Annotated in this window: 38 protein-coding genes, 1 tRNA gene and 6 pseudogenes (1 of these 45 running past the window's edge); 24 read left to right on the forward strand and 21 right to left on the reverse strand. The window is 49.3% G+C overall.

Annotated elements, in window-relative coordinates:
- Nucleotides 1–128: 128 nt before the first annotated feature.
- The 3 genes and pseudogenes from NSMM_RS10425 to NSMM_RS15735 form a co-directional block, all read left to right on the forward strand.
- Nucleotides 129–417: pseudogene (locus NSMM_RS10425) on the forward strand (transposase); the annotation flags it as partial.
- Nucleotides 418–719: 302 nt separating this feature from the next.
- A complete protein-coding gene (locus tag NSMM_RS10430) occupies nt 720–1,853 on the forward strand; it encodes a hypothetical protein (protein WP_143001926.1) in 1,134 nt (377 codons plus the stop codon).
- A 34-nt stretch (nt 1,854–1,887) separates the two neighbouring features.
- Nucleotides 1,888–2,028 carry a hypothetical protein gene (locus NSMM_RS15735; RefSeq protein ID WP_176753943.1) on the forward strand — a complete coding sequence of 47 codons (141 nt, stop codon included), beginning with the start codon at nt 1,888–1,890 and terminating at the stop codon, nt 2,026–2,028.
- 283 nt (nt 2,029–2,311) lie between these two features.
- Here the strand turns inward: NSMM_RS15735 and NSMM_RS15740 are convergent, their stop codons facing one another.
- Nucleotides 2,312–2,485 (reverse strand): hypothetical protein, encoded by a 174-nt coding sequence (locus NSMM_RS15740; protein WP_176753941.1) that lies wholly within the window; start codon nt 2,483–2,485, stop codon nt 2,312–2,314.
- A 15-nt stretch (nt 2,486–2,500) separates the two neighbouring features.
- Here NSMM_RS15740 and NSMM_RS10435 point away from each other — a divergent pair.
- Nucleotides 2,501–2,893 (forward strand): annotated as a pseudogene (locus NSMM_RS10435) (recombinase family protein); the annotation flags it as partial.
- A gap of 12 nt (nt 2,894–2,905) precedes the next feature.
- Nucleotides 2,906–3,061, forward strand: coding sequence for a helix-turn-helix domain-containing protein (locus NSMM_RS16870; RefSeq protein WP_342671788.1), 156 nt, complete (start codon nt 2,906–2,908; stop codon nt 3,059–3,061).
- Between the two features lie 478 nt (nt 3,062–3,539).
- Here NSMM_RS16870 and NSMM_RS10445 read toward each other — a convergent pair whose 3' ends face one another.
- The 4 genes and pseudogenes from NSMM_RS10445 to NSMM_RS10460 form a co-directional block, all read right to left on the reverse strand.
- Nucleotides 3,540–4,160 (reverse strand): hypothetical protein, encoded by a 621-nt coding sequence (locus NSMM_RS10445; RefSeq protein WP_090287241.1) that lies wholly within the window; start codon nt 4,158–4,160, stop codon nt 3,540–3,542.
- On the reverse strand, nt 4,157–4,753 hold the full coding sequence (locus tag NSMM_RS10450; protein ID WP_176753944.1) for an SCO family protein: 597 nt from the start codon (nt 4,751–4,753) through the stop codon (nt 4,157–4,159). Before NSMM_RS10450 ends, NSMM_RS10445 begins: the two co-directional genes overlap by 4 nt.
- Nucleotides 4,754–4,881: 128 nt before the next feature.
- Nucleotides 4,882–6,204: an LVIVD repeat-containing protein gene (locus NSMM_RS10455; RefSeq protein ID WP_218121089.1), complete on the reverse strand. Its 1,323-nt coding sequence runs from the start codon at nt 6,202–6,204 to the stop codon at nt 4,882–4,884.
- 1,407 nt (nt 6,205–7,611) lie between these two features.
- Nucleotides 7,612–8,451: pseudogene (locus NSMM_RS10460) on the reverse strand (IS1595 family transposase); the annotation flags it as partial.
- A gap of 290 nt (nt 8,452–8,741) precedes the next feature.
- On the opposite strand from NSMM_RS10460, the gene NSMM_RS10465 reads away from it, so the two are divergent.
- From NSMM_RS10465 to NSMM_RS15745, 6 genes are all read left to right on the forward strand, one after another.
- Entirely contained in the window at nt 8,742–9,356 is a 615-nt protein-coding gene (locus NSMM_RS10465; RefSeq protein ID WP_090287247.1) for a TetR/AcrR family transcriptional regulator, read from the forward strand.
- Nucleotides 9,356–10,399, forward strand: a complete 1,044-nt coding sequence (hlyD, locus tag NSMM_RS10470) for a secretion protein HlyD (RefSeq protein WP_090287249.1) — start codon at nt 9,356–9,358, stop codon at nt 10,397–10,399. Before NSMM_RS10465 ends, hlyD begins: the two co-directional genes overlap by 1 nt.
- 1 nt (nt 10,400) lies before the next feature.
- On the forward strand, nt 10,401–12,173 hold the full coding sequence (locus tag NSMM_RS10475) for an ATP-binding cassette domain-containing protein (RefSeq protein ID WP_090287250.1): 1,773 nt from the start codon (nt 10,401–10,403) through the stop codon (nt 12,171–12,173).
- Nucleotides 12,170–13,339 carry an ABC transporter permease gene (locus NSMM_RS10480; RefSeq protein WP_090287252.1) on the forward strand — a complete coding sequence of 390 codons (1,170 nt, stop codon included), beginning with the start codon at nt 12,170–12,172 and terminating at the stop codon, nt 13,337–13,339. The genes NSMM_RS10475 and NSMM_RS10480 overlap by 4 nt, the downstream gene beginning before the upstream one ends.
- A 4-nt stretch (nt 13,340–13,343) precedes the next feature.
- On the forward strand, nt 13,344–14,462 hold the full coding sequence (locus tag NSMM_RS10485) for an ABC transporter permease (protein WP_090287253.1): 1,119 nt from the start codon (nt 13,344–13,346) through the stop codon (nt 14,460–14,462).
- A gap of 800 nt (nt 14,463–15,262) precedes the next feature.
- On the forward strand, nt 15,263–15,439 hold the full coding sequence (locus NSMM_RS15745; RefSeq protein ID WP_176753942.1) for a hypothetical protein: 177 nt from the start codon (nt 15,263–15,265) through the stop codon (nt 15,437–15,439).
- A gap of 849 nt (nt 15,440–16,288) precedes the next feature.
- Here NSMM_RS15745 and NSMM_RS10490 read toward each other — a convergent pair.
- Both NSMM_RS10490 and NSMM_RS10495 read right to left on the reverse strand, forming a co-directional pair.
- On the reverse strand, nt 16,289–17,152 hold the full coding sequence (locus NSMM_RS10490) for a hypothetical protein (protein ID WP_143001927.1): 864 nt from the start codon (nt 17,150–17,152) through the stop codon (nt 16,289–16,291).
- Between the two features lie 43 nt (nt 17,153–17,195).
- Nucleotides 17,196–20,042 carry an aconitate hydratase gene (locus NSMM_RS10495; RefSeq protein ID WP_090287257.1) on the reverse strand — a complete coding sequence of 949 codons (2,847 nt, stop codon included), beginning with the start codon at nt 20,040–20,042 and terminating at the stop codon, nt 17,196–17,198.
- A gap of 143 nt (nt 20,043–20,185) precedes the next feature.
- Here NSMM_RS10495 and NSMM_RS10500 point away from each other — a divergent pair, with 143 nt between their 5' ends.
- Nucleotides 20,186–21,091, forward strand: a complete 906-nt coding sequence (locus NSMM_RS10500) for a D-hexose-6-phosphate mutarotase (RefSeq protein ID WP_090287259.1) — start codon at nt 20,186–20,188, stop codon at nt 21,089–21,091.
- 66 nt (nt 21,092–21,157) lie between these two features.
- Here the strand turns inward: NSMM_RS10500 and prsK are convergent, their stop codons facing one another.
- The 5 genes from prsK to NSMM_RS15240 all read right to left on the reverse strand — a co-directional run bounded on the left by prsK (nt 21,158) and on the right by NSMM_RS15240 (nt 26,136).
- Nucleotides 21,158–23,221, reverse strand: a complete 2,064-nt coding sequence (prsK, locus tag NSMM_RS10505) for an XrtA/PEP-CTERM system histidine kinase PrsK (RefSeq protein ID WP_176753945.1) — start codon at nt 23,219–23,221, stop codon at nt 21,158–21,160.
- A 54-nt stretch (nt 23,222–23,275) separates the two neighbouring features.
- Entirely contained in the window at nt 23,276–24,673 is a 1,398-nt protein-coding gene (locus NSMM_RS10510) for a TIGR03013 family XrtA/PEP-CTERM system glycosyltransferase (RefSeq protein ID WP_090287261.1), read from the reverse strand.
- Nucleotides 24,674–24,771: 98 nt separating this feature from the next.
- Entirely contained in the window at nt 24,772–25,584 is an 813-nt protein-coding gene (locus NSMM_RS10515; protein WP_342671787.1) for a S1 family peptidase, read from the reverse strand.
- A 118-nt stretch (nt 25,585–25,702) separates the two neighbouring features.
- Nucleotides 25,703–25,777: transfer RNA gene (locus tag NSMM_RS10520), tRNA-Val, on the reverse strand.
- Nucleotides 25,778–25,935: 158 nt separating this feature from the next.
- On the reverse strand, nt 25,936–26,136 hold the full coding sequence (locus NSMM_RS15240; protein ID WP_218121090.1) for a hypothetical protein: 201 nt from the start codon (nt 26,134–26,136) through the stop codon (nt 25,936–25,938).
- 324 nt (nt 26,137–26,460) lie between these two features.
- Between NSMM_RS15240 and NSMM_RS10525 the strand changes: the two genes are divergently transcribed.
- A complete protein-coding gene (locus NSMM_RS10525) occupies nt 26,461–28,578 on the forward strand; it encodes a methyl-accepting chemotaxis protein (RefSeq protein ID WP_245654771.1) in 2,118 nt (705 codons plus the stop codon).
- Nucleotides 28,579–28,652: 74 nt separating this feature from the next.
- Nucleotides 28,653–33,842 carry a hybrid sensor histidine kinase/response regulator gene (locus tag NSMM_RS10530; protein ID WP_090287263.1) on the forward strand — a complete coding sequence of 1,730 codons (5,190 nt, stop codon included), beginning with the start codon at nt 28,653–28,655 and terminating at the stop codon, nt 33,840–33,842.
- A gap of 58 nt (nt 33,843–33,900) precedes the next feature.
- Here the strand turns inward: NSMM_RS10530 and aroB are convergent, their stop codons facing one another.
- The 6 genes from aroB to NSMM_RS10560 form a co-directional block, all read right to left on the reverse strand.
- The gene (aroB, locus tag NSMM_RS10535; protein WP_090287265.1) at nt 33,901–35,010 is read right to left on the reverse strand and encodes a 3-dehydroquinate synthase; all 1,110 of its coding nucleotides are present in this window, start codon (nt 35,008–35,010) and stop codon (nt 33,901–33,903) included.
- Nucleotides 35,007–36,383 (reverse strand): phenylacetate--CoA ligase family protein, encoded by a 1,377-nt coding sequence (locus NSMM_RS10540; protein ID WP_090287302.1) that lies wholly within the window; start codon nt 36,381–36,383, stop codon nt 35,007–35,009. The genes aroB and NSMM_RS10540 overlap by 4 nt, the downstream gene beginning before the upstream one ends.
- Before the next feature lie 8 nt (nt 36,384–36,391).
- Nucleotides 36,392–37,567 (reverse strand): glycosyltransferase family 4 protein, encoded by a 1,176-nt coding sequence (locus NSMM_RS10545; protein WP_245654772.1) that lies wholly within the window; start codon nt 37,565–37,567, stop codon nt 36,392–36,394.
- 17 nt (nt 37,568–37,584) lie between these two features.
- The gene (locus NSMM_RS10550; RefSeq protein WP_090287267.1) at nt 37,585–38,793 is read right to left on the reverse strand and encodes a TIGR04063 family PEP-CTERM/XrtA system glycosyltransferase; all 1,209 of its coding nucleotides are present in this window, start codon (nt 38,791–38,793) and stop codon (nt 37,585–37,587) included.
- Nucleotides 38,794–38,907: 114 nt separating this feature from the next.
- Nucleotides 38,908–40,014, reverse strand: coding sequence for a bifunctional diaminohydroxyphosphoribosylaminopyrimidine deaminase/5-amino-6-(5-phosphoribosylamino)uracil reductase RibD (gene ribD / locus NSMM_RS10555; RefSeq protein WP_090287269.1), 1,107 nt, complete (start codon nt 40,012–40,014; stop codon nt 38,908–38,910).
- Nucleotides 40,015–40,026: 12 nt separating this feature from the next.
- A complete protein-coding gene (locus tag NSMM_RS10560; RefSeq protein WP_090287271.1) occupies nt 40,027–42,744 on the reverse strand; it encodes a cation-transporting P-type ATPase in 2,718 nt (905 codons plus the stop codon).
- A 76-nt stretch (nt 42,745–42,820) separates the two neighbouring features.
- Here NSMM_RS10560 and NSMM_RS10565 point away from each other — a divergent pair, with 76 nt between their 5' ends.
- Nucleotides 42,821–43,357: a protein tyrosine phosphatase family protein gene (locus tag NSMM_RS10565; RefSeq protein ID WP_090287273.1), complete on the forward strand. Its 537-nt coding sequence runs from the start codon at nt 42,821–42,823 to the stop codon at nt 43,355–43,357.
- Nucleotides 43,358–43,504: 147 nt separating this feature from the next.
- Nucleotides 43,505–43,678, forward strand: a complete 174-nt coding sequence (locus NSMM_RS15750; protein WP_176753946.1) for a hypothetical protein — start codon at nt 43,505–43,507, stop codon at nt 43,676–43,678.
- Between the two features lie 175 nt (nt 43,679–43,853).
- Here the strand turns inward: NSMM_RS15750 and NSMM_RS10575 are convergent, their stop codons facing one another.
- Nucleotides 43,854–45,395 carry an OprO/OprP family phosphate-selective porin gene (locus NSMM_RS10575; protein ID WP_090287277.1) on the reverse strand — a complete coding sequence of 514 codons (1,542 nt, stop codon included), beginning with the start codon at nt 45,393–45,395 and terminating at the stop codon, nt 43,854–43,856.
- 251 nt (nt 45,396–45,646) lie between these two features.
- On the opposite strand from NSMM_RS10575, the pseudogene NSMM_RS10580 reads away from it, so the two are divergent.
- Nucleotides 45,647–46,121: pseudogene (locus NSMM_RS10580) on the forward strand (transposase); the annotation flags it as partial.
- Nucleotides 46,122–46,207: 86 nt separating this feature from the next.
- On the forward strand, nt 46,208–47,161 hold the full coding sequence (locus tag NSMM_RS10585) for an arsenic resistance protein (RefSeq protein ID WP_090287279.1): 954 nt from the start codon (nt 46,208–46,210) through the stop codon (nt 47,159–47,161).
- A 426-nt stretch (nt 47,162–47,587) separates the two neighbouring features.
- Here the strand turns inward: NSMM_RS10585 and NSMM_RS10590 are convergent.
- A pseudogene (locus tag NSMM_RS10590) lies at nt 47,588–47,904 on the reverse strand (Tn3 family transposase); the annotation flags it as partial.
- Nucleotides 47,905–47,993: 89 nt separating this feature from the next.
- On the reverse strand, nt 47,994–48,611 hold the full coding sequence (locus NSMM_RS10595; RefSeq protein ID WP_090287281.1) for a c-type cytochrome: 618 nt from the start codon (nt 48,609–48,611) through the stop codon (nt 47,994–47,996).
- 280 nt (nt 48,612–48,891) lie between these two features.
- Between NSMM_RS10595 and NSMM_RS10600 the strand changes: the two genes are divergently transcribed.
- From NSMM_RS10600 to cphA, 6 genes and pseudogenes are all read left to right on the forward strand, one after another.
- Nucleotides 48,892–49,842, forward strand: coding sequence for an IS1595 family transposase (locus tag NSMM_RS10600; protein WP_090287283.1), 951 nt, complete (start codon nt 48,892–48,894; stop codon nt 49,840–49,842).
- Nucleotides 49,842–49,991: pseudogene (locus NSMM_RS16535) on the forward strand (IS256 family transposase); the annotation flags it as partial. The gene NSMM_RS10600 and the pseudogene NSMM_RS16535, both read left to right, overlap by 1 nt.
- A 133-nt stretch (nt 49,992–50,124) precedes the next feature.
- The gene (locus NSMM_RS10605) at nt 50,125–52,422 is read left to right on the forward strand and encodes a cyanophycin metabolism-associated ABC transporter (protein WP_090287285.1); all 2,298 of its coding nucleotides are present in this window, start codon (nt 50,125–50,127) and stop codon (nt 52,420–52,422) included.
- Complete coding sequence (locus tag NSMM_RS10610) at nt 52,419–52,892, forward strand: cyanophycin metabolism-associated DUF1854 family protein (RefSeq protein ID WP_090287287.1); 474 nt, start codon at nt 52,419–52,421, stop codon at nt 52,890–52,892. The genes NSMM_RS10605 and NSMM_RS10610 overlap by 4 nt, the downstream gene beginning before the upstream one ends.
- 187 nt (nt 52,893–53,079) lie before the next feature.
- Nucleotides 53,080–55,401 carry a cyanophycin synthetase gene (locus NSMM_RS10615; RefSeq protein WP_090287289.1) on the forward strand — a complete coding sequence of 774 codons (2,322 nt, stop codon included), beginning with the start codon at nt 53,080–53,082 and terminating at the stop codon, nt 55,399–55,401.
- Nucleotides 55,398–57,671, forward strand: the 5' portion of a protein-coding gene (gene cphA / locus NSMM_RS10620) for a cyanophycin synthetase (protein WP_090287292.1). Its footprint extends 300 nt past the window's final position; the window shows 2,274 of its 2,574 coding nt (coding positions 1–2,274); the start codon lies at nt 55,398–55,400; its stop codon lies off the right edge, out of view. Before NSMM_RS10615 ends, cphA begins: the two co-directional genes overlap by 4 nt.

Consider the following 57,671-nt stretch of genomic DNA (forward strand, 5'->3'; position numbering starts at 1 on the left):
TACGCACATGCCTATTGCCGAATTTCAAGCTATCTGCAATCCATGGCCAACAAGGGATATAACCCACTTGTCGCTATTCAAATAGCGTTGGCCGGTGAAGCTCATAAAGTATGGGGTGAGTAGTTACGGATCGTGAAGAACTGTTGGCATTCTATGATTTCCCAGCAGCACATTGGCAGAGCCTGAGAACAACAAATCCGATTGAATCGACCTTTGGTACGATACGTCATCGGACAAAACGATCAAAAGGATGCCTGACTCGTGAAGGCATGCTGCACATGATATTCAAACTATCGGAATGTGCAGAAAAAAAACTGGCGAAAGCAACGTGGATTTGAACACCTTGCCAGAGTCATTACGGGAGTGAAATTTAAAGATGGAATCGAGGTGACAGCAGACATTCAGGCCACCGCTTGATTAAATGGCTAAACACCAGATTTGACAATAACTCTTTTTACTCCTTATCTGCACCTAACGTAATACATATGACATTATTGAGATTTTATGTGGGTGACAAGTTACTCTCAAAGATAATTACGACATCCGCTTCAGAAGCTTTATTTGAATCTGATGTGGAGCGGCAGCTTTAGGGTTGTATTGTCCGGATTGAATGGTTTGGTAATCTGGCCGCTGTGCAATCGGTCAATGCAGTTGATTAGGCGGACGCATAAATGCGCCGCTGTTTTAGACGTTATGTGCAATAGGAGCGAGACATAGCTTTGAATTTAAGTAAACTACATAGTTTTAAATGGACTTCAGGTTCTTTGGGAAATGTATTAGTTCATAATTTTTCAGGTACAGCGAATTCAATTCTTAACAAAGCATTTGAAAGTTATCTTGAGGCTAATTCACAAGAGTTCGTCAGAATATTAATCACAGCCGTATGTCAACTAGATTCACAAAATACAGGTGAATACTCCGCTGATCGCATAACCTATGAACAATCAAAACAGCTTAGTGATGAAGAGCTAAATGATTTCGCGGAAAAGTTTCTTGAAAAGAATATATATTTAAAAAACGATCAAAGTAAAAGTAGCCGGAAAGAGACAAAAACGGAAAATGGCGAAGAAAGAACAACTATCGAGTATGAGAAACGTAAAGATGCAAATAAATCGGATGGTGAGTCCTATTGTGATTTCCTAAAAAGATTAATGCATCATAATTTTGAAAAAACAAGAAAACTGTTGGATAGTCTAGTGCCAAAGAATAATATTTTTTCAAATTCAGTACGGGATCTTATTAACCAAAATAGAGAGCTTTCTGACAGCTTAGGTAGTTCGATAAATCGGTTTGAATCTATCAGCCCTGTACAATTGCCAATAATTTCTGAAAACCCAGCGTATGAAACTAAACTTCAACTTAGAGCGTTAGGTGAAGAGTTCAGTAAAACATCAAGTCTTATCAAGAATATAAATGATCTAGGGTTACAAATGGCCTTCGAAATGGCTAGCAGCTCAAAAACAACAAAATTACATAACACTATAATGATAAGTATTGGTTTAGCCACCTTAGTCTTTAGTGCGGTGATGTCATATATGACATATGTATCATCTAACGAATCATCCAGGATAACCCAAGAATTATTAATTAGCTCAAGTGCCAAGAGCATGGCAATAGCAGAAGAGCAACAACAACTAAGCAAAGAGATCTATAACCAGCTCAAAAATATCGCAAGTAGAATTACAATTATGGATCCGACGCAAGGCAGTCTTGATAAGAACGTGGATCTGCTTAATTTGGAAACCAGTAGGTTAACAGAAGAACTCAAGAAAAATCACATAACAAAGGGTTCCACTGGGCTACCTAATGCTGCGTTTCTCGTGCCTCGCGACGCAGCATTAGGTAGCCAGTGAATCCAAGCGTTCGGCTCATAAGCGCTGAGATATAATGAAAGATGTACAAAAACTAGTTTCAAAGACTGCATTTTGGTTTGCCAGTATCATAATTTCATTTATCATGAGTCTGTTGGCAGGATTTTCCAAAGATTGGACTGAAAAATCTGGAGTTATTGTCAAATCTGGTGTTTAGCCATTTAATCAAGCGGTGGCCTGAATGTCTGCTGTCACCTCGATTCCATCTTTAAATTTCACTCCCGTAATGACTCTGGCAAGGTGTTCAAATCCACGTTGCTTTCGCCAGTTTTTTTCTGCACATTCCGATAGTTTGAATATGGGGTACCGTAAGGATTCCTTCGTAAATGAGTAACATCTCTCAAACTTACTTAATAGATAGTAGGGTTATTCTGCATAAAGGTACGTAACGCACCATAGGATTTCAAGAATCCATTTTTCAGCACCGTGGTGGATTTTTATCAATTTTTTTCGCAATCTTGGGCGCAGAGAGCGGTAAATTCACTTAAGACTCTGTCTTTGACTCGCGCAGCCTGCATTGCACAAACGTTCATTTGCGCAACAATCATGGGGCTACCATCCAATAAGGCATTGCGGCTTGCATAAATATATTGCATAATCATATCTATTTGCAACAGGTTTCTGCAACTATGCTTATCGGTTACGCGCGTGTTTCAACCCAAGACCAAGATACCGATGCACAAATTGCTGCATTAAAATCTTCCGGGTGCGAATTGATCTTCTAGGAAAAAGCATCTGGTGGCCGTTGGGACAGGCCAGAATTACATCGATTGCTAGAGCAACTACGTAAAGGTGATGTCTTGGTGGTCTGGAAACTTGACCGTCTGTCACGTTCCTTAAAAGATGTGTTGCTCCTGATGGAGAAAGTTGAACAGGCCGGTGCCGGTTTTCGTAGTCTAACCGAAGTGATTGATACCACCTCTCCGGGCGGTCGAATGATGATGCAAATGGTAGGGACTTTTGCAGAGTTCGAGCGTGCAATGCTGCGTGAGCGCACACAAAATGGTCTTGATGCGGCACGAAAGCAAGGCCGTATTGGTGGTCGCCGCCCAAAACTCAAGCCGCATCAGCAAAAGGAAATTGTTAGCTTGGTCAACTCTGGGCAGAAAAACGCAGCGGACGCTGCCAGATTATTTAATGTTCATCCTGCTACCATCTCGCGCCTTCTCCAGCGCGACAAAATTCCTTAATGGGGTTTTACGTTGCTACCTAGGGGGCCCCGCTTCAGAAAACGGAAAAAATCGTACGCTAGTGCGTGTGTCGAGGTTGGCACCCAGCGGTACAGCGTAGGAACGGAAACGCCGCTGGCCAGCAGCTTCTTGGCGGATTCGATCTTGCTCTAGTTCATTGACGCCCTGCTTTCCCTATCTACCGACAAGTCAAGTTGGGCGTATTTCGAGTAACGCAGTTCTCGGTTAGCCTTATACCCAGGGCCAATCTTTACACAAAGGATATTTGCCGGGTCCACCACACTTGAATCATCAAGTAATCGCCAGATACCCTCTGCATATTTCTCCACCATTAGAGCGGCCAACTCCGGTGACTCAAGCCCACAGCGGAGTGATGGAAAAGCTGCTGTGGTACGTAATGGCTATCAACCAAAAATGGAAAACAATCGTCAAAACTTGATTTATTCAATAACGCCAAGTCAACGAGAGGAAATGACAGCTAATCCATCTTCCTCCGCGTTGCGCACAGTTTATTAAGCAGCGTAATAGCGGAGTACTGCTTTTTATTTTTGCGCCCCTTGCCTGCTTGATCATGTATTTCAGTAATTTTCAATACAGACTCTTGCGTGTCAGCATGAGCGGTATATGCATCGTAACTTAGGTTGCTACTAAAATCTATCCAATCAATCGGTAGCGAGAACTCGATCCCGTGATGAATACGCTGCGTACCGAAGCCAGGCGGTAGAACCACTTTCTTGAGTGTATTGACCGACTCAGCTAGTGCAATATATTCAGATTGAGAGATGCCCTCATACATCAAGATGTTATCTTTACTAGTCTTATTTACAGGGACGAGAAAAAGGTAAGGTTTATCATTGGTAATTTGTAGCAAGAAATAGTTGCCGGTTTCTCCATCAACCGACTCCCCTCTGGTCTTGATTTGAAATACCAACTTTCCTGGTAAAGTCTGCGCTGTGACACGTAAAATATCAAGCTCAGACGATAAAGACTTATCCATATATGAAGCTAAAAGACGAGGATCATCTTCATTGCTCATGGCAAAAGTCGGCACAATATCTGTCAGCGTGAAAAAAATTACAAGGATTACGAGCTTAATCATAACCGAAAGAATGTCCGTTTTTGGTGAAGCATTTCTGTGATATCACTCATATCCTGAAGCGGGTCAAACAGCACTCTTATTCTTCCTGCGGGGTCAACCAAAAAGGCTGTACTACTATGGTCTACCTGATAATTAATTTTATTTCCCGCATTTTTGGTGTAAAAAATAGCTTCCGCACCAAATGCAGTCTTAAAACGCTCCAGCGCTTCACCTTCCAGGCGCAAATAAGAGAGATTAAGGTCGAACTTTTTTGTATAATTAGACAAGAACGCTTCGGTATCCCTGTCTGGATCAATTGTTACGAAGGTTCCACCTAATTTAATGCGCTCTTTTGCAGCGACTTGCATGAGCCTGGAGAAATTTACCAGCGACAAAGGACAAACATCCTTGCAATGCGCAAATCCAAACATAATCAGCTGCCATTGATTTTTGTCATTATTGCTCGCTTGGTTTAAGTAATTAATTAATTCTTTTTCCAAGGGAACAGGCTTTGCCAACACAATGGTCAATGCTGCAGCATTGGGCTGGACAAACAAAAATAGCATCCCGATTATGACTAGAACATAATAGCTATGCGAAATTGCCTGCTTCATTTTATATGCTCATTCTTTTAAGTAACTGTGTGGTCGTCATACGTAGCCGCCCTTTATGCTTCCTGATCAGTATGCACTATGTGGTGCACAAGAAAGCATAAGAGCGGCAACTTACCTGGTGATTGGAATTAACGAATAGAGCCAGCAACAAACAAACCATGCGGCATTACGAGACCGTCATTAGGTCCAAACGTCTTCACGACGGTATCCGTCATAGTGTCGATTTTGATGATGTACCCTGAGACCCAGCTTGCCATCAACACATACCGGTTATCGGGTGTTGGACTGAGTGTGTGTGCCACAGCAAACCCATTAGGAAGTCCGGCACCAGGTTTTAACCTTTTGATAAAGATTGGGTTATAACGGTCACTGATATCAAAAATTGAAACATATCCATCATCACCAAACGTATGATCAATCGTGTCTTCTTCTGCGATATAAAGTTTATTGCCGACAACCGCAATGTCGGTTGCAGAACGAAAAACACCTGCGCCGTCAGCATGATCAGTGTAATTAATGATCTTTGTTGCAGTTCCTTCCCAAGCATCAATCAACCACACGCTTGGAGGAATAATCGCGTTGGTCGCGGATGGCGTCAAAGAAGTTTTATCGAATTGCATTGAAGCGGTGAGTGCATAACGCTCATCCAACCAAAATACATAATGAGAAAACGCTGCGTGCTCTTCCTCAGTGCCCAGCATAATCTGGTCTATAGCTTTAAGTTTGCCATTTCTTTTGTTGACTTTATATCGATCGATAACGCTGTTATCAAAAAAATAACCACTACCAAGTCCAATTGTGCCTGACTTGTTGAACATGATGCCATGAGTTTGCTCTGTATAACCCGGTATGACGATCGGGTCGACCTCAGCAAATTCATTTGTACGGCGATTAATCACGCGGATTTTATCTGACGTCCATTCAGTAAAATAGACAAAGTTTGAATGCGGCAATATTGTGGGGCCGTGAGTTTGGGCTGACGAGCGCAATAACCAGTCTGGCGTCGCCTGGGCATCGTTGACTGATTCTACAAAAGGCAATTCAGCCGGAGTACCAGACATTTCTACAACGAGAAGCTTTTCCAATACTAATTTTGCAATGCCCTTCTTCCACTTTATGTTTTTTATTTTTAAAGCAGCGATATATCCGGGATGATCGTCTGTATTATCTGTCGTTACATACAATCTATTGCCTCCTGGCATGATCATGGCGTGCTGTAATGGCAGATCACCCGGCCAACCTTCGATAGTGATAGGATCGATTATTACAACTTTGTCCTTCTCGTAATTGATAAGGTATATGTTACGGGTGTGGTAATCGATAGCGGTTAAGATGGGCCGTGGAAAGTCATGGTGAAGTGCATCTTGATACTGCCCCTGGTCTTCGTTTTCAAAATATTCATCTTGCAGTTCATCTTGGAGCTCTACCGCAAATGCAGGATTTCCCAGCATAAGAAGCAGACATATTAGCGACAATATAATGTTGTAGTCAGATTTGTACATTGCAGGTAAACCTCTTGTATATATTGGTAATTAATTGTTATTAAATGAAAGTCTTAATATCTTTAACTGTGATGCCTTCAACGTTAAGTTCTGGGATATTTGTATCATAAGCGTTCATAGCTACTGTAAGCTATTGTTCTATATGTTTAATTATTCTATGCTTGTACGGTACCCATTAATACTCCCGGCACCAAGCTCAGAAACACAGTTTTAACTAGTATCATTGTTACCATCCCCAAGTTCAATATTACATTTTAGAAAACATCCTACTACCTAATATCTATGCAACCCTTTAATTACTATAATAATTACGTTAATCTCGAACATACCCCCCTACACGATTAATTTACTAGTACTCCCCCACTTATATTCACCACTAGAAAATCAGGGGTTCCAATTGCCGCTTGCGTTTACCGCGGAGTTACATTGACTTGCAACATTACCAACAGCTTCTAGGGAAGCTGCATCAGAATAGTTCCTAGCTATTTATTGCTATGTTTTTCTGTATAGAGCTGACGTTATCTCTAAAATAGCCACCAAACACGCCAAATTTTTACTCCTGAAAATTAGTGTCGCCTGTACCAGAAACTTGAAAGTCGGATTCATGATTAGCGCCGCACTTATTACCGTCATTGTGACCAGCGTCTCAGAGAGAGACGCCAAGGTTAGCTTCAAGTCTCTTTGCGCCCCCGGTTAGCATAGCCACAAACGAAAAACCACTTATAGTTGCGGTACTCAAAACGTACCGGGCTGTTAACTGCAAAGGATGAGGCCGAACCTAGACCATTGAGGTGGACCAAACTTCAATCGCCCCCAGAATTAGTGGGAGAAACGAACCGGGCGCTTTCGCGCGACCCCTATATTACTGCTGCTTATATTGAAGCTATAATCAATAAGAGAAATTGCTTTTAATTAATACCCTTATGCTCAGGAATAAGCACACCAAATGATGAATAGGAAGTTTGAGCATCAATTAATGTGCTGCGGTATCGAGGTTCGCAGTGGTTATATATGCGGAGGACGATTCTGACAGGGTCTGCTTTGTTTGTAGAAAACCACTTCTGGGGACAGGCATCCTAATTAATAAGAATATATGACATAGGACTAATACTACCACAAAAGTAAAAGCATTAAAATTCAATTTAAATGATATTTTATGAGGTATTACAACATTAATATCAATTGGTTATTCTAAATAGCTACCACATAAAACCTCATTTTTCTATAGTTTGTGTCGCTTAACAAGTCTCAGCCAATGAATTAAGAGTAATCCGTTCTTGGTTGCTATAACGCAATCCATATTTATCTTTGATACGTTCCCAACGCTTCCCATACTCGCACCAAAATGATTCCTGATTAGCAACGAACGTCAGCCATTCGAATAGAGTGCAAGGGCTGCGGAGTGGTCGAAGCAGCGGCGACCAGCAATCGTTCGTGCAGTGAGCAAAGATCAAAACGCCGGTTGAATCGGTAACTGAAGGCGGCAAGATAGCGAGCGGCATACTTGCGGAAGTTGAAAGCATGGTAACAACCCGACAAGCTGGTCTTGAGATTGCCGAGGATAGTGTTGATCCACCGGAACTCGGGAGTCTCCTTTGGTTTGCGTCCGGCGATAACTGTAAAATGGTGGCTACAGCCAATTTTGGTGACGGCACCAAAGCAGGCCAAGGCATCCGAGAACACCGTGCTGCCGGGTGCCAGACAATCCTTTGCCCAGGCTGAAATTGCCTTTAGCGTAAATCCCGAGACTGGGGTAAGCCTCACGCGCAAAGGGTGATCATCCTCAGTCAGAGACACAGCGGCAACAATGGGTACCTTATTCTCTGAACCTCTGCCCGCTTTTCCTCCCGCACGCTCTCCACCAAGATAAGCATCATCGACCTGGATTCTGCCATCAAGGACATAGCGCTCATCACGATTAGCCATCGCCTGCATCAGTTTGTGATGTATCAACCATGCCGTAGGATAGCTCACTCCCAGCTGGCGCTTGAGCGCCAGGGATGATAAACCGGTCTTGGCCTGACTAACCAGATAAATTGCCAAAAACCAGACGGTCAACGGTAGTTTAGTGCCCTGAAAAACTGTCCCGGCAATCAATGAGGTCTGATGTCGGCAGGCTCTGCATTGAAAAATCTTGCGTATACCATCACGTATAACATAGTAAGCAGTACCGTTACAGCGTGGACAGTGAAACCCATAACAGCCATGACTTTTATGTCGCAACAAACTCGTCAGACACATCTTGCTGACGTTCGTTGCTAATCAGGAATTGCTTTGGCACGAATGCTACCACGTCACCACTATCGGGCCTCGCCCAGCACGTCGGCTGCGGCAAGCTGAAGAATCCTTCTAGTCAGGACCGTTGTTGGTCGCCTGAGATAACGGTTCTCTTGTCCATTGCGGCCTTTTTTCGCGTTTCCTCTCTTGCGGCAAGCCTTCGCAGTGGTAAGATGGTAATAGATTACTTACTTTTGGAAGAGCAAACAATGAGCGGACACCCTAAGCACTTACCGGCCGATAAGCGACGTGCGGCCACAGTCGAGGCAGTGGTCAGTCTGGCCGCCGAGCAAAACCCCAGCGACATCACGACAATGGCCATCGCGCAGCGTATGGGGCTGACCCAAGGGGCACTGTTTCGTCACTTTCCGACCAAGGATGCCATTCTGCAGGCGGTGGTATCCTGGATCACAGAGCGCCTGCTGACCCGGGTGGACAAGGCTGCAGAAAGTACCACGTCTCCGGTTGCAGCCTTGGAGGCGGTCTTCATGACGCATATCGATTTCGTGTCCGAGCACCCAGGTGTGCCGAGGATGCTCTTCGGCGAATTGCAGCGACCGGGAGAAACCCTTCCCAAGCGAATGGTGCAGACCTTGATTCATCACTACGGAGAGCGGCTGCATCGCCTGCTCGAAGCCGGCAAGGTGCAGGGTGAGCTGGATGCGGGACTGGATGTGGACGCCGCCGCTGTCTTGTTCATCGGCGCCATCCAAGGGTTGGTAATGCAGTCGCTGCTAGCAGGCGATGTGGCGCGCATCCGCCGTGACGCGCCGGGAGTGTTCGCCATCTACCACTGTGGTATCCGCCACTCGGAGGCCAGGTAATGAAGATCAATGGTCTTTCTAACAAAGTCAAACGTACCCTCGCTGTTGCCGCCATCGTCGCGATTGTAAGTGGTTCCGGCTTCTTCTTCTGGATGCAGCGCGCAGGTACTGACGACGGCCAGCTGCGCTTGTACGGCAATGTTGACATTCGCGAGGTGCAGCTGGCCTTCCGCCAGCCTGGGCGCGTGACTAAAATGGTTTTCGATGAGGGCGATGCCGTACGCGCCGGCGAACGCATGGCCGTGCTTGATGCGCAACCCTATCGAGAAGCCCTTGCGGCGGCACAGGCCCAAGTGCAAGTAGCACAGGCGGAACTGGCCAAGCTGCGCCACGGCTTGCGGCCGCAGGAAATCACGCAGGCGCGAGAGACGCTCAAGCAGGCACAAGCGCTCGCCACCGAGGCTAAGCGTAACTTTCAACGCCAGAGCCGCCTGTCGGAATCGGGCTTCAGCAGCAAGCGTACGTTTGATGCCGCCCGCACGGCACGAGACCAGGCAGTTGCTGGCGTCGAAGCAGCCAAGGCAGCTTTGTCGCAGGCATCCGAAGGCTTTCGCAAGGAAGACATTGTCGCCGCAGAGGCTCGCGTTGCGGCCGCGCAGGCTGCCGCAACGCGAGCTACTACAGCCTTGGCGGATACCGAATTGATGGCACCTAATAACGGAACCGTCATCGCACGAGTACGTGAGCCTGGCAGCATGGTTGCAAGCCATAGCACGGTCTACAGCCTGAGCCTGGACAAGCCGGTTTACGTGCGCGCCTACACGGGTGAGTCGGATTTGGGGCGCATTGCACCCGGCACTGTGGTGCGCGTCAAGAGCGATTCATCGGAGAAGGTCTATCGCGGCCAGATCGGCTTCATATCGCCACGGGCCGAATTCACACCCAAGACGGTGGAGACGACGGATCTGCGTACCGATCTGGTGTACCGTCTGCGTATCGTCATCGACGAAGCTGACAGCGACGGTGCCTTGCGCCAAGGTATGCCGGTGACGATCGAGGTCGAAGCGAAAGCCGGCACCGGTATCCCGGCGGAGGAGCGTTGAAATGCAGGCAAGCCTTGCCATCACTGCCGTGCCTACTGGTGCGGGCGAAAACACCGCCGTCATCATCGAAGGTGTGGACAAGCATTTCGGCAACGTACAAGCCCTGCAGAGCTTGAGCGCGCGCATCCACTATGGGCGGCTGACGGGCCTGGTCGGCCCCGACGGCGCTGGCAAGACGACGCTGATGCGCATCCTGACCGGCCTTCTGGTACCCAATACTGGTCGCGTCACCTTGGCCGGCTTTGACGTGGTTAAGGATAACGATGCCATTCACGTGGCCAGCGGCTACATGCCGCAGCGCTTTGGTTTGTATGAAGACTTGTCGGTGATGGAGAACATGCGCCTGTATGCACAGTTGCGCGGCATGGATGCAGACCGCAATGCCGACCTGTTTGCCGAACTGCTCGATTTCACGCGGCTCGGGCCTTTCACCAAGCGCCTCGCCGGCAAGCTCTCCGGCGGCATGAAGCAGAAGCTGGGCCTTGCCTGTGCGCTCATGGCGCGGCCCAAGGTGCTGCTGCTGGACGAGCCTGGCGTGGGTGTCGACCCGGTCAGCCGCCAGGACTTGTGGCGCATGGTGCAGGTGCTCACTGACGAGGGCATGGCCGTGGTTTGGTCCACCGCCTACCTCGACGAGGCCGAGCGCTGTGAAAGCGTGCTGTTGCTGAACCAAGGGAAGCTTCTGTTCGATGGTCCTCCACAAGATCTGACTGCACAGCTAGAGGGCCGCAGTTTTCGACTCGAAGATATCGGTACCCAGCGCCGATCAATCCTTACCGAAGCGCTCGATCTTGACAGTGTAAGCGATGGAGTGATCCAGGGTGCCGGTGTACGCGTGGTGTTGCGCGTGGGTGCGAGCACGGAGCAGATCCAGGCCCTGGCCGATCAGGCGCAGGTGCGGCTGGCGCCGGTACCCGCGCGCTTTGAAGATGCTTTCATCGATCTCCTCGGCGGTGGTCCTGGCGGCAGTTCAACCCTGGCTGAACGTCTGCCGCCGATTGAGCTCGGTTCGGACATTGCCGTGTCGTGCCACAGCCTGACCAAGCGCTTCGGCGACTTTACCGCCACCGACAATGTCAGCTTCGAGGTGCGGAAGGGTGAAATCTTCGGCCTGCTCGGCCCCAACGGCGCCGGCAAATCCACCACCTTCAAGATGCTATGCGGTCTGCTTAAACCGACCGCCGGCGAGGCGCACGTGGTAGGACACGATCTGCGCCGAGCCACCGGCGTGGCCAAGAGCCGACTTGGCTACATGGCACAGAAGTTCTCGCTCTATGGCCTGCTCTCGGTGCGGCAGAACCTGGAGTTCTCGGCTGGGGTGTACCAATTGGAAGGAAATACGCGGCGCGAGCGCATCGCCGGAATGATCGAAACCTTCGACCTTGGTAAATGGCTATCCGCCACCCCGGACTCCCTGCCATTGGGGCACAAGCAGCGCTTGGCGCTGGCCTGCGCGCTGATGCATCGCCCTCCGGTACTGTTTCTGGACGAACCCACTTCGGGCGTGGATCCTATCACTCGACGTGAGTTTTGGATCCACATCAACGGTCTGGCGCGCAAGGGCGTCACCATCATGGTTACCACCCACTTCATGGACGAGGCCGAATACTGCGACCGCATAGCCATACTCTCGCGTGCGCAACTGATTGCGCTGGACACACCCGATGCGCTCAAACGTTCGGCGATCAGTCCCGAACGGGCCGACCCGACCATGGAGGACGCCTTCATTCACTTGGTAGAGTCGGCAGACCGCGAGATGAAGGCCACCACATGAACGGCACCACAAAGCACAAGGGCGGGAGTGGACTACTGCAGACCGACTTGCGCCGTTTTGACCTGCGGCGCCTGATGGCCCTGATCACCAAGGAAAGCCACCAGGCGCTGCGCGACCCCTCGACACTGCTGATCGCGCTCGTGCTGCCGGTGGTATTGCTGCTGCTGTTCGCCTATGCGGTGTCGCTGGATGCGAAGGATGTCCGCATCGGCGTAGTTCTGGAGTCGCCCGGCGCATCGGCACAGTCGCTGGCCGCAGCATTTTCGGGCACCCGCTTCCTGAATACGCACTTCGCTTATGACCGGCGTGATGTAGCCGATCAGCTGGTTTCCGGTGACCTGCGCGGTTACGTGGTGATTCCTCAGGATTTCGAGCAGCGTCTGGCCCAGCGTGGCAACGAGCCGCTGGTGCAGATTATCACCGACGGCTCCTATCCCAATACCGCCAACTACGTCGAAAACTACGCTCGTGGCGTGGTGCAGTCCTGGCGTGCCGGACTGGACGTCGCAGCACCAGCGCAGTCCATCGTCCTGGTGCCACGCTACTGGTTCAACCCCGAGCTGGAAAGCCGCCGCGCACTGATCCCCGGTGCCATCGCCATCGTTATGACCATCATCGGCACTATGCTGACCGCACTGGTGGTGGCGCGCGAATGGGAGCGCGGCACCATGGAGGCGGTGCTGTCCACGCCCGCCTCGGTGGCCGAGATCCTGATCGGTAAGCTGCTTCCCTACTTCGTGCTTGGCATGCTGTCCACACTGGGCGCGACGGCGCTGGCGGTGTTCGTGTTCGACGTGCCGCTACGCGGCTCGCTCGCGGCCCTGCTGCTGCTATCAGGCGTGTTCATGGTGCCCGCGCTGGGCCAGGGGCTGCTAATCTCCTCGCTCGCACGCAACCAGTTTCTCGCAGCGCAGATTGCCTTGTTCTCCGGCTTCTTGCCGTCCTTCATGCTCTCGGGCTTCCTGTACGAGATCGACGCTATGCCGGCGCCGATCCGCGCCATTACCCTGCTGATTCCGGCGCGTTACTTCGTCGAGTCTCTTAAGACGGTGTTTCTGGCCGGCGATATCTGGGCGGTCTTCATTCCCAACCTGCTGGCGATGGCGGCGATCGGGACGTTGTTCTTCATGCTGGCCAAGCGCGCCACGCGCAAAAATCTGGAATAGTGTCGTGCTCGTATCCTCCTTCAGCTTCACCCGCTTGCGGGCCCAATTCATCAAGGAAGTACTTAGTGTCCTGCGCGACCCACGCAGCCGCATGGTGGTATTTGTGCCGCCCATCTTGCAACTTCTGGTCTTCGCCTTTGCCGCAACGCTAGAAGTGCGCAATGTCGATATCGCAGTGTACAATCAAGACGCGGGGCGCTGGTCACACGAACTGATACAGCGCCTAAACAGTGCCCACTTCATCACCCGCGTGCGACACGTGGACAGCCAGCGGCACCTGCACGAGTTGATTGATCGAGGCGAGGTGATCGCGGCACTCGCCATTCCGGTGGATTTCTCACGCACGATTGCCGCTGGCGATAGCGGCCTTGCACAGGTACTGGTCGATGGCCGACGCAGCAACTCCGGCCAGATCACCGTCGCCTACCTCTCCACCATCGCAGCCGATGTCGGTGCCGAGGTCACACCTGACACGCAAGCGCCAGTACCCGTCGTGGTGCGCCATTGGTTCAACCCGAATCTGATCTATCGCTGGTTCATCGTGCCGGGCCTCACCGGTATCCTGGCGTTATTCAGCGCGCTCTTAATCACCTCGCTGTCAATCGCCCGCGAGCGCGAGCTGGGCACCTTTGACCAGCTACTGGTATCGCCCACTTCGACGCCGGAAATCATCATTTCCAAATCGCTGCCCGCACTGGCGATCGGCACCTTGCTGGGTCTTTTCATGGTCGGCACAGGCGTGTTCCTGTTCGGCATCCCCTTTACCGGCTCGTTCGGCCTGCTGTTCGCCAGTCTGGTGTTGTTCATCCTGTCGGTGGTTGGCATCGGCCTGATGATTTCCGCGGTCAGCATGACGCAACAACAAGCCATCCTGGGTGCGTTTGCCATTGGCGTGCCAGCAGTGCTGATGTCCGGCTTTGCCACGCCAGTAGAGAACATGCCTGTTGTCTTGCAATGGCTGGCCCAGGCCATTCCGCTGACCCACTTCCTCATCATCGTCGAAGGCAGTTTTCTCAAGACCATGCCGCCCGGTGACATTCTCGCCAGCCTGTGGCCGCTGGCGGTCATCGCCCTCGCCACGCTAACGATGGCCACCGTATTCGTCCGAGGACGCCTGCAATGAATTCCAAGGTCCGCCCCTTCTTCGCGTAACCGTCATCGGCCTGGCCCCTGGGCGGGTGACGGTTGCGCTGGCCCAACCCTGTGTGCTGCCTGACTACCTGTGCGACCGTGGGCCCCGACTACCGCAATCCACCGTCGGTTGGCGCCGGTAGCGGCTGGAGCTTGCCTTTTTGACAAGTGAATCTCAACCCGCAGACTTGAGCCACTGATGGTCTGCACTGGGCGAACCGACTAGGTCATCTGATCAATAGTTTTACGGAAGTGTACTAATGAATTAAACAACCCGGCGGGTTTGAATTACGGACTGAAAGTCCGTATACGCGTCGACTAAACGACGCGTCTTATTTCGGCTTCATTTTTAAATTATCGTTTGGATTTGGCATCAAAATGATGTTCTAGGTAAACCGTACCACTTCCATATCTATAATCTATAAAATCCATGCCGCATCTTCTGTGTAACATATTCTCGCAGCTAAAGCTGACCGGCTAAAGACGGTGGTCTTAATCTTATAATGGTGACATAGCCTAGAAAAAGGTAACCACTGGTATGGTATTCGCGGAGCGCGGTTCGGGATAGAAGAAAAAACAGGTATGGTAGAGTTCACTGGAAAAACGCGTTCATATTAGGGATTAATGGTTCATGTTTTTGGACGGCTTGCAGCGGACCATGTTTTTTTGGAATAAATTGAGAATTAGCTCTTAATTCACATTTAGGAGAAAATGTAACATTTAGATCAGAATGGCGAGGCTTAAACTGTTATCATCTATAGCTTCCTATAATTAACTGATACGAGGTCCAATTTGAAATATATCCATTTCGTTATTGTGCTTATGGCAGTTGCGTTAGTTGCATGCGACTCAAAAAAACATCCCATGGACAAACCGCCTCCTTCTGCTTTTATCGAGCGTGAGTCTGCTCCAGATATGGACAAGCTTGATGAGGCTGGCTCAGATACTTCTTCATCCGAAGAAAATTAACGCTTTCGAGTTTGCGTAATAGCCGAAATACTCGGGCTGGCAAAAACGCAAACTCGGATATGACTGTTTCTTGGCACGGTATATTTCCAGGAGACGGTCATAAAGCGGTTCTTTCATTAATGCGACATAATCAGTTCAGCACCACCCTGTTGCTTTACACAGCCCTAGAACAAGAAGCCTCAGAATCATGCCCGATGCCGTCAGAAAGCCGTAACCGCGCTGACGCTCACACACCCAACATCGATATTCCGATGCGGCCAAAACCGCAGGTATAGATAGTCCACGAGATAAAATAATACTTCCGCCTATAATCGCCGCTATGCCAATATACATACCAGTTGTGCAAATACCACACGAGAATTTGCTAGTCGAAAGCCCATCATCCTTCTTTACCCGGCAAAACTGTGCTATTTCGGCCTCAAGAGCACTCAGATCGTGCCCTGAGAACCTGGCTTCAGGCTCTCAGGAGCATATGCCATAAATCCCTGGGCATCATTGGCACCATCGGGCTCTGCGGCCATCAAGCCGCCGGATACCTATCCAGCCTCCATGGCTTTCTTAACTTCTTCACCGATGGCTCTGGCTTCTTTTAATTTTGCTTTTAGCGCATTTGTCATAATACGCCCTTAAGCATGCAAAAAACTAATAATAACTTCCCCAGTAAGGTTCTGTCACAAATATTCGTAAAGTATAAACAGTACGGGAAATAATGATTGGGGATGAAGAGTTTTCTGACAGGTGCTAAATTAGACTGACAAAAAAATTGTAATTAATGTGTGTAATGTAAATCTGAGGTGGAGAGGAAATATTAATATTTCCTCTCCACCTGATTGCCGATAAATTGAGTTATCAGAGCATGTTGTCGCGTGTCAGGGTGAACGTACCGTTTTGTTCACCATTGACCGTGTATTCATATTCTCCAGCGGGCAAACCAAAGACATTCAGTGGAACAATCGTCTGGAAAGGAACTAAGGATTGTGTACAAGCCACAGTGCCATTGTCTGGTACTGTGCTGATGGCGCTGACCACAACCTCAAAGCGATTACCGTCCAAACGCCGATCTACTCTTCCAAGTGCTTGACAACCATCAGAAAATTGGCCGTTTATTTTTAAAAATACCTGAATCGGCGATGTATCTGTGATAATAACTTCCACACCGTCATTTTCTAAAAAATACACTCCCACAGCTGGTTTTACCTTGAATTTTTCCAGAATCCAGGTATTGGTTGCAGGATCGTGCCAGAATACGCCATCCTGAAACAAGCTGGCTTGCCGATCTGTATCTACGCGAGGAATGGTCAGGATGCCATCACGGTACACAGGGTAGTCACTACCTGCTTCAGAATCGCCGAACGAGCCTTCCATACTTTTCTGGACGCTTGCAACACGTGTATCTTGCCGCCACTTCTCGGCTTCTTCTGCCGTTATTTCTACAAAAATGCCATTGTTTACTTCAAGTATCGCGATAATCTCGCCATTTAATCCGAGCGTATCCGCTAACGTGTCTTTGCTCTGCCCTGAAGTAGGCTCACCGACCGAAACCTTGCCTGCGTTATCTGAATCGGGCGGATCGATCAAACCGGTGTCCGGCTTGAACATAATGAGGTAGATATCATTTATTGATGCCTGAGTGGAAGCAGAATATACCGATCCAGCTGACAAACAAATGAGAGACATTGTCATTACAAAAGTTCTAAAAATTTTACTTTTCATTTTTGGCGGATTCAACTTTGAAGTGCAACTTTTGTAAGGAAGTTTACAGATTCCGCAACACATACGGCAGGATGCCACCATGGTAATAGTAATCGACTTCGATGTCAGTATCGATACGGCAGCGCAGGGAGACTTCCTGACGGGGTTGGTCGGGTTTGCGAATCACCAGTATGATGGTTTTCTGCGGCTGGAGATCGTCGAGGCCGAGCAGGTCGAAATGCTCGTCGCCAGTGAGGCCAAGCGATTGCACGCTGTCATCTTCCATGAATTGCAATGGCAGCACACCCATGCCGACGAGGTTACTGCGGTGGATACGTTCGTAACTCTCTGCAATAACGGCGCCCACCCCCAATAGCTGCGTGCCCTTGGCTGCCCAGTCACGGCTGGAACCAGTGCCATATTCCTTGCCGGCGAAAACTAACGTGGGGATGTCGTGTGCGAGATACTGCATCGCAGCATCGAAAATGCTCATCTGCCTGCCATTGTCTGCTCCCTCTCCTCGATAAATGGTCACACCACCTTCTTTGCCCGGTACCATCAGGTTTTTGATACGTATATTAGCGAAGGTGCCGCGCATCATGACGTGATGATTGCCGCGACGTGCGCCGTAGCTGTTGAAGTCTTCGCGCCTGACACCATGTTCCAGCAGATAGCGGCCAGCCGGGGAGCTTTCCTTGATCGCGCCGGCCGGGCTGATATGGTCGGTAGTAACCGAATCACCGAAGATGGCGAGTGCGCGCGCTTCCCGGATTGCATCATGCCGTGTGGTGGAATCAATTTGTAACAAAAATTTCTCAAAAAATGGTGGTTCGGCGATGTAGGTGGATTTCGGCCAGTCGTACAGTTTCCCGGTTGCGGCAGTAATTTCGTTCCACAGTGGAAGATCCTTCGTAAAGTCACTGTACAGACGGCGAAAGGTTTCGGCCTGGGTGGCATGGTGCATCATTTCCGCAATTTCTGCACTAGTCGGCCAGATATCACGCAGCCAGACGGGTTGACCATTCTTGCCGATTACCAGTGGCTCACGAGTCAAGTCTTTCAGGACGGTACCAGCGATGGCGTACGCCACTACCAGTGGTGGGGAAGCAAGAAAATTGGCACGAATGTTAGCATGGATACGCGCTTCGAAATTTCGGTTGCCGGAAAGTACCGCCGCACAGATCAGATCCTCCTTGACGACGGTTTCCTCGATGGTTTCCAGTAACGGTCCGGAATTGCCAATGCAGGTGGTGCAGCCATAACCGGCCAGGTTAAATCCGAGCTGTTCCAGATAGGGCATCAGCCCTGCTGCGGTCAGATAGTCGGTGACTACGCGCGACCCCGGTGCAAGTGAGGTCTTGATGTGTTGTTTGACGGTTAACCCTTTTTCTACGGCTTTTTTGGCAAGCAGGCCAGCGGCGATCAGCACGGCAGGGTTGGAAGTGTTGGTACAGGAAGTGATTGCCGCAATCAGGATATCACCGTGATGCAATTCAATTTTGCCTCGCGGGCTGACGTGATCCGCTTCGACTCGTTCCTCGGTAGGACGATCATTCGCCATCTCGACCACATTACGTTCGCTGCCGCAGGGCAAGTTATAGCCATTCTGATTCGTATAGGGCGTGGGGCAGAGAGTTTCAGTCGATTGCTGATCGTCACGCGTCAGATAAGTACGCTGTAACAACTCTGCGCTCTTGCCGTAACCGTTTTCTGAAACCGGCTTGACAAACAATTCGCTGAAAACAGATTTGAGATCTTTGAGCGTGATGCGATCCTGCGGACGTCTCGGTCCGGCAAGCGAGGGTTCGACTGACCCGAGATCAAACGACAGTTCCTGGCTGTAATCGATCTCGCCGAAACGCGGCATGCCAAATAATTGCTGTATCTCGAAATAGTGCTTGAACGCATCGATTTCTGCTTCGGTGCGGCCGGTTTGTCTGAAATATTGCAATGTCATGTCATCCACCGGAAAAAACCCCATGGTCGCGCCGTATTCTGGCGCCATATTAGCGATAGTGGCACGATCCGGTAGACTGAGCGAGGCTGCGCCTTCGCCGAAGAATTCAACAAATTTGCCAACGACATTGGCCTTGCGCAGCATCTGTGTAATGGTCAACACCAGATCGGTGGCAGTCAGTCCCTCCTGCAAGTGACCGGTGAGATGAACACCGACCACATCAGGTGTCAAGAAATACACCGGTTGATTGAGCATGCCTGCTTCGGCCTCGATACCACCCACCCCCCAGCCGACCACGCCAATACTGTTGATCATGGTGGTGTGAGAGTCGGTGCCAACCAGCGTGTCCGGATAAATCAATCCGTTTTTCTGATGCACACCGCACGCGAGGTATTCGAGATTGATCTGATGGACGATACCGATACCGGGCGGTACGACACGGAAGGTGTCGAACGCCTGCATGCCCCATTTAATAAACTGATATCGTTCATGATTGCGCTGGAATTCAATCTCCATGTTGCGCCGCAAGGCGTCCTTGTCTCCATAATGATCGATCTGTACGGAGTGGTCGACCACCAGATCGACCGGTACCATCGGCTCGATTGCTTCTGGATTCTTACCCAATCGTTTCGCGGCGCTACGCATCGCAGCGAGATCAACCAATAGCGGCACACCGGTAAAATCCTGCAATACAATACGTGCCACCACAAACGGGATTTCATGCGTGCGTGGCGCGTGCGGCTGCCAGGCAGCGAGCTGTTCAACATGTACCTGTTTTATTTTTTTATCGTCATAATTGCGCAGTACGGATTCGAGTACGATACGGATCGAGACCGGCAAGCGCGAGATGTTTCCGAGACCGGCTTTTTCGAGTGCAGGTAAGGCGTAATACTGCAGAGTAGTATTATCAGGGAGAGTAAGCTGCTTGAGTGAATCAAATAAATTGTGGGGCATCATTATTCCTTGAACTAAAATTATTTGTGCGGTAACTGTTTATAGCATGCGGGATTGAGTTTATCATTGCGCACTACCGCATCCAAATACTTGCAGCGAAATGGCCGGGTAACAATTTTTTCAACGCCTCTGAAAGGAAAATGATGAGCATCGAACAGTTGAATAACCAGCATGGAATTGCTGGCCAGGTAACATTTGAAACTGGCGAGGGTGGGTTACCCTTTATTCGCGTCAGGAATGACAAAGCAACCGCACTGATTTCAATCTATGGCGGACAAGTGCTGGCATTCCACCCAAAGCATACAGATAGCGATCTGCTTTTTCTGAGTAAACGGGCCTATTATCAATCAGGCAAGGCGATTAAGGGTGGCGTGCCGATATGCTGGCCTTGGTTCGGACCAGATCCTGAAGGACTCAACCGCCCTGCACATGGGTTTATGCGTAACCGGTTGTGGGAAGTCGTGGAAACTGCCTCGACAACAGAAGGAGATATTTGTGTAGTTCTGGGGCTATCCGATACTCCGGAAACCCAGGCCATCTGGCCTCGCACATTTGTACTGCGCTTGGAGATCACCATTGGTGAATCGCTTAATCTGGCACTGGTTACGCGCAACCCCGGCTCACAGGAATTTGCCATCACTCAGGCTTTTCATACCTATTTTAGCGTCGACGATATCAGTCAAGTGAAGGTATCGGGGCTGGAAAATACGCAGTATATTGACAAGGTAAACGATAATCAGCAAGTAAACCAATCTGGCGCGGTTACCATCCATTCGGAAACAGACCGGATCTATCTGAATATCGGTAATGAACTTGTCATCCACGATGAGGCAATGAAACGTCGAATCCACATCATATCGAAAGGTAATCGGACGGCCGTCGTTTGGAACCCGTGGGCAAAGATCTCGGCGGAAATGGCTGACTTACAGGATGATGATTATCTGCGCTTTATCTGTGTCGAAACAACCAATGCTGCAACCGATTTTATTAACATTCAGCCCGGCAGTGAATTCCGCTTAGTAGCAAATTATCGAGTCGAGCAGGATTAGCGGAAACTATCCGAAATTCAAAATGAAAAGAATGAGTCATCCCGTGTAGCTGCCCGCACCAGGTCGCTACACATTGACTTGCTGTAACATAACATTAAAAACCGTGCCTTGCCTCACCTTACTGAATACGAGTATCTTGCCTCCCAATTCAGTAATATATTCACGGCTTTCGAAAACACCCACACCCATTCCAGCAGTCTTGGTCGATTCAAAGGGTTTGAACAGTTTTTCTTGGATAAATTGCTCGGACATGCCATGCCCGGTATCCCTGATTTCAATCATCACCCAGTTATCCTTCAGCAGAAGTTTTACCTGAACCTGACCGTCTCGGGGAGTGGCTTCGATGGCATTCTGCACCAAGTGACTCAATACGCGCCTCAACCGTGATGAATCAGCTTTAACCAGTAAATTTCTGTCCAGAATTTCTAGTTTGGGTACCGGTTCGTAGAATAATTTACTGTCGACGACCTGTTGTAATACCTCCTCGAGTAACACCAGTTTTGTATTTTCCTCTTTGCCAGCACTACTGAGCTTTTCGAGCAAGCGCTTCATCTTGTTTACCGATAATGACAACGTTTCCAGCATATCCTGCTGAAACTCCGGGTTATTCTTATGTTTCTCAGCATTTGTCACCAGAAGTGATAACTGCGCAATCAGATTCTTGATATCGTGTACGATAAAGGTTGACATGCGGTTGAAAGATTCGAACTGTCGCGCCATGGATAATGCCTGTGCTGTTTCGTGCTGGGCGAGATAGCTGGCTGCCTGGCTGGCTGAAACTTTCAGGAGATCTCTGACTTCCCAGTTGAAGTTTATTTTGCTTCTTGGCTCGGTCAACACCACGAAACCGATCAAATTCGCGTGCAGCATCAGGGGAACCACCCATCGCGCCTTGGGAATGGTGGGGAGCCAGTCAGGCAGGACCATCGCTGCATATTGTTGCGGCTCGGAATCATGCTGGTACAGATCGACTACCCAGGAATGCTGCTTCAGGAACACGCAAAAAGGAGTACCCGCATCAACAGCCTCATGAATGACATCAGGAATATTCCAGCGTGCGATTGGTTGATATGAGCCTTGCTCAGACAGATACCATAGTCCGCCAGCGGGGCTTTCGACAAGCTGCGCGAGCGACCTGATTACTCTGATTCTCAGCTCCGTTTCCTGCTCAGAGAGCGTATGGGTAAAACGCAACCATTCTTCACGATAATCATAGCTATAACTGAAAAAATGCTTGCTAATAAATATCTTCAGCCAGGCGCGTGCTGTTCCGGAAAACAGCAGAATAACCAGCAGCACAGCTGCACCAAACAGGAAAATCAGTTGAAAAACTGTTCCCCAGCTCCCGCCCGAGTACCGTATGTAATAACCTGCTGCGGACATTAGCAACAGATAAATCGCCGCCCCGAATAAGGCCGAGGAATAAAACATGATTTTTCTGGAAACGGCAATACCAACCGCCCATTTTGGATTACGCGCGGCAGAAATAGCGATTAACGGCACAACCAGAGCGTTGACCCAACCACGTGCCGCCCAGATATCCGTATTGATCTTTTTGAACAGCAGCGCATCGCTGTATAGATAAAAATCATAAACAAAAATTGTGCCGAGCCCCAGACAAATGAATTTGATTCCCCAACGCTGCTCCTGTGGTGCATTGCGGTAGTACTGCTCGACGAGAATCATGCCTATGATGGCCATCATCACTCCGATCAGAAAATTATTATTCAATACGCTGTCATGACCCCAATCATCTGAATGAGTCTGGCCAAAAAATATAACGTATATCAGACTGGCGAGATAGAACAGACCTACGGCAATTATGGAAGATCTGATGTGTGGCAAATCAGCTTTGGTTTCGTGTGGTTGAAAAGGATTCAGCACGACGAACAGGAAAGTGGTCAACGTGCCGTGACGCAGAATCTCCAATACCCCCACCAGTAAAGGATTGGTGTCCTGCCAATAAGCTAGCCCCGCTATCGTTGCAGCCCAGACCGAAGCTGTCAAGGAAGCAATAGCAAGCAGCAAGCCATATAGACGCCCTCGCCAGCTGGTTAATAACAGAATGAACAGAAACAGAAAGGCAAGCGACGCCGGCATGTAACTGGCAACATTCAACCCTGTCAGCATAACGAATGGATTACTCAGACCTGTTAATGAACCTGCTGCCCTGATCTGGCTGCCTCACCGACTGCCCTTGCTCAACAGCACAACACCGACAGTGTCAATTAAAATAATCAGATCGAGAAATAGGCTATGGTTTTTGACATAATATAAATCGTACTGCAGTTTCTCGATGGCATCTTCCACCGAAGCGCCGTAAGGGTAGCGAACTTGAGCCCAGCCGGTAATACCCGGTTTGATGCTATGCCGCATGTTGTAGTAAGGAACTTGGGCTGTGAGTAGATCAACAAAATAAGGGCGTTCTGGCCGGGGGCCAACAAAACTCATTTCCCCTTTGAGTACGTTGATGATTTGTGGCAGCTCATCAATTCTCAGTTTGCGGATCAGCCCACCTACCCTGGTGACGCGTGGATCATCGGTCGTCGCCCAGCGTGGTTTTCCTCCTTTCTCTGCGTCATTGAACATGCTGCGAAATTTTATAACCATATAGGTTTTGCCACCCTTCCCGACACGCTCCTGGTGGTAAAATAACGGGCGGCCATCTTCAATCAGGATCAATAGCGCAGTCAGCAGCATGATCGGAAGCATCACTATCAACAGCAGCAAGCTCACAACCAAATCAAATATCCGTTTAATAATGGTTCGAAGCGTGCCCTGATTAAAACCACTGCCAAAAACCAGCCAGCTTGGATAAAGTGAATCCATACGTAAATGGCCAGATTCCCGTTCGAAGAAACCAGTAATATCTGTTACCTTGATGCCGCAAATTTTGCATTCCAGCAACTCCTGAATAGGAAAAGTACCTCCTCGACGCTCTTGAGTCGCCACAATGATCTCACTTACCGCGTACTGATTAACCAACGATAATAGCGTAGAAATTTTGGGGATAATCGTCGCCGCTGGAACGCTGCGCTCTTCAGCAGCAAACGGAACAAAACCCACAATCTTGATATTTTGTAGCGTCGCACTTTCCTCTACCAAATCAAGCAACTCTTTTGCAGAGGTTCCCGCTCCCAGTATCAGTGCTCTGGAACGCAAATGGTCCAGACCAGACCACCGAAAAATGATTGTTCGCTCCAGCAGTATCAGCAACAATGCCAGCAACATGACTATCGCCAGCAAGCCACGCCCAAAATAAATATCCGGAAACAGATAGAATATCAGTGTCATAATGGCGAAACCCATTGCCAGAGACGGCAATAACTTGAGCAAGATACTTTCAGAATCCTGTTTGGCATCCGACTGGTACATCCCTAACGCCGCCATGCAGACCATGACTACCACCATAAACAGAACCGCACCAGGTAACTGGTCAAACACCAGCTCTGCAACAGATCCGCCCCATTGCACAAAGCGAATGCCAGCACCGGCAAAAAAAACCAACAACAGCAGAATTGCCTCAATAGCGGCAAGCAATAACGATATTCTGGAAATATAATGATTGGAGATTCGGATCAAAACACGTGCCCCGTCAAGGAATGACTAAAAACCAAGTAAAATATTTTAGCGACAAATGCTAACAAAAATTTACTATAGCAGGTATTTTGACGTAAAAATCAGTTGTGCTTATGCTTTTGGAGCAAATCCATGATATACCTGCTCGGTATGGCATAACTGATTCCGCTGGGATTACTTAACACAGATTCTTTTTTGTTCTTTACAAAAACCATGTTGATCACGCCATAAACCACACCAGTTTTCTGGTCGTACAATGGGCTTCCACTGTTGCCGGGATAAGCAGTACCATCAAGCTGAAATACCTTGTAGGCAGATCGTTGTAATTGGCGAATTTTACTTGCGTCAAGCTGCCTAGCGTTAAATGCAGGCAGAATGATAGGTGTGATTGAGGCAATGCTAGCCCGGTGTGTCACCGGATAGAAACCCAATACCATCCCAATGGGAAAACCGGTAAATGCCAGCACCTGACCTTCACGGGCAGCGGCTGAATCCCCCAGTTTCATCGTCGGCAGTGGCGTTCCTTCAATCTGTAACAGGGCGATATCGTGCTCTTTCTCCAGAGCAACCATTTTTGCAGCTCTTAATTCAGGTTTATCACCACTGCCCGTCATAACAACCAGTGATTCCTTATGTACATCGGATGACAATTCAGGAACCACGTGCGCATTCGTTATTATATGCAACCCATCGTCCACCACAAAACCTGTCCCCATAAAATTCAACGGTGGAGAGCGCGTTTTCTGATAAGTGCCAATGCCTACTATCGCTGGCTTGATTCGCTGTATTGTATCGGCAAGGTCAGCATGTACTGGCTTAACCACGATTAACATTACCCAGGCGACTAATACACCACGCAAAGCAACCGAACTCGAACCAAGCCATTGCCGGTTGAACTTCATCGGTTTTATCATTAAATCTGCCTGTTAAAAAAAGAAACTGTCATGAATTGGTGGGAATAAAACTGTTTGAATAGTAGATCAACAATTTCTTGAGAGCTTCTTCTACTACACTTCCGTATGTAAAAAAATCTGGTAGGCGGTATTGGAATCGAACCAATGACTTCCACCGTGTGAAGGTGACACTCTACCGCTGAGTTAACCGCCTTTGTTGCCTCTGAACGACAAGATTAGACCATAGCCTGTTTGCTCAGGTCAATCACTATTCTACTAATGTGCAGAGAACAACCAAGTAAATCCTTGCTCCATTTTAAAATCATCATTAGGATTTCCAAGGCATAGTTTTGACAGCGCGATTGGGTTGTTCTATCTAACCCGGACTGACTCCACCCCCCACTGCAACCAGATAATCGCCAACCCGTCCGAACTGTCTCGACTGAATTCACCAGGTTGACTATCAGGGAAGCCAGAATCGACAAAGAAACTGAACAGACCACCACCTGGCATCATGAAATTCAGCAAAACATTCAGGGTGCCGATCGCCGAGTTTCGCACAACCATTGACACTCGACCCGGAACTTGTCAGGGGATAGAAGTTTTATCGCCAGTCTCGCACTGACGATGGAATTTTAATATCGCTCCATTCTTGCACATAAACCCGCTTCTTTAATGCAAGCGTTTGTAATATATAAATAAAATTTAGCCTGCTCCGTAGAATACAACGTACTTCCATAGCCTTTAACCTGAATTAACCGAAATTAATCAACAATCAAAATCACGATAAGTATTACTTTTATGAGCCATTTATTTTTTTGTATCCGCGAATTAAAAGGTATTCTATGTCACCAGCAATTATGTCAACATAATGTTTTATATTAAAATCCGAAGTGCTTGACAGGAAGCCTATATGACTGGAATATCGTCAAACCAGAAACCAGAAACCAGAATGGCGACACGGTCGCACTCCGCATGTTGACACTGTTTAAGGGACTGAATGTTCATTATCTGACCCATATTACGGGCTTGGTTTTTATTGTGCTGTTGTTGACAGGTTTATTCATGTTGCATACTGAGGCGCAGCACGCGCGTCAACATTCAGCACACATGAAAATCATCATGCAGATTTATCATTATATTGGACAGCTGAGTGTCGATGCTGCGCCACAGCGCATCGATGAGGTTGGGCTATCATACACAAAATGGCAGGAGAGCCTGAATCAGCTCAGTCATCATGCAAGGTTACTGCAACGAGGAGGTCAGTTCCTGGGAAGTGAGATAAAACCAGTAATCGAATTGCTGCCTGCTGATGTATTTGACTCTTTTGATCAGCCATGGCAAGTGACTAAAATCAATCTTCAATCAGCTCTGGCAAACCGTGACCTCCTGATCGCCATGGTCGAGCTTAAAATACATATTTTTGCTATCCATCACAGACTGCAAAACAAGCTGCAATCATTATCCGTTAAGTTGGCGCAGGCAGGATGGAACGCTGATCAAATCGGAACGATCGACACCATCAGCACCTTGGCGTCAGCAATGGCTGCTGCTATCCCACTGACTTCGGCAGTCGATTTTGATCACATGGATCGGACTAATCCGCTGAATACATCATTCAGCAGGCTAGCAACCATGCGCGACAAACTGAAAGAAAGCATAGAATTACTGCGCGTATCAACAGCAAACAACCTGCTGGATCAGCCAATACCTGCCAACATGACTCTGCATATCGAGTCAGCCCTGAATGATGCAGCAGAATTGCTGCAGCTATCAAACAAAATCACCCCTGATGCCGCGGGTACTTGGCAGCATTTCCAGGCATCGCTGACAGCCAGTCGGCAAATGGTTGAACCGCTCAGCCATATTGAACAGGGTGTAACAGCATATTTTCAAGATTTGCAAACCCGGCAAACGATATTGATCCTAGCATCGTTAATTCTGGCGGCCATTGCGGCATTCCTGTTTATCTACAGTTTCTCCAATAATCTGCGCAAGAAGCTATTACGAGGAAAACATGATGTCGAGCATACACAGCAAGCCATTCTGCGACTGCTCAACGAAATGGAGAAACCCGCCAATGGCGATCTGACCGCTCGCATGTCGGTAACGGAGAATATGACCGGTACCATTGCTGATGCCATCAACCTGACTATTGAGGAATTGCAAGCTCTGGTCAAGAAAGTGGACTACGCCAGCACGCATGTGATCAATACTTCCACACAAGCCGAAAAAATTTCATCAGGACTGCTTACCGTAGCCCAGGCACAATCACAGAAAATCGAGGAAAGTACGATTACCGTGCTGAGTATTGCCGAATCACTGGAAACCGTGTCCAGATCCGCCAATGCGTGTGCCGAAGTTTCAAAACAATCGCTGAAGGCCGCCGAAAGCGGAGCGCATGCGGTTCAGGATGCCATCAATGGCATGAATGAAATTCGTACTTATATTCAGGAAACGGCCAAACGCATCAAACGCCTTGGCGAAAGTTCCCAGGAAATTGGCGAGATCGTCACACTCATTTCGGATATTACAGAACAAACCAATGTGCTGGCATTAAATGCCGCCATTCAGGCTGCCTCGGCAGGAGAAGCTGGCAAAGGTTTCTCGGTGATCGCACAGGAAATACAGCGCCTGGCGGAACACTCAGCCGAGGCTACCAAGCAAATCAGCACACTGGTTCGTAATATCCGCGGAGATACCCAGGATACCATTATCGCGATGGAACGCAGTACGACAGGTGTTGTAGAGGGTACCAGGCGCGCAAATGCGACCGGGGATGCACTGGAAGAGATAGAAACCGTTTCGAAGCAATTGGCGCAACTGGTAGCCGAGATTTCAGCGGCAACACGCAGCCAAACTCTGGTTACCAGCAAAATTGCCAAAAGCATGGAAGATATTCTGGCCATTACACGCCAGACAACCGAAGGAACCGCCAGCAATGCCGACTCCATCAAGCGGATCGCTGACCATGCAACCAGACTGAAAGCATCTATTTCCCGTTTTAAGGTGTAGAGAGTTGGCGCGGGCAGGCTACACAACTAATTCCAAAATACTTTGTTTATCCATAGACTTATAAAGGCTGTTTCATGAATACTGAAACCAGAATCAATATTTCGAGTGTAGTCGGTATCCGAGAAGCTATCGAACAGATTTTTACGCTGATTATTCGACACCTTGACGCCTTCCGCGATAATCCGGAAGATTTACAGCAGATTGAAAATTGCCACTATTACACCCATCAGCTAAACGGCATGCTGGAAATGCTGGGGCTAAATGGCATATTATTCGTAACCAATAATTTGGAATCCCTGTTGAAATCCTTGTATCAGCAGGAACTCGAACCTATTCCACAAACCTTGGAGACTGCCAGACAAGCCATTCGTCTGGTCTATCGTCATCTTGATAGTCTGGTAGATGGTGAAGCGGATAATCCGGCGAAGTTCTTCCTGATTTATCAAAAGATCATGCAGGCGCGAGGAGTCGAGGCAATTTCAGAGGCCGATCTGTTCTTTCCCAATATGCGCGAAGAACCACCTTTACCACCTGTGCAATATCCACTTGATACTCAAGCCAGGCTAACCGCTGCCCGCCATGCTCGTGCCCAGTTTCAAAGCGGCTTACTTGGCTGGCTGAAAGACGCGAATAATCGGCAAAATCTGCAAAAAATGGTCGATGCAGTCCGTTCGATTGAAAAGCTTCCCGCATCTCATGAACAGAGAATTTTCTGGTGGATATCCTCTGGATTTTTAGATAGCCTGCTGTTGAGTGAACAAAGCATAAATCAAACTACGCGCCGCCTGTGTGGAAAAATCGAGCAGGAAATTAGACATCTTGATAAAGAAAATCATCAAATCGTCGATCAGTTGACGCGTGAACTGCTCTACCGGGTAGCGCGCAGCGAACCTGTCAGCGAGCGCATCCAGGAAATCAGTCAAGTCTATGATTGGCAAGCGCTACTAACATCGTTTGACCACCCTCTCCAGTTGGATCAAATGCTGCAGGATGAAGATGCTCAGGCACCGGAGCTTGATGCCATGCAGCATCTGTTGCAAACGATCAATGATGACTGGCGTGAATTTAGCGCAGGAAAACAGCAATATCTGGCTGATTTGTTAATGTCGATTGACAAACTCAAGCTGCATTGCCAAAAGACAAATTGCCCGTCACTGGAAAAACTAATTGGCGTCCTGCATGGGGCATTTTCCTATGTACGTATCCGACCACAAAGTATGAATGGCAATATCGCGCTCGATATTGCCTCATCTCTACTGTTAATCGAGAATGCGTTGGAAAACTTTCATCAATTGGCGCCCGAGTTCCCGAATCAGGTGGAAGCACTGGCCACTCGTATCCGCGCAGTCATTACTGGTAAAGAAGAAACCACTCATTTACCCGATTTACCGGGGCCTGACCAGGCTGGGTATCATGTGCAGGAAAAAAAGCTGCAAAAACAGGTCGCACAGGAAATACTGACCAGTCTGGCGCAAATAGAAGATATTCTCGATCGATTCTTTTTTGAACCACAGATACGCAACGATCTACCTGCCCTGCCCGCTCTGTTCAAGCAGATCTCCGGTGTTCTCGATATGCTGGGACTGGATGATCAGGCGACCAGACTGCTGGGATTATGTCGTAGTCTGGCTGAGGACCTTACCGAATCAACCAGTCGAATTGATCCGGACAAACAGACCTTACTGGCAAATGCATTAAGCAGCTTCAGCTTTTATATTGAAGCACTGAAAAATTCACAGCCTGATTGTCAAAACATTGTAACGTCAGCAATCAGCATGTTTGACCAGGAGCAGATTGAATCATCTTCCTCACCGCACCAGCCTAACGCAGTGACTGACTATGCTACATCATTACCCAATCTGTCGCTGGAAACGGAAAGCAAGGAAATTGATCAGGAGCTGCTGGCGATTTTCCTTGAGGAAGCAGATGACGTACTGACAACCATTAACGAACATCTACAACTCTGTCAGACTGATCCAGCCGATATGGCATCGCTGACGACTATCCGCCGTGGGTTCCATACACTGAAGGGAAGCGGTCGCATGGTACAGCTGCGTGAACTCAGCGAGGTTGCCTGGCGAGTTGAGCAGCTGCTTAATCGGTGGCTGAGTGAACAAAAACCCGCTAATTCCGCCTTGCTCGAATTGCTGAACGACTGCCATCTGAAATTTAGTGGTTGGTGCGCCAGTCTCAGAAAAAACGGCTCTGCCGAGATCGAAGCAAACCGCTTCACCGAGCGAATCAAAAACTTGATGTACGGCACAGATACGCAATTATCACCATCTATTGAAGCAACGTCTCCAGTACAACCTGTTGTTACAGCTGAACCTGATTCCGAGCCTGAGTCTGAATTAGAATTTGTTTTTGAACCGACACCCATCGACGCGCTATCCAAAATACAAGATAACGCAGCGGATGAAACATGCGTCATGATTGGCGATATTCCGGTAGCACGTGATCTGTTCGCCATTTTCAGCAAAGAAGCACGTGAACGGGTTATGACACTCAAAAGCGAAACTGCTGTTATTGAGGATGATCATAACTCCCCTGTTTCGCATGAAGCTATGCTGGCTGCACATACGCTTGCCAGCGCTTCACATTCTCTCGGATTGAATGATATTTCCCGCCTGGCAAAAGTGACGGAACAATGGTTAAGTCATTTACTGGAGACTACCAGTAAACTTGATGGCCAGACACGACCACTGATAGCACAAGCGGTGAAACTACTCGATACCATGGTTGAATCAGCTTGCCAGCAGCAATTACCGGCAAAAAATATTGTGCAGACGAGTGAAGTACTAATACAGCAATTAGCTAATCGTCTGGATGCACTTGAGCAATCTGGCATGGCAGCAGAATTAGCTTTGGAAGAATCCGAATTCGAGACCCAAGACCAGCCAGGCAACCAGCTTGAATTTGTATTGCCTGAGCCGATGATTGAGTCAGAGTCGTTGGCATTCTCGCCATTGACTGCGGGCGACACTGCTATCGAGGATCATGAGTTGCTAGGCGTGTTTCTGGAAGAAGCTGAAGAATTACTTCCGGAAATTGGCAGTAACCTGCGTGCCTGGCGCAGTCAGCCTGTTCACTCTGGCCAGTCTACCGCGTGCCGGGCGTTGCTGCGTGCATTGCATACATTCAAAGGCAGCGCCAGAATGACCGGATTATTGCAACTGGGTGAGCAGGCGCATCAGATGGAAACTGCGATCGAGAACCGGCAGAATCAAGCGACTGATACTGCATTTTATGACATGCTCGACAGTCAGTTTGACGCCATTCTGGAAAAAATTGAACCGTTACGCCACTCCTATCTCGAGATATCTTCATTCGAACCGCTGCCGACAGAAAACCAGGATGTTGAAACAGCAGATAAGCAGACGCCCTCATTTGATATGTCGACGCTTACAACAGAAGCTGAAGCACCCGTCCAGAAAACCATATTGCGCGTTGATGCGGAACTGATCGACCGGCTCGTCAGTGATTCCGGTGAGTCGAGCATTGCCCGCTCACAAGTCGAGGCGCAGCTGGCTGAATTCAAGCAGTATCTGCTGGATCTGGATGAAAGCGTCGATCGCATGCGCGGACAGCTTCGTGAAATGGAGCTGCTGGCAGAAACACGCATAGCTTCTGGAGCAGCTGGCGTACCTTCATCGACAGCTACATCGGCTGATTTCGATCCACTCGAACTGGACCAGTTTACTCGCTCCCAGGAATTACCCCGTCTGATGGCGGAATGCATGGATGACGTAGTCACCATTCATAAAAGCCTGCGGGAAATTCAACGTAATGCCGAAGCTGCCGTCAATCAGCAGGCACGGTTAAATCGCCAGCTACAGCAAGATCTGGTAAATATCCGTACAGTACCGTTCAAATATTTCTCGGAGCGACTGCACCATATCGCCCGACAAGTCTCTCGCGATGCTCATAAAAAAACCGTGTTGACGATTGATGGAGATCAAATTGAAATTGACCGCAGCATTGCAGACAAGATCATTTCTCCGCTCGAACATTTACTGCGTAACGCCATCGTGCATGGCATCGAATCTTCGGAGCAGAGACTAAATGCAGGCAAACCAGAAACAGGCAGTATCACCCTCGCCGTTCGCCAGCAGGGCAACGAAATTCATATCACACTGGAAGACGATGGTGCCGGCCTGGATCAGGGTCGCATTCGTGAAAAAGCTCGGCAGCTTGGATTGATTGAAGAGACCGATAATCTGGATGAATCCCAGCTGCAGTCCTTGATCTTCCGCCACGGGCTTTCGACCTTGGATGAAGTGACCGACATTGCCGGACGCGGAATTGGTCTGGATGTCGTCAATAACAAAATGACAGAAATCGGTGGCAGTATCGCGGTCGCATCCTCCCTGGGCCAGGGCACAACCTTTACATTGCGCCTGCCCATAACATTGGCAGTGTTGCCGGCTTTGATGGTCAAAACGGCTGAAAACCGCTATGCCATTCCAACTTCAATTGTTGCCAGTGTTCAGGTATTGAACGCCGAAGCTCTCGGTGCAGCTTACGAGGCACGTCAGATCACGCATGAAGGACAAGATTTCCCGTTAGTCTATCTGGCGCATCTGCTGGAAGAAACGAACCAGGCACCCGAAATCGAACGGCATAACCGGGTACTGTTGCTGCAAACCGGACAGGAGCGGCTGGCAATTCATACCGATGTCTTGATTGGTCAATGCGAAGTGATAATCAAGAACGCTGGCCAGCAACTGATGCGCGCACCCGGCGTGGAAGGCGCCACTATCATGGGGGATGGCAGCATCGTGCTGATTATCAATCCCCTTAAATTGTTGCAACGTGACCAGACCAAAGCGTTGCTGTCTGGTACTGCCACATCACTGCTACACTCTGTGGATACAGTCCGACCCGCCAGCACGACACCCGTGGTGATGATCGTCGATGATTCTCTGACTGTACGCAAGGTTACCAGCCGTTTGCTAGAACGGCAGGGTTATGAAATCCTGATTGCAAAGGACGGTGTCGGGGCATTGGAACTGCTGCGGGAAACGGTACCCGCCGTCATGCTAGTCGATATTGAAATGCCACACATGGATGGTTTTGAACTGATCCGGACGGTGCGTAACAACCCGGATCTGCAGCACATCCCCGTCATCATCATCTCATCGCGCACGGCGGACAAGCATCGTGAGCTTGCCAGAGAACTGGGTGTGAACGAATTCATGGGCAAGCCCTATCTGGAAGAAGAGCTGATCAGCCATATTGAGCGGCTTGTAAAAGCGGACTATTAGTTTCACTATGGGCATGGTTTATTCAATATCATGCCCGGAGATGTATTGGCCTTGAGCGTCAGCTATCAGCACCGCAGGCAACCAAGCTTTCAACCAGTGCTGTAGTCGGCACGTTATCCACCAGAGCTGACCGGCCGATCTGGTCGAGCAGAATGAAACGGATATTGCCGCTTTCCACCTTTTTATCCAACTGCATCAGTTCCAGATAGCGTTGTGTCGTCATGCGCGGTCCTCCAAGTGGCAGGCCAGCCTGTCGATACAAGTGCCGGATACGCTCAACCTCCTGTGAGGAGATGCGCTGCAGCCGACAGGAAAGATCTGCTGCCATCATCGTACCTGCCGCCACGGCTTCACCGTGCAACCAGACACCATAACCCATCGCGTTTTCGATCGCATGACCAAAGGTATGTCCCAGATTCAGCAAGGCACGCATTCCGCTTTCACGCTCATCCAGCGAAACGATTTCCGCCTTGATTTCACAGCTGCGACGAATAGCATGCCTCAACGCCGGTTTTTCCCTTGCCAGTAACGCCTGGATATGCTGAGTCAGCCAGTCGAAAAACGCCAAATCATGAATGAGGCCGTATTTAATGACTTCCGCCAGCCCCGCGCGCAGTTCCCTGTCCGCCAGGGTATCCAGCGTATCGCTGTCTGCCAGCACCAGCCGTGGCTGATAGAAAGCGCCAATCATGTTTTTGCCCAGCGGATGGTTGATACCGGTTTTTCCGCCTACGGATGAGTCCACCTGCGCAAGCAGGGTAGTTGGTATCTGGATAAAAGGCACGCCACGCAGATAGATGGCTGCAGCAAAACCAGTCAAATCGCCAACCACTCCTCCTCCCAGCGCAATCAGGGGGGTTTTACGTTCGCAACGATGTTCGAGCAATGCAGTAAAAATCTGCTGCAAGTTTTCCTGGTTTTTATATTGTTCGCCATCCGGCAGAATAATGGCAAAGGATTCGATCCCCCTATCAGCCAGAGTTGTTTGTAAGACCTGAAGATACAGCGGGGCAACCGTGGTATTCGTCACGATTGCCGCCCGCCCTGCGGGAAAATGAGGTGCCAGTAGATCTCCCTGCGTCAGCAGACCCTGCCCGATATGGATTGGGTAGCTGCGGTTTTCAGTCGGATTATCCAGCTCGACAGTGACCGTTTCAATTTTGTTCATGGAACTACCTTACTGATAATATAACGAAATTTTCCAGATTTTTCAGCCGCGATTTTAGCAATCTGCTCTACTTCGATACTAACATCCCGACCTAACCTGGATTGGAATCCGGCGATGATTCTCTCTCTATCGACCTCATTCAACGCACCATCTGCCACGACCATGATGTGCGTCAGATCGAGGCTTTCCTGAATGATCTTGAAAGCTTTGATGTGCGGCATTTCACGCAGAATATAGATCAGGGCAAGCCCATGCATCACGGTACCATCACGCGCTACAACGAAATCGGTGCTGCGCCCCTGTATCTCACGCAATAATGGCAGCCCACGGCCACAGGAGCAAGTCTTGTCATCAAGTACACCGATATCACCGGTACGATAGCGGATGAACGGAAAATCACTCGTTGCCAAATGGGTAACGACGATCTCCCCTGCTTCGCCCGTTGGCAAAACCCTGCCACCAGTATCGACGATCTCAACTATGATATCTTCCGCTGTAATGTGCATTCCGCCTGCGGGGCATTCATGGGCGATGAAACCGGCATCGCGCCCGCCATAACCATTGGCAACCGGACAGCCGAAAGTTTTGCTGATCTGCTTGCGCTGATTATCATACAGACGCTCGGAAGTCACAAACGCCACGCGAATACCCAGATCATTCAGTACAATTCCGGCCCTGTCCGCATGAGCGGCAATGTGCGAAATCGCAGAAGGATAGCCAAACAACATTTTGGGCCGAATGCGCCGTATTGTTTCAATGAACCCCGCCACTTTGGTATCCGACATTTCGAACGCCGGCAGCAACGTGGTACGAAACAGGCGATCACGCCACACACGCAAACCACCCTGCGCATTCAGCTCGATCGGAGAACCCCAAACGACGATCTCGGGATCACCAATATCCACCCCCCACCAGCGTGTCGCGCGCCATTTTGCCGCGATGTCGTGACTCACTCGCTCCCTACCGATATAGAAAACCAAAGGCTCACCGCTGGACCCACCGGTATTGAAGCGAGCAAGTCCCTTTGCATTGGTAGATTTTAGTGCTTCTAGGTACGTGCGTATCACTTGTTTATCAAGTAATGGCAGAACCTCCAATTCACTTAATACCGTAATTTTTTCTGGAGCAAAATTTATGCGAGCAAAAAGATCTCGATAAAATGGAACATACTTTTGTGCATGTACCAACAATCTACGCAAGCGATCCAGCTGCAGTTGCGTTATCTCTGGAGAAGAAAGCCATTGGGTGCGCTCCAGCGCTTCGCGAATACTGACACTGGTATGTCTCTTGATGCGTTCATGCAATGGAAATAACACACCAGATACCCATTGACCATAAACATCAGATGAAGATTTAAAATGACTGGATTTCATAGCGTGCATTAACGGTGTTGCGATGTCACTGTATCAGTCACATGCTTGTTTAGCACATCCTGGTAAACAGCAAAAAGCTTGCCACATACCTGTGGCCACGCATACTGACACACCAGTTCCAATCCATTCTCGCCAAATTGCCGAGTCATATCAGCATTCTCCAGCAAGACCAGCATTGCGCTCGCCATCGCATCGGGATCTTGCGGTGGCACCAGTAAAGCATGATGGCCATGCTCGACCAGAAAAGGCACCCCACCAACATTGGTACTGACTACTGGCACATTACTGGCCAGCGCCTCCAGAACAGAGTTAGGCATATTATCAATCAGACTGGAATTAACCATCAGATCCGCCTGTTGATAAAGTGCTGCCATAGCCTCATTTTCCAAGCGCCCGGTAAACCTTACCCTATCGAGCAAATCCAGCTCGGCGACCAGTTTTTCCAATGAATCCCGTTCAGGCCCCGATCCTGCAATCGTCAGATTAGCAGCCGGTATTTTTGAGCTTACCCGAAGAAAGGCGCGAATTGCAGTTGCCACATCGTAAATGGGTTCGAGGTTTCGTGTAACGATAATATGTGGGGCTGTATTTTTTTTCACTGATCTACTGCGCCAACTGAATCGCTCCAGATTGATGATATTGGGGACAATTTTTGCCTCGACACCAAACTCCTCAAAAACGTGTCTAAGAAAACCGGAAGGTACTATGATTGCCTGAGTCCTCTTTAAGCTTGGTTTTACCCACAACCATGATCTGGAAAGAAAATTTGCTGCTTCTCCTCCCCGGTAGTTAATGACGACCGGTTTGCCTCTTAACCATGCAATCCAGATAGCAGGCGCAGCGTAAAGATGCCATGACCAGCCTGAATTCGCCATGATATGAAACAGATCAACGGTTTGTGATGCCTGCCAAAGATGCGCCAGATAAGGTAACAAACGAAAGAGCGCGCGAACCCCTTTTATTTTTCCAGCCCAGGCTGGTGTATAGGGTGCATTGACCTGTATTAGTGTAACCAGCGCTCCTGCTGTGCCTAACAATTCTGCTAACTGTCTGGTCTGGTTAGCCATACCCCCGGATGGGGGCGGTAATGGCCCAACAAGGCCAATGCGCAATCCAGAAAACAGGAAAGCATCGGTTGAGGTTGTATCAGCATCCGTCATCGGAGCAGCAAATTTCTCATTCATACGAAGCCTTAGCGTATTTACTGCTGTCCAAGCAGCTCCTGATAAACTGGCCGATACCCCGCCACGCTGCGCACCCAGTTGCGTTCAGTCTCGACATATTCACGCCCGGCCTGGCGAAGTGCCGGCCAACGTGCCGGCGCTCGCAGCAACGCGCTGACTTTCTCGGCAAGTGAATGTGGATCGCTGGTTTTGAATAACACGCCATTATGGCCATCGCGGATCAATTCACGATGTCCACCGACATCGGAAGCGGCAAGCAACTTTCCTTGCGCCATGGCTTCCAGTGGTTTTAAGGGAGTAACCAGATCGGTCAGACGCATGGAAAGACGCGGATAAACGAGTACATCAATGATGCTGTAGTAACGCTGGACTTGTTCGTGCGGCACACGCCCGGTAAAAATCACCTTGTCTGCAATCCTCAACTCATTGGCCAATTGCCGCAATTCAGCCTCCTGTGGCCCGCCGCCTACCAGCAGCAGACGTAAATCCGCATTATCTGCAAGCATCAATGGCAATGCCTGCAACAACACTGTCAATCCTTCATAAGCATAGAATGAGCCGATAAAACCGATAACCTGCCGGTTTCTTAACCCCAACCCATTCCTGAGTTCGTCATCGGTGGTCTGAATCATCGTAAAATTTTCCAGATCAACCGCATTAGGGATTACCGTAACTTTTCCGGGTGCAATCTGCCGTGCGATAATGTCCCCACGCAAGCCCTCGCAGATGGTGGTGATGGCATCAGCGTGATGTAATGCATGACTTTCCAATGCACGCGTCAATCGATAGCGAATACCCCATTCTGTGCTTGTACCATGATCAACGGCGGCATCTTCCCAGAAGGCACGCACTTCATATACCAGCGGGATCCGCAGTTTGCGCGCCACCCGCAGTGCGGCGACTGCATTCAATGAGGGCGAATGGGCATGCAGGATATCCGGCTTGACTTGGGGAACGATTGTAAACAAACGTCGTGCCAGGCTGTTGATCACCGCCACTTGATTCAACACCGGGAATCTGTTCAGGTAACTACCATCTTTTGGTGTACGAAAGAATTTCCAGTCATCCACCGTTTCTTCCAATTGCTCGCCACTTGCCTGCTTTTCGCCTGTCACATGAAAAGTCTCCCATCCCATGGCACGTTGCGCCTTCAGTATCGACAGAGTGCGGAAAGTATAGCCACTATGCAGCGGCAGGGAATGATCAAGTATGTGCAGGATGCGCATCAATCTGAAATTATGGGTGAATTAAAGTTATGGAGAGCCGCCGATAATAGCTGAAATTATATAGGCAACATGTTACCGCATCATTCGGTGAAGCATAGATGGAAACTACAGCTTTTAAACCTGCCTTTTCGCGAGCGTTGCCATCAGGCGCATGTCTTTTCCAACCTGGCGCCAATCGAGATTTTGCAGTTCGATGCGATCAGATAAATGAATCAACTCACCGAGCGCGAGCATACCCCTTGCCTGATCACCCAACAGCATCGGTGCAAGATAAAGAATCATTTCATCTACCAGACCACATGCTGCGAGCGCACCATTCAACGTTGCACCCGCTTCAATCAGCAATTCGTTGATTTCCAGCTTGGCAAGGCTGGTCATGACGGCATATAAATCGACCTTACCAGCTTGCTCCGGCACCACCATGACATCTGCCCCCGCCTGTTGCAAGGATTGTATTTTCCGCTGATCGGTTGTCGTGGTGAAAACCCAGGTCTGCCCACCTTCCTCTGCCAGGATTTTTGCTTGCAAAGGTAGGCCGAGAGAGGTATCGAGCACCACTCGCACCGGTTGTCGGCTAGTTTCAACGTGCCGCACGTTCAGCTGCGCATCATCCGATAAAATCGTGCCGATCCCAGTCAGGATCGCGCAGGAACGCGCGCGCCATTGATGTGCATCCCGCCGGGCTGCCTCACCAGTGATCCATTTACTTTGTCCATTGCGCAACGCAGTTTTTCCGTCGAGACTGGCGGCAATCTTCATCCGCACCCAAGGACGGCCAAGCTGCATGCGGGTGATAAAACCAATATTCAATGCCTGTGCCTCGGCGGATAACAATCCAGTCTGTACCACTATTCCGGCTGCCCGTAGCTGCCTGATACCTTCGCCATTGACTTTGGAGTTGGGATCCAGCATAGCGATAATTACGCAGCTAACCCCAGCATCAATTAATGCCCGTGTACAGGGTGGCGTGCGCCCCTGATGGCTGCAAGGTTCCAAGGTCACATATACGGTCGCACCACTCGCAAGTGGGCCGGCTGCACGTAACGCATGAATTTCTGCATGTGGCTCTCCTGCACGCCTATGCCAGCCACTCCCCACCACCTGGCTATTCTTGACGACCACGCATCCTACGCGCGGATTGGGTGTGGTGGTATACAGCCCATACTCCGCCAGACGCAGTGCCTGTGCCATCCAGACATGATCAGCGGAACTAAATGACATACACACTCCGCCTCAACATTTTGCAGCTCTGAAATGGCGCAGCAAATATTTCTCTGTTTCGACAATCAGAAACAGTATCAAGCCGAACAGCAGAATTCTTGACCACGCTGCCAGATCAATGCTGGCTGTTGCAAATAACTGCTGCATGTAGCCATTGTAGGTAAGTAACAATTGCAGAACCAGCAATAGCACAATCGTCAGCAGTACATAAGGATTGCCAGTAAAATCTCGCCACTTGAGCACAGGTGCCAGCATATAACGGCAATTGAAGAGATAAAACATTTCACCGACGACAAGTGCGTTGACGGCTGTCGTACGACAAACTTCGAGGCTCGCCCCTGCAGCCTGCTGCCAATAATAAAGCCCCAGAGCGCCTACGGTAAGCAATATAGAAGCACATCCGATTTGCCACAGCATGAAGGTATCGAGAATGAAGCCTTTAGGGTCTCTTGGTGGGCGCTGCATAATCGCGGGTTCTGCCTGCTCGAAAGCCAAAGCCATCGATAAGGTTACCGCTGTCACCATATTGATCCACAATATCTGTACCGGCGTGATGGGTAGCACCATACCCAATAAAATGGCAATGCCCAGTATGGCTGCCTGCCCACCGCTGACAGCAAGCGTGTAGACGATGGTTTTGCGAATATTGTCGTAGACTCTGCGCCCTTCTTCCACCGCATAGGTGATAGACGCAAAATTATCATCGGTAATCACCATCTCTGCTGCCTCCTTGGCAACTTCGGTACCTTCCCTTCCCATGGCTACGCCGATATCCGCACGTCGCAGTGCAGGTGCATCGTTAACGCCATCGCCCGTCATGGCAACAATCTCACCATTAACCTGCATTGCTTCCACCAGGCGCAGCTTGTGTGCGGGACTCGCTCGTGCAAAGACATCGACAGTTTTGACTGCTTCTGTAAGCTGCTGATCATCGAGTGTGTCCAGTTCGCCACCTGTCAAGGCAGTCTGCCCATCACCGATACCCAGTTGCAGCCCAATGGCTTTGGCAGTCGCCACATGATCGCCCGTGATCATTTTTACCCGTATTCCCGCCGAACGGCATGCCGTTACTGCAGCAATCGATTCCTCACGTGGTGGATCAATAATACCAACCAGACCCAGCAGGACAAAACCGTCATTTGCATTTTCAAACACGAGCGCCGTCTGTGCCACCTCAACCTGTTTGACCGCCAATGCCAGTACCCGTTGCCCCTGTGCTGCAGTCTCATCCATAGTCACTTGCCAGAAATCTTCATCAAGCGGCTGTTCACCCGCAGCAGTCCGCTGACTCCCGCACCTGGTCAATACCGCTTCGAGCGCACCCTTCAAATAAATAAAACCATGCCCGGCGTGATCATGATGTAACGTTGCCATGAAACGGTGCTCGGACTCAAATAAAATGGTATCAATACGTGGATAGGCTTTCTGTTCAAAAATCGGATCAAGCCCCGCCTTCATCGCCAGCACCAGCAACGCGCCGTCTGTCGGGTCACCCTCAAGCGACCAGTTGTTGTGTTCCTCTTTCAGCCGTGCATCATTGCACAACAGCGCAACCCGGAATATATCAGCGAATTCTGGATGGTCTGTCACAAAAAATTCCTTATCCTGCAGCGTAAATCCACCGTGCAGCGCATAGCCTACGCCGCTGACAGCTAATTGATGCTCTGCAGAAACGATGCGTTGCACGGTCATCTCATTACGGGTTAACGTTCCGGTTTTGTCCGAACAGATAATGGTAACCGAGCCCAATGTTTCGACCGCCGGCAAGCGCCGGATGATGGCATGACGCTTTGCCATTGATCGCACTCCTAACGCCAGCGTAATAGTCATGATGGCGGGCAATCCCTCCGGAATCGCTGCAACGGCAATACTGACCGCAGCAGTAAAAATCTCGCCGGATGTATAGTCATGCAGCAGCAAACCGTATAGCAGCAGACTGACTGCCAGTACGATAATGACTACCGCCAGCCAGCGGCCAAACACTGCCATTTGCCGCAGTAAAGGAGTCTCCAGCACATCAACACGTCGCAACATGGCGTTGACATGCCCGATTTCGGTTGTGTCACCCGTTGCAACGACCACCCCCATCCCCTGGCCATAAGCTACGAGTGTACTGGAATATGCCATGCAGAAACGATCACCTAGCTCTGCGTTTTTTTCGACTGGCATTACATTTTTCTCCACCGCCTCAGATTCTCCAGTCAGTACCGCTTCCTCAATTCGCAGATTTTTGACGCTGACCAAACGAAGATCTGCCGGGACCTTATCACCGGATTGCAGCATAACCACATCACCCGGCACCAATTCCTCCGCAGCAATCTGTCTGCGACGGCCCTCCCGTAGTACGGTTGCTTCAAGCGACAACATCTTGCGGATGGCATCCAGTGCCTGTTCTGCTTTGCCTTCCTGAACGAAGCCAGTCAAGGCATTGATTACGACGACACCGATAATCACTGCTGTATCAATCCATTGTTGCAAGAAAGCCGTTACCAGCGCTGCAGCAAATAATACATAGATCAGAACATTATGAAACTGCAACAGAAAACGCATCCAGGCACTATGAGTTTTGGGGGAACGCAAGCGGTTGGTGCCATAGCGTCGCTGGCGTATCTCCACTTCCTGCTGTGTCAATCCCTGTGGAGTCGATTGCAGAAAAACCATCACCTTCTCGCTTGTCTGGTAATGCCAGGCAGTGACTTTCTGCCCGGCATCCAAGTCATTTTCCCCCATGAATCATGACTCCTTTTCAATTAATTCAGTATTCATGCTACGATTTTAGCCTGTTCACAATTTGTAGGAGCCCTAGATGAAGTTTTCGAAACAGATTACCGTGTTGTTCATCCTGTTTACATTATTGATTGCCAACTGGGCGGTTGCTAAAGGTCTGGTTCCCTATCCCGCCCAAGTCAACAACATCATGCGTTACCAACGGGTAGCACCCAATATAGCCACTTCTGGTGCGCTTGATAGCAGCGCCATTCAAGAGTTGGTCAAGCATGGTTTCCGTACGGTTATTGATGTGCGCGCCGAGCAGAAGAGCACGGATAGCGAAAGGCTGGCAATCAAAAAGACCGATATGGAATATTTCAATATTCCTGTTACGCGGGAGGGTATAGACGAATCACAACTGGCTGCTTTCAAGGAAGTCCTTGCGCAAGCAACCTCGCCGATTCTGCTGCATTGCAGCACCGGGAACCGCGCTGGGGCAATGTGGACGGTTTACCGGCTTAGTGAGGGAATACCGGCAGATCGTGCTTTCAAAGAAGGCCGTGCTGCTGGCATGAGTGAAGCCATGACAAAGATCATCAAAGAGAAATGGTGCCAGGATCGTGATGATTGTTAATCGTATAAATGGTTATAACTGAAGACTCAGTGAAAAATAATTGACCGGAATCACAAATACGCTTGGCAAACGGTTCTGCTGGGCTTATCTAAGCACGAACTTATTGGAACCTGAAGAACCGTCCAGGCAGAAAAAGCTTTCCTGGCAATGCTCCGATACGGGCTGGCGCAAACGCGGCACTTCACCACTGCCCAACCAGAAAACCAGATTTACAGGATTGGCGGTTTGTATCCAACAGTACAGGCAGCGCGCGAGCGATTCCTCGCCGCTGCTGCCGGTTTGTTCGGTATCGCGGAAAGTGTCGAAAGTAGAAACTACTGATACGCACCTGCCTCGCAGGTTTACATCCCACCCACAGAAAATGACCCCAAAAAAGAACTTCATGTAGATTTATTATGATGTGTCACAGACCTCGCAGCACAGACATCGTCGACAACGTCCATCTTTAGCCAGCGCCCCAAACACCTGCAAAGAAACTCGCCAGCAGTTAGATAAGTCAGAAATCAATCTGTAAACGTGTTTCAAGCATATTCAGATCGGCGTTATTGAAGCCAGCACTACGCTTATCTGCAACACCTGACGTGTTAATGTTCAATACATGGATAAAATTGGTCATCATGCGGATATTCGGGTAGGGATACCAGTTAAGAGCTATTTTGAAAGCACTCATCTTGCCGCCTCGGACGACACCATCATTTAGATCAATGAAATCATAGCCTGCCGCAATTTCCCAGGCACCCCAGCCACCATTCTTAAGATCCAGATTTCGATTAGGCACGATCCGATTCCAGGTGCCGGTTTTAGCACGGTAATTACGAGATTCACCGGTCAGAAAATAACTGGCGTACCCATATGCACCCCAAATTGACTCACCACCATAACCACTTCCAAAAATATCAGTCTGGATATATTCACTTTGCAGTGAGAATGGACCATATACCATAGTCATTTCTGCGCCATATCGATTATAGTTATTGATCTGGCGCGAGCCGGATTCGCCTTTTATACCGGTTGTCAGATTACCAGTATTCAGTATGTTGGTACGATCGACGTTGGTACCTGGAAATGCAGTAAATGACATACCGCCATTGTTGAATTGACCATCAGCTCTGAACTGGTTATTAACAGTAGTATGGCCTCCTGATCCGCCTATATGAAGAAACCTGGTGTTGCTTTCCCACCATGGTAAGAATGAGATTCTTCCGATCACCTCCCATCCCGTGTCTCCTGAACCATTGTTACGGCTATTATTGCCATTTGGATTAACTGAGGTTGCTGCAGTTGACCAACTGCCTATTGGTTCGGTTTGAAAAGCTATACCGGCTTGCCAGCGATCTTCGTTCCAGTTTGCTCCAATACCGGTTTTGTATGTATTGGGGTTGTCAACAAATGTATTGGCGATCATGTTTCGTTCGATAAAAGTCAGGAAACGGTTGCTGGTCGCTTCTTCCAAGCTGAAAGGTTCTTTAAACGAACCAATTTTCAATGAAAATGGATCATAATAGCTCCACCGCAGGAAAGCATCGGTGATGCCGGATGTAACAGACCCATTACCTCGACTGAAATCGAATTCAAATTTGTAATCCCAGACACGATAAATCTTACCAGCTACCCCTAGACGGGCGCGGCGAATATTGGCCCCACTATTCAATTCATTGGGCAAGGCAATGCCTGTTGCAGGCAGTACATCATTGGTGATGTTATATTGCGAATCAACTTGAAAGCGGCCATCGATAGCAGCAGTGAAATTTCCATCAGCAGATTCGAAATGTAATCCGGGGCCGTATTTCGGCTGAACTTTCTCAGTTTCTTCTTTTATACGATTTTCCAGTGATTCAATTTCTTTGGATTTTTGAGCAAGCTCTTCCTTAATGGTCGCTAACTCTGGCTGTCGAACAGTGCTCTGCTCTGATATTTGTGCTGGTGAATCTTCTGCTCTGACAAATGACCCCAAGCGTTGACGACCATGCCCGGGCTCGGAAAATATCTGATTTGTCTCGGGGTCAGTATAAAGATCCAGTGCCTGGGCAGATATCATTATCAAATTCAACACGAAGAAAAAAACAAAGGAGAGCGAAGCAGATTTTCTTTTCTCAGTTAAAAAAAAAACGTGTTAACAAAAATTTACCAAGATTCATGACATTTCCAGTTATTGAATTATTAATTGAGGAAGGAATCTTAATTTTCTTATGTTGCATTTTTATGACACTTCGTTTGCTAGACCAATGTCATTTCCAGAAGGCGAGCATGGCGGCCGACACCCCACGAATTACCGAGCGCGGTGTGTAGAGCGTGAAGAACACGGACACGGCAGGTCAGGTCAGGTCAGGAGGGTTATGACGCGGGTAAGAAGACTTCGGGCAAGCGCCAATCGCGGTGGACACGCAGGGGCTGCTGCACGCGGTGGCCCTAACCACAGCCAAGGTGACAGACCGGAAAGGAGTGCTACAGGCGCTGCGCCGCTGTAAACCTAAACTTGGGCAGGTGCAAACCCTGCTGTGCGACAGCGGCTATGTGGGCCAGCCCTTTGCACAGGGTGTGCGCGAATCCTGGTCGCGCATATGCAAATACAGATTGTCAAACGCAGCGAACTACACACCTTCAAGGTCATGCCTAAGCGATAGATCGTCGAGCATAGCTTCGTCTGGCTGGAAAAGAATAGAAAACTGCGAAAGAACCGTGAGCGAATGAACAACACCATTTGCAGTTCTTCCACTTGGCATTCCTGGCCTTTCTACTCAAAAGGTTTTTAACAGGTTCTTAAACTACCGGCGACCCGGCTTATATCGAGCACGCCCGCAAAGTCGCGGCGCGGGCGACAACCTTAAACACTGAAAGAGAGAAGAAAAATTGAGCCTGCGCGACCGTCTGGAACACCATCAAGTCATCATTTACTTCGCGGCCGTGGTGGTCGCGGTGGCTGTCGCGCTTCTGGTGCCGGGCACTGACGCGCTGGAAAGTGAGATTAACCCGGCGCTGGCCCTGATGCTTTTCGTCACTTTCTTACAGGTGCCGCTTGCCGATCTGGGCCGCGCCTTCATTCGCGTTCGCTTCCTGGGTGCGTTGATGGTGTCAAATTTCGTCGTCGTGCCGTTACTGGTCGCGCTCCTGGTGCAGTTCCTGCCGGCCGACCCAATGGTGCGGCTCGGCTTGCTCCTGGTACTGCTGATGCCCTGCATCGACTACGTAGTAACGTTCTCGCACATCGGCCGCGCCGATGCCCGGCTGCTGCTGGCTTCCACGCCAGTGCTGCTAGTCGCGCAAATGCTCCTGCTGCCGGTCTATCTCGGCGTGCTCCTGGGCGATGCCTCGACCGACCTGGTGCAGTTAGGGCCGTTCTTTCATGCTTTCGTGTGGCTGATCGCCGTTCCCCTGGTGTCGGCCGCCGTGGTGCGGGTATGGGCAGCACGAAGCAAGGCCGGGGCGCGCGTCGCGGCCGGCCTGGGCCTGCTGCCGGTGCCGGTAACCGCCCTGGTGCTGTTTATCGTCGTGGCAGCCGTAGTGCCGCAGCTAGGAGCCGCTATCGAGGCCGCCTTGCGCGTCCTGCCGCTCTATGTGGCCTTCGCCGTAGTCGCGCCCCTGATCGGTTGGACAGTCGCCCGCGTGGCTCGGCTGGAAGCGCCGGCCGGCCGCGCCGTGGCGTTCAGCTCGGCCACGCGCAATTCCCTGGTCGTGCTGCCGCTGGCCCTGGCGGTGCCGGGAGCCATCCCGGTGCTGCCGGCTATCATCGTGACGCAAACGATGATCGAATTGGTCGCCTCAGTGATCTACATGCGCCTGATGCCGAAGCTCGGTGCCGATTAGGCGAGCCACCCAAGCATGAGCGCATCGGACAGGCTCACGGAGTCGGTAACCGTGTATAGCAAGCCGACCGCGCCACCCCTGTTCTCATCCCGCGCAGCACGAAAGCAGCGGTACGTCCTTGCTGAGGTCGCTTCAGAAAACGGAAAAAATCGTACGCTAAGATTCAGAGAGCGGCCGTTACAACCGCTGCGAAAGCCTTGACGTACTTTAAATTCCGTTTTCTGAGACGACCCCTATTTTGGAATTCTATGTGTTGGTAAGATCATGTTGAAACAACAGAAGAGAAATTTATTGAGGCTGCCAAAGTAATCAAAGAGGAAGGCATTGATGCCTTTATTGGCTCTGGCAAAGATATGAAACATCAGACAAAGTAAGCGTTACAATTGTTCAACGTACTTTAATTTCCCTTTCGTCAAACATCCCCGCAATGGTTTCAATGTCGATCTGGTTGATCGGTTTAATCAGAAACTTCTCGTACAACTCTGGGTTATCGGCGTAAGACAGGGCTTGTAATTGATCGTTAAGGTCGGTAAATCGCGGCTCAAAACGCAAACCAAACCAGTGCAGAATTGCAAAGTTTGCCTTGTAAAGCTGTGCATATCGCCGGTAATCGCGGTCGGCACAATATCGGATGTGTTTCGATACCAGATATCGAAAACATGATGGGCTACGTATTCATGCGCACCGATTAGGTAGTCGTTAAGCGGTATGTGGTTGTACAACAGGGTATAGGCCACTACGCCTTATAAGGTTTTTAGTGACCAGTGATCGGATCAAAATCGTTGGCTTCAATAGCAGCGTACATAATGCTGCTGCATGAGTATGCGAATTTTTAATGACCACCGTGCTCGTGGTCATTATCTTGACTGTGACTGTGCCCGTGACTGTGACTGTGACTGTGACCTTGATCATGATCATGATCATGATCATGATCTTGCACAGACCTGATGAGACTTTGATATTGCTCAGGTGTCATGTGACTTAATTTTAGAACGAAAGCCACCATTCCCCAAATAGCTTGATCGTCATGACTGAGACCCCATGCTGGCATAGCAGTCATTTTTAATCCGTTTTTTATCACCCAGAAGTGCGCTCTGGCGCGTTCCAAGTGTTTGGCTGGATCATTGATAGGTGTGCGCTGGTGGAATATAGGCGCTTGAGGATACAGGCCGATTGAGAGTTCTGTCGGTTCGATACCAGGCGCTAAGTGGCATACCGTGCACATGGCGTCGTAGTGTTCGGCGCCTTGAGCAAGCATTTCCGCATCTTCCAGCGAAGGTACCGTTAAGTCCTTGGCACGCGATTCGATGGAGCTTTCGCGCACCCATTCGATTATTTTCTCGGTGATGCTCCAGTGTTTTTCTGTGGCTGCCATATTGTAAGCGCTTGGTCCAAAAGCGATGGTGGCCACTATGAGTGATGCCAATAAAAGACTAAGAATTATTTTCATTTCCAGGCCTTAAAAAAGTATTCGGTGCTTAGTTTCAACGCTGAGTGATTCCTGGTTCCATAGTACTTTTAATTTTAATGAGAATCAATTTGGGTATAGGGGGATTTACCACATAGCTGCCAAAAATGTCATCTTTATTTAGGCTATGTCTGCATTAAACGTTGGAACTACCTTTTTGTCGGGCTATGTCATCGTTAATTGTGGAATTTTAATATTATCTTAGTATCTAATGATTTACCTATGATTTTAATGGGAGATCATTATAAGAAATGCTGAATTTATGAAATTACTTACAGCCATGCGCGAATTAGATCATCATCAGCGGAAAGTGTTGAATACTGCATTGAATAGACAATCTGACGGACTTAGAGTGATTGAATTGATTGAAACTAGCTTTGATACTAAAAGCGCCTGTCCGCACTGTGCTAATGTAGAGCTATACTGTCACGGCTGGGTCAGCGGGTTACAACGTTATTATTGTAAGCACTGCCGCAAAACCTTCAATGCTCTCACAGGCACGCCGCTCGCTCATCTTCGCGATAAGTCAAAATGGCTGAACTACCTCGCCACAATGATGCAATCACTAACAGTGCGGCAATCCGCAGCCAATACCGACATACATCGGAACACCAGTTTCCGCTGGCGGCATCGTTTTTTGAGTTGGATTACTCAGGATCGTCCCGCTAAGCTTCACGGCATTACTGAAGCCGATGAAACGTATATACTCGAATCTAATAAAGGCAAGCGGGATCTTGGCCGTAAGGCACGTAAGCGTGGCGGTAGTGCCACACAACGAGGGATCTCTACAGAACAGGTCTGTGTGTTGGTAGCTCGTGATCGTTCGGGACAAACGTTGGACTTCGTCACCGGTAACGGACCGCTCACCAAGAAACTTCTTGTCGCCGCTCTAAAGCCGACGCTGGATACGGATGCTCTTCTGGTCAGTGATGCTAATCCGACCTACAAGACCTTTTGCATGGCAGAAGGCATCAGTCACGAAGTCGTCAATCTTAGCGAAGGTCAGCGGGTTCGTGGCGCTCATCATGTACAGAATGTTAATGCTTATCATAGCCGGCTTAAACGGTGGCTGGAGCGCTTTAACGGCGTGGCGACCAAATACTTGTCAAACTATCTGGGTTGGCAACGAGCTTTTGAACAGCACAGTCAAATCACACCAGAAACCTTGCTCAATTCTGCCTTGAGTGATTTCCAACAATTAACGGTGACATAGCCTTTCCTAACGATGACGCCGTGATCAAATTGTTCTATTTGGCGCTCAGCAATATAGTCAAAAGATGGTCTAGGCCAATAAGAGATTGGAAACCTGCACTAAACAGGTTTACTATTCAGTTTAACGAAAGAATGCCCAGGCAATATTAACCACCATTTACACAAAATCTAGGACGCCCTCCGTGATTTTAATCTCCATCTGCACAGATGGAGATTAAAATGAATACTGCCACTTCAGTTATTTTTCTTCACTAAAACTCGACGGTATTTTACAGCCTAGCGAATGCAGCAAACCTCTCCTTTATCTATCAGTATCATTCCTTCACCGTGGGCTGAATCACTTTCACCGCAGCTACATGACGAAGAAAGGGTGCTAGCGTGGATCGCCATTGATCTCGATACCCGGCTGTATTTTGCAACCGGCATTGTGGTGGTAACTTCCTGGCGACTTCTGGCGAAAATGGCTGGCGATGAGGGATGGCAAGCTTGGTATTTTCTGCATGATATGGCGCTAACGCAGCGTGATCATGCCGGTGTGGGATACTTGGAATTATTTGATGGCCACTCGCGTTTGGCGTATTGGCGTTATCGGCTGGGTAACGATCAGGCCGTCAGCCACTTAATCGAGAGTTTTACGCAGCAGCACGATCATCATGTAAACGGTAAAACATTCCCGCATGACGACGGACAAGCTTATTGCCCCCGCTGTAGAATTACGCTGGCAAGCGATCAAGAAGAATGTCCGGTTTGTGACAAGCAAACGCTTGCCCCCCCTTCAACCTGGACGTTACTTCGTTTATGGCGTTTTGCGAAACCTTACAAGGGACGCTTGTTGATAGGTTTCTTATTGACACTCTGCAGTACCGCAGCTACGCTGGTACCACCCTACTTGACCATGCCCCTGATGGATAATGTGCTGATCCCGTATCAAAATGGTCAACCGATCGATGTTGAGTTAGTAAAACTATATCTTTCCGGTTTGCTGGGTGCGGCACTGCTTGCCTGGGTATTGGGGTGGGCGCGAACATATATGCTGGCTCTTGTATCCGAGCGTATCGGCGCGGATTTGCGCACCACCACCTATGAACATTTGTTGAGTTTGTCGCAAGAATATTTTGGTGGCAAACGCACCGGTGACTTGATGGCACGTATAGGCGCTGAAACTGATCGCATCAATCTCTTCATTTCGCTTCATCTACTTGATTTTGCTACTGACGTCATCATGATCTGTATGACAGCTGTGATTCTGATGTCTATCAATCCATCACTGGCATTGGTTACCTTGGTTCCATTACCCATCATTGCATGGCTGATTCATCTGGTTAGGGATCGTCTGCGAATCGGGTTCGAAAAAGTGGATCGTATATGGGCCGAAGTGAACAATGTATTGGCGGACACCATTCCGGGCATCCGAGTAGTAAAAGCTTTTGCTCAGGAAAAAAGAGAGTCCGTTCGTTTTCATGCCGCCAATCAGCGGAATTTGCAAATCAATGATAGGGTTAACAGAGTCTGGTCACTATTCACCCCGACCGTGACATTACTGACGGAAGTGGGATTGCTGGTGGTATGGGTGTTTGGTATCTGGCAAATATCGAAGGATCAAATTACGGTTGGCGTACTGACGGCTTTTCTCGCTTATATTGGCCGTTTCTACATCCGACTTGATTCAATGAGCCGCATTGTGTCCGTGACACAGAAAGCTGCCGCCGGGACCAAACGCATCTTTGATATTCTAGATCATGTGTCCAGTGTTCCAGAATCACCCAACCCAGTTCATTTGCCCACCGTGCAAGGCGGGATTGAGTTGCGGGGTGTGGGTTTTCGTTATGGAACCAGAAGTATCACACGCAATATCAATCTGGTGATTCAACCAGGCGAAATGATCGGTTTGGTTGGACACAGCGGTTCAGGAAAAAGCACATTGGTAAATTTGATTTGCCGTTTCTATGATGTCACTGAAGGCGCAATTTTTGTTGATGGCCACGATATCCGCTCGCTACCGGTTGCTGAGTATCGCAAACACATTGGTTTGGTATTGCAAGAGCCTTTTTTGTTTTATGGCACTATTGCCGAAAATATTGCCTATGGCAAACCTGATGCAACACAATCCGACATTGTGACTGCTGCCCGAGCTGCACACGCGCATGAATTTATCTTGCGTCTGCCACATGGCTACGATTCGCTCGTTGGCGAACGGGGGCAAGCGCTATCCGGCGGTGAACGCCAGCGTATTTCCATTGCCCGTGCGCTGCTGATCAACCCGCGGATCTTGATATTGGATGAAGCAACCTCCTCGGTCGATACCACGACTGAAAAGGACATCCAAAAAGCACTGGATAATTTAGTGCGGGGACGCACCACAATTGCAATTGCCCATCGGCTATCAACTTTACGGGAAGCCAATCGATTGATTGTGCTTGATCGCGGCAGAATTGTTGAAATCGGCAATCATACTGAATTAATGTCGCGGGAAGGCTATTATTACCGGTTGTATCAGGCCCAGGCACGAAATGTCGATACTGAAGAGCGAGGATTAATTCCCGCGGTCGAACCGCACAGTGTTGCAGTGGATCATAAATGAACCAAGCACCTATCTTTCAATTAAAGCGCAACGCTTTCGGACGACTAATATTCAATGATCAATCGGGGATCTCGCAAGAAGGCGTCGTTCCCGTGAGGTCTTTTCCCATTACCCATCCTGATCAGGGTATTGCCTTGGTTGATTCGCATGGGCACGAATTGGTTTGGATAGAACGCTTGACGGACTTGCCCGATGATTATCGGCAACTTATCGAAGCTGAACTGGCCAGCCGCGAATTCATGCCTGAAATAAAACGCCTGTGTAAAGTATCAAACTTCATCACACCGAGCACCTGGCACGTTGAAACCGATCGTGGCGAGACTTCCTTCATTCTTAAGGGGGAGGAAGACATTCGCCGATTGGCGAATTCCTCCTTGATGATCACCGATAGTCATGGTATCCATTTTTTGGTCCGCGATCGCCTATCTCTTGATCGCCAGAGCCGTAAATTATTGGATCATTTTCTCTAAAAGAACTCCGACGGCTGCGGAATCGACCATGCTGCATAGAACACAGACTTGCCGCGCCTGTCCGTTGCTCGCAATTTTTCAGCATTGCCATAATCGATTTGAGAATTATTTTTTTTGCTTGTAAACCAATTAGCTTACTCGGCGTTAATGATTTCGTGTTATTACTGTTATTACTCAACTTAGATGTATGCCTAATTTAAACAATTACCCAGCAAAAGATATAAAATTTATTGAAATTAGGCATCTGAATGGTCCTAATCTATGGACTTATTATCCTGCCTTGGAAGCGACGGTTGATATTGGTGATTTGGAAGATTTTCCATCCGACAGGATTCCGGGGTTTTATGAACGTTTATCAGAATGGCTTCCTTCGCTAATTGAACATCGCTGCAGTTATGGAGAACGTGGCGGTTTTCTGCGTCGAGTAAAGGAAGGTACCTGGCCATGCCATATTCTTGAGCATGTGTCGTTGGAATTGCAGAATTTAGCAGGTATGCGCGGTGGTTTTGGCAGAGCACGCGAAACCTCGGTGCGAGGTGTATACAAAGTCGCCTTAAGCGCATGGCATGAGGAGATTACGCGCGCTGCGTTGTATTCGGCGCGAGAGCTGATATTGGCCGCGATGAACTTTGAGCAGCTCCAGCATCCTGCTTATGATGTGGCTGGTACCATTAAAAATCTTCGGGATCTGGTGGATTTGCTCTGGCTTGGTCCATCGACAGCTTGCATCGTGGATGCTGCCGCCGCGCGTAATATCCCTGCTAAACGGCTCCTCACCAAAGGAAACTTAGTTCAACTAGGCTATGGTGCATGTTGCCGACACATCTGGACGGCAGAAACGGATCGAACCCCTGCCATCGCCGAAAGTATTTCGCGCGATAAAGATTTGACTAAAGCATTGCTGCGGTCGTGTGGCGTGCCTGTACCTGAAGGGTGCATGGTTGAAAGTGCTCAAGCAGCCTGGGAAGCGGCTAACAATATTGGCTTACCCGTCGTGGTCAAACCCCGTGATGGCAATCATGGACGCGGCGTATTCATTGAATTGAGCCATCAGAGTGAAGTTGAGTCAGCTTATGATGTCGCGTTGAAAGAAGGCACTGGCGTGCTGATTGAGCAGTATATTGCTGGTACAGAACATCGCCTGTTGGTTGTAGGTGGACAACTCGTAGCTGCTACCCGCGGTGATTCAGTATCAGTTACCGGAAACGGTACGTCAACTATCCTCGAATTAATTGAATCTCAGATTAATTCCGATCCTCGTCGTGGAACAACGGAAGATCATCCGTTGAATTTGATCCGCATCGATAGCGCAGCACGCATAGAAATTGCTCGCCAGGGTTATCTCAGTGATTCCATTGTTCCTGCTGGTGTCAGCGTCGTGATTCAACGCAGTGGAAATCATGCTTTTGACGTAACCGATCAGGTTCATCCGAGTACTGCGGCCATTGCCTCTTTGGCGGCTCGTGTAGTAGGTTTGGACATTGCTGGTATCGATCTGGTAACAAGCGATATTTCCCGTCCGTTGAACGAACAAGGCGGTGCCATCGTTGAAGTCAACGCAGGCCCAAGCTTATTGATGCATATCAAACCTGCTGTTGGGACTCCCAGGTCAGTGGGCAAAGCAATCGTCAATCATTTATTTCCGAATCGAGAAAATGGCCGTATTCCCATCGTCGGCATTACTGGCAGCTACGGTAAAACCTCTGTTGCTTATCTTGTTGCACGGCTGTTAATTCTTGCCGGCAAACAAATTGGCTTGGCCTGCAGTGACGGGCTTTACCTGAATTACCGGAAAATCGACAGGAATGACAGCGCTAACTGGTCTGCTGCAAATCGCACTTTGATGAATCCGACGGTTGAAGCAGCAGTATTCGAAAACGGTTTCGACACACTCCTGAATGAGGGCTTGGCCTATGATAGCTGTCAGGTGGGGGTGATCACCAATGTTGATCCAGCGCATCATTTTGGCCGGCACAGTGTTGAAACGCTGAAGCAGGTTTTCAATGTATTGCGCACCCAGGTCGATGTCGTAACGCCTACTGCAGCAGCCATTGATGATATCGAAGAGGATATCCAGCTACCCATCGGCGCTGCAGTTCTGAATGTGAAAGATGAAATGTTGGTTGAAATGTCGGGGTTGTGCCACGGCGAAGTGATTTTCTTCAGCATTGATCCCGATTTGCCAGTGATTGCTCAACATCGTACGAATGGAACTGGCCCCACTCAGGGCAAACGAGCTGTGATACTTCGTGAGAGTGTCGTTATGCTGGCGACAGGCTCCTGTGAATTACCGTTGATAAACCTGACTGAGATATTTTCGGATGATAATCAGCATGGTTCGGAAGAGATAGAAAATATCCTCGCCGCAATTAGTGCAGCCTGGGCACTCGGAATTGAGCCGGAACTAATACGAAGTGGCATCCAATCATCTGGGTTCACTCAAGAAAAATATAACCCTGGAAATCAGGATTTCCCAATCGGCCTACAAACTCAAGGAATCAAACTATGAAAGTATTACGTACTCGAGCATTACGTGGACCCAATATATGGAGCCAACGCACTTCGATTGAAGCCACTGTTCTTTGCAGCGAATTTGAAACGAATGTTTATACGATATCCGGTTTTGAGGCGGGATTGTGCAAGCGTTTCCCACAGATTTCTCTACATCAACTCAATGACCCGCATGAAGCCATCACCATTGCGCATGTGCTCGAATCCGTAACGCTCGAACTTCAGTTACAGGCTGGCTGTCCAATAAACTTTAGTCGGACAATTCATACGCCAGAAGCAAATACTTACCGGGTCATTGTCGAATATAGCGAAGAAAAAGTTGGCAAGCTTGCGTTTGAATTGGCTCAATCGCTGTTCACGACGATCGTTGAAAATACTACGTTTGATTTGGATGACGCGGTGCGTCGACTACGTGAGTTGAATGAAGATATTCGACTTGGGCCGAGCACATATTCAATTGTGCAGGCTGCTGTTGCGCGTGACATTCCATTCCGCCGTCTTACTGAAGGCAGTCTGGTGCAATTTGGCTGGGGCAGCAAACAACGTCGTATTCAAGCATCTGAAAGCGATATGACCAGCGCCGTTGCCGAAGCCATCGTGCAGGACAAGGAACTCACCAAAACATTACTGCACGCTGCAGGAATTCCCGTGCCCCAGGGCCGTCATGTAAACAACGCGGACGATGCGTGGACTGCAGCCTGCGAAATTGGCGCACCAGTCGTCGTGAAACCCCTCGATAGTAATCAAGGCAAAGGCGTAACAATGAACCTTATCGATGCCGAGCAGGTGAAGGCGGCTTATCAAATAGCAGCCGAGTTTAGCGAACATGTGCTGGTTGAACGATATCTTCCCGGTTATGATTTTCGTATGCTGGTGGTCGGCAACAAGCTGGTGGCCGCAGCGCGACGCGATCCGCCGCAAGTGATCGGCGACGGCGTACAGAGTATTCGCCAACTGGTCGATCAGATCAATCGCGATCCGATGCGAGGCGAAGGTCATGTCATGTCATTGACTAAAATTCCTCTGGACGAAATTTCGCTGACCTATTTAGGATCGCAGGGGCTTACTGCTGAGTCGATTCCTAAAAAAGGCGCTAGAGTAGTATTGCGCAGCAACGCCAATTTATCGACTGGTGGAACGGCAACCGATGTTACCGATGACGTTCATCCTGAATTGGCGGAGCGCGTGGTTGCAGTAGCCAAAGTCGTTGGTCTGGATATCTGCGGCATCGATATCGTGTGCGATAACGTGGCGCTTCCCATGGAAGCACAGGATGGTGGCATCATTGAGATCAACGCCGCGCCTGGCCTGCGCATGCACCTCCAACCGTCATTTGGGAAAGGACGTGCAGTAGGCGAAGCCATTATCGATAATATGTTTGTTCGGGGTGATAATGCGCGTATTCCGGTCGTCACAGTCACCGGCACGAACGGCAAGACCACCACAGCTCGCCTGATTGGTAATGTATTCGAGAAAGCCAAGAAACGGGTGGGGCTGGCATGCACCGATGGTATGTATATAAATAATCAATGCATTGATACCGATGATTGTAGCGGTCCAAAGAGCGCACGAAATATTCTGTTTCACCCGGATGTCGACGCAGCTGTGCTGGAAACCGCTCGTGGTGGGATGCTGCGTGAAGGCTTAGGGTTCGATCGCTGCGACGTGGCCGTAGTGACCAATATCGGCATGGGCGACCACCTCGGTATGGGGTATATCAATACCGCTGAAGAACTCGCTATCGTCAAGCGCGTCATCGTACAGAACGTGACACCCAAAACCGGTTACGCAGTGCTGAATGCGGCCGACCCATTGGTCGCTAGCATGGCTGACCATTGCCCTGGCTCAGTTATTTTCTTCGCACAAGATGCGCATCATCCGATACTGATCAAATATCGCGCACAGCACAAGCGCGTCATCTATGTCGAGAACTGCTGCATCGTCGCCGCCGGTGAACATGGCGAATACCGTATTCCCTTGAGCGAAATCCCACTGACCCAGAATGGCAGCATTTATTTCCAAATCGAAAATGCCATGGCCGCCATTGGTGCAGGCTGGGCAGTCGGTTTGGATTGGTTAGTGATTCGTGCCGGCGTGTCGAGCTTCGTTAGCGATGCTCAAGCCGCACCCGGCCGTTTCAATCTGTTCAATTACCGAAATGCCACATTGATTGCCGATTATGGTCATAATCCCGATGCCATACAAGCGCTGGTCAGTGCGATCAATAATATTCCATCCAAGAAACGCTCGGTTGTCATCAGTGCCGCT

It is taken from the genome of Nitrosomonas mobilis (assembly GCF_900103035.1).
GTDB lineage: Bacteria > Pseudomonadota > Gammaproteobacteria > Burkholderiales > Nitrosomonadaceae > Nitrosomonas > Nitrosomonas mobilis.

Coding starts and splice junctions, on each gene's coding strand:
- NSMM_RS15735 (WP_176753943.1), top strand. CDS start 1,888: ATGAAAGATGTACAAAAACTAGTTTCAAAGACTGCATTTTGGTTTGCC.
- NSMM_RS10445 (WP_090287241.1), bottom strand. CDS start 4,160: ATGATTAAGCTCGTAATCCTTGTAATTTTTTTCACGCTGACAGATATT.
- NSMM_RS10450 (WP_176753944.1), bottom strand. CDS start 4,753: ATGAAGCAGGCAATTTCGCATAGCTATTATGTTCTAGTCATAATCGGG.
- NSMM_RS10455 (WP_218121089.1), bottom strand. CDS start 6,204: ATGCTGGGAAATCCTGCATTTGCGGTAGAGCTCCAAGATGAACTGCAA.
- NSMM_RS10465 (WP_090287247.1), top strand. CDS start 8,742: ATGAGCGGACACCCTAAGCACTTACCGGCCGATAAGCGACGTGCGGCC.
- hlyD (WP_090287249.1), top strand. CDS start 9,356: ATGAAGATCAATGGTCTTTCTAACAAAGTCAAACGTACCCTCGCTGTT.
- NSMM_RS10475 (WP_090287250.1), top strand. CDS start 10,401: ATGCAGGCAAGCCTTGCCATCACTGCCGTGCCTACTGGTGCGGGCGAA.
- NSMM_RS10480 (WP_090287252.1), top strand. CDS start 12,170: ATGAACGGCACCACAAAGCACAAGGGCGGGAGTGGACTACTGCAGACC.
- NSMM_RS10490 (WP_143001927.1), bottom strand. CDS start 17,152: ATGAAAAGTAAAATTTTTAGAACTTTTGTAATGACAATGTCTCTCATT.
- NSMM_RS10495 (WP_090287257.1), bottom strand. CDS start 20,042: ATGCCCCACAATTTATTTGATTCACTCAAGCAGCTTACTCTCCCTGAT.
- NSMM_RS10500 (WP_090287259.1), top strand. CDS start 20,186: ATGAGCATCGAACAGTTGAATAACCAGCATGGAATTGCTGGCCAGGTA.
- prsK (WP_176753945.1), bottom strand. CDS start 23,221: ATGCTGACAGGGTTGAATGTTGCCAGTTACATGCCGGCGTCGCTTGCC.
- NSMM_RS10515 (WP_342671787.1), bottom strand. CDS start 25,584: ATGATAAAACCGATGAAGTTCAACCGGCAATGGCTTGGTTCGAGTTCG.
- NSMM_RS10530 (WP_090287263.1), top strand. CDS start 28,653: ATGAATACTGAAACCAGAATCAATATTTCGAGTGTAGTCGGTATCCGA.
- aroB (WP_090287265.1), bottom strand. CDS start 35,010: ATGAACAAAATTGAAACGGTCACTGTCGAGCTGGATAATCCGACTGAA.
- NSMM_RS10540 (WP_090287302.1), bottom strand. CDS start 36,383: ATGAAATCCAGTCATTTTAAATCTTCATCTGATGTTTATGGTCAATGG.
- NSMM_RS10545 (WP_245654772.1), bottom strand. CDS start 37,567: ATGAATGAGAAATTTGCTGCTCCGATGACGGATGCTGATACAACCTCA.
- NSMM_RS10550 (WP_090287267.1), bottom strand. CDS start 38,793: ATGCGCATCCTGCACATACTTGATCATTCCCTGCCGCTGCATAGTGGC.
- ribD (WP_090287269.1), bottom strand. CDS start 40,014: ATGTCATTTAGTTCCGCTGATCATGTCTGGATGGCACAGGCACTGCGT.
- NSMM_RS10560 (WP_090287271.1), bottom strand. CDS start 42,744: ATGGGGGAAAATGACTTGGATGCCGGGCAGAAAGTCACTGCCTGGCAT.
- NSMM_RS10565 (WP_090287273.1), top strand. CDS start 42,821: ATGAAGTTTTCGAAACAGATTACCGTGTTGTTCATCCTGTTTACATTA.
- NSMM_RS15750 (WP_176753946.1), top strand. CDS start 43,505: ATGCTCCGATACGGGCTGGCGCAAACGCGGCACTTCACCACTGCCCAA.
- NSMM_RS10575 (WP_090287277.1), bottom strand. CDS start 45,395: ATGATATCTGCCCAGGCACTGGATCTTTATACTGACCCCGAGACAAAT.
- NSMM_RS10595 (WP_090287281.1), bottom strand. CDS start 48,611: ATGAAAATAATTCTTAGTCTTTTATTGGCATCACTCATAGTGGCCACC.
- NSMM_RS10600 (WP_090287283.1), top strand. CDS start 48,892: ATGAAATTACTTACAGCCATGCGCGAATTAGATCATCATCAGCGGAAA.
- NSMM_RS10605 (WP_090287285.1), top strand. CDS start 50,125: ATGCAGCAAACCTCTCCTTTATCTATCAGTATCATTCCTTCACCGTGG.
- NSMM_RS10610 (WP_090287287.1), top strand. CDS start 52,419: ATGAACCAAGCACCTATCTTTCAATTAAAGCGCAACGCTTTCGGACGA.
- NSMM_RS10615 (WP_090287289.1), top strand. CDS start 53,080: ATGCCTAATTTAAACAATTACCCAGCAAAAGATATAAAATTTATTGAA.